Origin of the sequence: Micromonospora matsumotoense (genome assembly GCF_900091525.1) — a bacterium.
Lineage (GTDB): Bacteria > Actinomycetota > Actinomycetes > Mycobacteriales > Micromonosporaceae > Micromonospora > Micromonospora matsumotoensis.
In genome coordinates this window covers 143,197-188,681 of sequence record NZ_FMCU01000014.1, presented here as the reverse complement: position 1 = coordinate 188,681, position 45,485 = coordinate 143,197, and the positions used below count along the sequence as shown (strand labels likewise).

At 70.7% G+C, this 45,485-nt stretch carries 44 protein-coding genes, 2 tRNA genes and 1 rRNA gene (1 of these 47 running past the window's edge); 18 read left to right on the top strand and 29 right to left on the bottom strand.

What is annotated here, in order from left to right:
- A 16S ribosomal RNA gene (locus GA0070216_RS24315) occupies window positions 1–175 on the bottom strand; the annotation flags it as partial.
- A 683-nt stretch (window positions 176–858) separates the two neighbouring features.
- On the opposite strand from GA0070216_RS24315, the gene GA0070216_RS24310 reads away from it, so the two are divergent.
- Window positions 859–1,083, top strand: coding sequence for a hypothetical protein (locus GA0070216_RS24310; RefSeq protein ID WP_091250728.1), 225 nt, complete (start codon window positions 859–861; stop codon window positions 1,081–1,083).
- 152 nt (window positions 1,084–1,235) lie between these two features.
- Here GA0070216_RS24310 and GA0070216_RS24305 read toward each other — a convergent pair whose 3' ends face one another.
- The 6 genes from GA0070216_RS24305 to GA0070216_RS24280 form a co-directional block, all read right to left on the bottom strand.
- Window positions 1,236–2,033 (bottom strand): carbon-nitrogen hydrolase family protein, encoded by a 798-nt coding sequence (locus GA0070216_RS24305; protein ID WP_091250725.1) that lies wholly within the window; start codon window positions 2,031–2,033, stop codon window positions 1,236–1,238.
- A 649-nt stretch (window positions 2,034–2,682) separates the two neighbouring features.
- The gene (gene clpX, locus GA0070216_RS24300) at window positions 2,683–3,978 is read right to left on the bottom strand and encodes an ATP-dependent Clp protease ATP-binding subunit ClpX (RefSeq protein ID WP_091250721.1); all 1,296 of its coding nucleotides are present in this window, start codon (window positions 3,976–3,978) and stop codon (window positions 2,683–2,685) included.
- A 213-nt stretch (window positions 3,979–4,191) separates the two neighbouring features.
- Complete coding sequence (locus GA0070216_RS24295) at window positions 4,192–4,854, bottom strand: ATP-dependent Clp protease proteolytic subunit (RefSeq protein ID WP_091250718.1); 663 nt, start codon at window positions 4,852–4,854, stop codon at window positions 4,192–4,194.
- A gap of 10 nt (window positions 4,855–4,864) precedes the next feature.
- Entirely contained in the window at window positions 4,865–5,506 is a 642-nt protein-coding gene (locus GA0070216_RS24290; RefSeq protein ID WP_091250714.1) for an ATP-dependent Clp protease proteolytic subunit, read from the bottom strand.
- Window positions 5,507–5,677: 171 nt separating this feature from the next.
- On the bottom strand, window positions 5,678–7,030 hold the full coding sequence (gene tig, locus GA0070216_RS24285; protein WP_091250711.1) for a trigger factor: 1,353 nt from the start codon (window positions 7,028–7,030) through the stop codon (window positions 5,678–5,680).
- Window positions 7,031–7,190: 160 nt separating this feature from the next.
- A tRNA-Pro gene (locus GA0070216_RS24280) sits at window positions 7,191–7,264 on the bottom strand.
- A gap of 280 nt (window positions 7,265–7,544) precedes the next feature.
- Here GA0070216_RS24280 and GA0070216_RS24275 point away from each other — a divergent pair.
- Window positions 7,545–7,618: transfer RNA gene (locus GA0070216_RS24275), tRNA-Gly, on the top strand.
- Window positions 7,619–7,634: 16 nt separating this feature from the next.
- On the opposite strand, the gene GA0070216_RS35715 is transcribed toward GA0070216_RS24275, so the two are convergent.
- The 7 genes from GA0070216_RS35715 to GA0070216_RS24240 all read right to left on the bottom strand — a co-directional run bounded on the left by GA0070216_RS35715 (window position 7,635) and on the right by GA0070216_RS24240 (window position 13,930).
- On the bottom strand, window positions 7,635–8,021 hold the full coding sequence (locus GA0070216_RS35715) for a hypothetical protein (protein WP_245722677.1): 387 nt from the start codon (window positions 8,019–8,021) through the stop codon (window positions 7,635–7,637).
- An 8-nt stretch (window positions 8,022–8,029) separates the two neighbouring features.
- Window positions 8,030–9,028: a tyrosine-type recombinase/integrase gene (locus GA0070216_RS24270; RefSeq protein ID WP_245722676.1), complete on the bottom strand. Its 999-nt coding sequence runs from the start codon at window positions 9,026–9,028 to the stop codon at window positions 8,030–8,032.
- Entirely contained in the window at window positions 9,028–9,246 is a 219-nt protein-coding gene (locus GA0070216_RS24265) for a helix-turn-helix domain-containing protein (protein ID WP_018831717.1), read from the bottom strand. The genes GA0070216_RS24270 and GA0070216_RS24265 overlap by 1 nt, the downstream gene beginning before the upstream one ends.
- The gene (locus GA0070216_RS24260) at window positions 9,243–10,979 is read right to left on the bottom strand and encodes a replication initiator (RefSeq protein ID WP_425413187.1); all 1,737 of its coding nucleotides are present in this window, start codon (window positions 10,977–10,979) and stop codon (window positions 9,243–9,245) included. Before GA0070216_RS24260 ends, GA0070216_RS24265 begins: the two co-directional genes overlap by 4 nt.
- Before the next feature lie 80 nt (window positions 10,980–11,059).
- Complete coding sequence (locus GA0070216_RS24255; RefSeq protein ID WP_091250706.1) at window positions 11,060–11,686, bottom strand: DUF2637 domain-containing protein; 627 nt, start codon at window positions 11,684–11,686, stop codon at window positions 11,060–11,062.
- Window positions 11,670–13,118, bottom strand: a complete 1,449-nt coding sequence (locus GA0070216_RS24250) for an FtsK/SpoIIIE domain-containing protein (RefSeq protein WP_091250700.1) — start codon at window positions 13,116–13,118, stop codon at window positions 11,670–11,672. The genes GA0070216_RS24255 and GA0070216_RS24250 overlap by 17 nt, the downstream gene beginning before the upstream one ends.
- 383 nt (window positions 13,119–13,501) lie before the next feature.
- Window positions 13,502–13,930 carry a hypothetical protein gene (locus GA0070216_RS24240; protein WP_176739110.1) on the bottom strand — a complete coding sequence of 143 codons (429 nt, stop codon included), beginning with the start codon at window positions 13,928–13,930 and terminating at the stop codon, window positions 13,502–13,504.
- 153 nt (window positions 13,931–14,083) lie between these two features.
- Here GA0070216_RS24240 and GA0070216_RS24235 point away from each other — a divergent pair, with 153 nt between their 5' ends.
- Window positions 14,084–14,548 (top strand): hypothetical protein, encoded by a 465-nt coding sequence (locus tag GA0070216_RS24235; protein ID WP_091250694.1) that lies wholly within the window; start codon window positions 14,084–14,086, stop codon window positions 14,546–14,548.
- A 5-nt stretch (window positions 14,549–14,553) separates the two neighbouring features.
- Here GA0070216_RS24235 and GA0070216_RS24230 read toward each other — a convergent pair whose 3' ends face one another.
- From GA0070216_RS24230 to GA0070216_RS24215, 3 genes are all read right to left on the bottom strand, one after another.
- The gene (locus GA0070216_RS24230) at window positions 14,554–15,279 is read right to left on the bottom strand and encodes a GntR family transcriptional regulator (RefSeq protein WP_091250691.1); all 726 of its coding nucleotides are present in this window, start codon (window positions 15,277–15,279) and stop codon (window positions 14,554–14,556) included.
- Window positions 15,280–15,627: 348 nt separating this feature from the next.
- Complete coding sequence (locus tag GA0070216_RS24220) at window positions 15,628–15,870, bottom strand: hypothetical protein (RefSeq protein WP_091250687.1); 243 nt, start codon at window positions 15,868–15,870, stop codon at window positions 15,628–15,630.
- Window positions 15,863–16,138 carry a hypothetical protein gene (locus GA0070216_RS24215; RefSeq protein ID WP_091250683.1) on the bottom strand — a complete coding sequence of 92 codons (276 nt, stop codon included), beginning with the start codon at window positions 16,136–16,138 and terminating at the stop codon, window positions 15,863–15,865. Before GA0070216_RS24215 ends, GA0070216_RS24220 begins: the two co-directional genes overlap by 8 nt.
- 525 nt (window positions 16,139–16,663) lie before the next feature.
- Between GA0070216_RS24215 and GA0070216_RS24210 the strand changes: the two genes are divergently transcribed.
- Together GA0070216_RS24210 and GA0070216_RS24205 are read left to right on the top strand one after the other, a co-directional pair.
- A complete protein-coding gene (locus GA0070216_RS24210) occupies window positions 16,664–17,428 on the top strand; it encodes a GntR family transcriptional regulator (RefSeq protein WP_091250680.1) in 765 nt (254 codons plus the stop codon).
- Between the two features lie 12 nt (window positions 17,429–17,440).
- Window positions 17,441–18,103 carry a YdcF family protein gene (locus tag GA0070216_RS24205; RefSeq protein ID WP_091250677.1) on the top strand — a complete coding sequence of 221 codons (663 nt, stop codon included), beginning with the start codon at window positions 17,441–17,443 and terminating at the stop codon, window positions 18,101–18,103.
- Window positions 18,104–18,112: 9 nt separating this feature from the next.
- Here GA0070216_RS24205 and GA0070216_RS24200 read toward each other — a convergent pair whose 3' ends face one another.
- Window positions 18,113–18,295 carry a hypothetical protein gene (locus GA0070216_RS24200; RefSeq protein WP_091250674.1) on the bottom strand — a complete coding sequence of 61 codons (183 nt, stop codon included), beginning with the start codon at window positions 18,293–18,295 and terminating at the stop codon, window positions 18,113–18,115.
- A 626-nt stretch (window positions 18,296–18,921) separates the two neighbouring features.
- Here GA0070216_RS24200 and GA0070216_RS24195 point away from each other — a divergent pair.
- Window positions 18,922–21,699, top strand: a complete 2,778-nt coding sequence (locus GA0070216_RS24195; protein WP_176739109.1) for an AAA family ATPase — start codon at window positions 18,922–18,924, stop codon at window positions 21,697–21,699.
- Window positions 21,700–23,371: 1,672 nt separating this feature from the next.
- The gene (locus GA0070216_RS24185; protein WP_245722684.1) at window positions 23,372–23,728 is read left to right on the top strand and encodes a hypothetical protein; all 357 of its coding nucleotides are present in this window, start codon (window positions 23,372–23,374) and stop codon (window positions 23,726–23,728) included.
- Between the two features lie 182 nt (window positions 23,729–23,910).
- On the opposite strand, the gene GA0070216_RS24180 is transcribed toward GA0070216_RS24185, so the two are convergent.
- The 3 genes from GA0070216_RS24180 to GA0070216_RS24170 form a co-directional block, all read right to left on the bottom strand.
- Window positions 23,911–24,528: a hypothetical protein gene (locus GA0070216_RS24180; RefSeq protein WP_091250665.1), complete on the bottom strand. Its 618-nt coding sequence runs from the start codon at window positions 24,526–24,528 to the stop codon at window positions 23,911–23,913.
- Window positions 24,529–24,754: 226 nt separating this feature from the next.
- Window positions 24,755–26,707 carry a 5'-methylthioadenosine/S-adenosylhomocysteine nucleosidase family protein gene (locus GA0070216_RS24175; protein ID WP_091250661.1) on the bottom strand — a complete coding sequence of 651 codons (1,953 nt, stop codon included), beginning with the start codon at window positions 26,705–26,707 and terminating at the stop codon, window positions 24,755–24,757.
- Window positions 26,704–27,828 (bottom strand): hypothetical protein, encoded by a 1,125-nt coding sequence (locus tag GA0070216_RS24170; protein ID WP_218108274.1) that lies wholly within the window; start codon window positions 27,826–27,828, stop codon window positions 26,704–26,706. Before GA0070216_RS24170 ends, GA0070216_RS24175 begins: the two co-directional genes overlap by 4 nt.
- 265 nt (window positions 27,829–28,093) lie before the next feature.
- Here GA0070216_RS24170 and GA0070216_RS24165 point away from each other — a divergent pair, with 265 nt between their 5' ends.
- Window positions 28,094–28,780 (top strand): Crp/Fnr family transcriptional regulator, encoded by a 687-nt coding sequence (locus GA0070216_RS24165; RefSeq protein ID WP_245722675.1) that lies wholly within the window; start codon window positions 28,094–28,096, stop codon window positions 28,778–28,780.
- 28 nt (window positions 28,781–28,808) lie between these two features.
- On the opposite strand, the gene GA0070216_RS24160 is transcribed toward GA0070216_RS24165, so the two are convergent.
- Entirely contained in the window at window positions 28,809–29,309 is a 501-nt protein-coding gene (locus GA0070216_RS24160; protein WP_091250654.1) for a Pycsar system effector family protein, read from the bottom strand.
- Window positions 29,310–29,782: 473 nt separating this feature from the next.
- Between GA0070216_RS24160 and GA0070216_RS24155 the strand changes: the two genes are divergently transcribed.
- The 5 genes from GA0070216_RS24155 to GA0070216_RS35710 are packed head-to-tail and all read left to right on the top strand — an operon-like array spanning window position 29,783 to window position 34,170.
- On the top strand, window positions 29,783–30,589 hold the full coding sequence (locus GA0070216_RS24155) for a vWA domain-containing protein (RefSeq protein WP_141723173.1): 807 nt from the start codon (window positions 29,783–29,785) through the stop codon (window positions 30,587–30,589).
- Window positions 30,590–30,634: 45 nt separating this feature from the next.
- Window positions 30,635–31,408: a hypothetical protein gene (locus GA0070216_RS24150; RefSeq protein WP_091250646.1), complete on the top strand. Its 774-nt coding sequence runs from the start codon at window positions 30,635–30,637 to the stop codon at window positions 31,406–31,408.
- Window positions 31,409–31,422: 14 nt separating this feature from the next.
- Complete coding sequence (locus GA0070216_RS24145; RefSeq protein ID WP_091250642.1) at window positions 31,423–31,902, top strand: hypothetical protein; 480 nt, start codon at window positions 31,423–31,425, stop codon at window positions 31,900–31,902.
- 1 nt (window position 31,903) lies between these two features.
- Entirely contained in the window at window positions 31,904–32,962 is a 1,059-nt protein-coding gene (locus GA0070216_RS34710; RefSeq protein WP_176739108.1) for a hypothetical protein, read from the top strand.
- A 2-nt stretch (window positions 32,963–32,964) separates the two neighbouring features.
- Window positions 32,965–34,170: an OmpA family protein gene (locus GA0070216_RS35710; RefSeq protein ID WP_176739107.1), complete on the top strand. Its 1,206-nt coding sequence runs from the start codon at window positions 32,965–32,967 to the stop codon at window positions 34,168–34,170.
- Window positions 34,171–34,376: 206 nt separating this feature from the next.
- Here GA0070216_RS35710 and GA0070216_RS24135 read toward each other — a convergent pair whose 3' ends face one another.
- Both GA0070216_RS24135 and GA0070216_RS24130 read right to left on the bottom strand, forming a co-directional pair.
- Complete coding sequence (locus GA0070216_RS24135; protein WP_091250639.1) at window positions 34,377–35,135, bottom strand: hypothetical protein; 759 nt, start codon at window positions 35,133–35,135, stop codon at window positions 34,377–34,379.
- Window positions 35,132–35,629, bottom strand: a complete 498-nt coding sequence (locus GA0070216_RS24130) for a SigE family RNA polymerase sigma factor (protein ID WP_091250636.1) — start codon at window positions 35,627–35,629, stop codon at window positions 35,132–35,134. The genes GA0070216_RS24135 and GA0070216_RS24130 overlap by 4 nt, the downstream gene beginning before the upstream one ends.
- Before the next feature lie 140 nt (window positions 35,630–35,769).
- Between GA0070216_RS24130 and GA0070216_RS24125 the strand changes: the two genes are divergently transcribed.
- The 3 genes from GA0070216_RS24125 to GA0070216_RS35700 all read left to right on the top strand — a co-directional run bounded on the left by GA0070216_RS24125 (window position 35,770) and on the right by GA0070216_RS35700 (window position 39,557).
- A complete protein-coding gene (locus GA0070216_RS24125) occupies window positions 35,770–36,633 on the top strand; it encodes a DUF3152 domain-containing protein (RefSeq protein WP_218108273.1) in 864 nt (287 codons plus the stop codon).
- A 128-nt stretch (window positions 36,634–36,761) separates the two neighbouring features.
- Window positions 36,762–38,507, top strand: a complete 1,746-nt coding sequence (locus tag GA0070216_RS35705; RefSeq protein ID WP_245722674.1) for an Hsp70 family protein — start codon at window positions 36,762–36,764, stop codon at window positions 38,505–38,507.
- Window positions 38,508–38,522: 15 nt separating this feature from the next.
- A complete protein-coding gene (locus GA0070216_RS35700; protein ID WP_281190460.1) occupies window positions 38,523–39,557 on the top strand; it encodes an outer membrane protein assembly factor BamB family protein in 1,035 nt (344 codons plus the stop codon).
- A gap of 254 nt (window positions 39,558–39,811) precedes the next feature.
- Here GA0070216_RS35700 and GA0070216_RS24115 read toward each other — a convergent pair whose 3' ends face one another.
- Both GA0070216_RS24115 and GA0070216_RS24110 read right to left on the bottom strand, forming a co-directional pair.
- Window positions 39,812–40,609: a S1 family peptidase gene (locus GA0070216_RS24115; protein ID WP_091250630.1), complete on the bottom strand. Its 798-nt coding sequence runs from the start codon at window positions 40,607–40,609 to the stop codon at window positions 39,812–39,814.
- A 331-nt stretch (window positions 40,610–40,940) separates the two neighbouring features.
- Window positions 40,941–41,480, bottom strand: a complete 540-nt coding sequence (locus tag GA0070216_RS24110) for a hypothetical protein (RefSeq protein WP_091250625.1) — start codon at window positions 41,478–41,480, stop codon at window positions 40,941–40,943.
- A gap of 121 nt (window positions 41,481–41,601) precedes the next feature.
- On the opposite strand from GA0070216_RS24110, the gene GA0070216_RS24105 reads away from it, so the two are divergent.
- Window positions 41,602–41,934, top strand: coding sequence for a hypothetical protein (locus GA0070216_RS24105; RefSeq protein WP_091250622.1), 333 nt, complete (start codon window positions 41,602–41,604; stop codon window positions 41,932–41,934).
- 50 nt (window positions 41,935–41,984) lie between these two features.
- Here GA0070216_RS24105 and GA0070216_RS24100 read toward each other — a convergent pair whose 3' ends face one another.
- The 3 genes from GA0070216_RS24100 to GA0070216_RS24090 all read right to left on the bottom strand — a co-directional run bounded on the left by GA0070216_RS24100 (window position 41,985) and on the right by GA0070216_RS24090 (window position 44,529).
- On the bottom strand, window positions 41,985–42,470 hold the full coding sequence (locus GA0070216_RS24100) for a ribose-5-phosphate isomerase (protein ID WP_091250620.1): 486 nt from the start codon (window positions 42,468–42,470) through the stop codon (window positions 41,985–41,987).
- Between the two features lie 117 nt (window positions 42,471–42,587).
- Window positions 42,588–43,790, bottom strand: coding sequence for a DUF1015 family protein (locus GA0070216_RS24095; RefSeq protein ID WP_091250616.1), 1,203 nt, complete (start codon window positions 43,788–43,790; stop codon window positions 42,588–42,590).
- Window positions 43,791–43,905: 115 nt separating this feature from the next.
- Window positions 43,906–44,529: a mycothiol-dependent nitroreductase Rv2466c family protein gene (locus GA0070216_RS24090; RefSeq protein WP_091250612.1), complete on the bottom strand. Its 624-nt coding sequence runs from the start codon at window positions 44,527–44,529 to the stop codon at window positions 43,906–43,908.
- A gap of 221 nt (window positions 44,530–44,750) precedes the next feature.
- Between GA0070216_RS24090 and pepN the strand changes: the two genes are divergently transcribed.
- Window positions 44,751–45,485 carry the start of an aminopeptidase N gene (pepN, locus tag GA0070216_RS24085; RefSeq protein WP_091250608.1) on the top strand. It continues 1,812 nt past the right edge of the window, so only the first 735 of its 2,547 coding nucleotides appear in the window; its start codon is at window positions 44,751–44,753; its stop codon lies off the right edge, out of view.

Genomic DNA, 45,485 nt, shown 5'->3' with positions numbered 1-45,485 from the left:
TAATATTCGGTATTAGCCCCCGTTTCCGAGGGTTATCCCAAAGCCTAGGGCAGGTTGCTCACGTGTTACTCACCCGTTCGCCGCTCGAGTACCCCGAAGGGCCTTTCCGCTCGACTTGCATGTGTTAAGCACGCCGCCAGCGTTCGTCCTGAGCCAGGATCAAACTCTCCAACAAAAACCTGTTGAACAATCCATCCCGGCAACAAACAAATGTTGCCAAAGGAATCCCCACCAAACAAACCCGAAAGTCTGCCCAGTGCGGGGTATAAATCATAATTGGCACTGGCTTATCAAGCACCCTGTTGAGTTCTCAAAGAACAACCACACACCATCCGGTCGCCGTTTTTGCGGCTTCCCTTCCGGGGCAACTCGCTTAACTTACTCGGACCGAAATTCGCTGTCAAATTCGCTTGCGCGATCCGTCAGCTTCACTCAGCCGTATCCACGCTGACGCACGCCGTTGCCGGCGGTCGTTGCTGTCGTGGGAATCGGCAGACCGGCCGGCAACCGCTTTCGCGGCGCCCGCCCGGCTCCCTGCCGGCTTCAGCACTCTACCCGGCCAGCTTGACGTTCGCAACCCCAACTTTCAGGGAACCGCTCGCACTGCCCGTCCTCAGCATCGCTCGGCGTTCCCGCCACGATCCTGGTGCTCACTTTCGGCCAGTTTGTCCGGCCTGCCGTGTGCAGAGAGAAAGTTACGCGGCTGGCCACCGGAAGGCAAATCAATGATCGTCACTTTCTGTGATCGACGGGACCGCATCGTCCGGCTGAGCGCCACCCGTCCGAGCCAGACCGGCTTCCTGCGGGTGCGCATCCGAACCGACGACGAGATGGCCGATCCGTGCCAGAGTGGCTGCCATGGATGAGGCGTCCCGATCCCCCACGGTCACCCTCGCCGACGACGCGCTGCTCGGGCTCCTGCTGCCCTTCTGGCAGCTCGTGATCGCGGCGGTCGTGCTCGTCGTCGTCGTGCTCTCGGTCGTTCGACTGGCTCGGCGCGGACCGTCCAGGATGGGAACGGCGCTGCTGGTGACGGCGGCGGCGATCATCGGTCTGGCCGTCGCGGGGGTGCTGCTGAGCTGACCCGGCGCTCGGCCCCGCCGGACCAGGGCACGAGCCGGCCCCACCGGACCAGGCAAGCCCCGGCGTACCGGCCGACCGGGCCAGGCAGGGAAGGCGAGGACGGAGCCAGGCGTGGGGACGGAGCCAGGCGTGAGGGACGCCGGCCGGGGCGGTCAGAGGCGACGGTTCGCCAGGCTGGGCAGCTCGGTCCGGATCGTCCGCAACCGGTCCAGGTCCAGGTCGACCACGGTCAAACCCGGCCCGTCCGGCACCTGACCGAGCACCGTGCCCCATGGATCGATCACCATGCTGCGCCCGAAGCAGGTCCGCCCCGGATCGTGGTCACCGGTCTGTCCGGCCGCCGCCACGAAGCACTGGTTCTCGATCGCCCGCGCCCGCAGCAGAACCTCCCAGTGGTCCCGCCCGGTGTGCATCATGAACGCCGCCGGAACGACCAGCAGGTGCGCGCCCCCCTCGACGGCGAGCCGGCGGTACAGCTCCGGGAAGCGCAGGTCGTAGCAGATGGAGAGGCCGACCCGCAGGCCCTCCACCTCCACCACCACCGGTTCCCGGCCCGGGGCGACCGTGGCGGACTCCCGGTAGGACACCCGACCGGGGATCTCCACGTCGTACAGGTGGATCTTCCGATAGCTGGCAGCCAACCGGCCGGACCGGTCGAAGACCAGCGAGGTGTTCCAGGTACGGGCCGGGTCCGGCCCGACCTCGTGGAACGAGCCGGCGACCAGCCAGATCCCCAGCCGGCGGGCCACCTCGGCGAAGAAGGTCCCCACCGCGCCGTCGATCCCCTCCGCGGCCGGCATTCCGTCAGACCGACCCAGATAGTCGACGTACTCGGGAAGAACCGCCAGATCGGCGCCGGCCGCCGCTGCCCTGACCAGCAGGTCCTCGGCGGCGGCCAGGTTGGCCGTCCGGTCGTCGCGGGCGTTGAGCTGGCAGACGGCGACGCGCATGGTGCCCAGGATACGGCCGGACGCCGACCCGGGACAGCAGACAGCGGACACCGGCCAGCGGCACCGGGTGCCGACGACGGGCAGCGGCGGGTGGCGGCGGTAGCGGGGGCGGCGGGCGGCGGGGGCGGCGGGTAGCGGGGGCGGCGGGTAGCGGGGGCGGCGAACCCGTATCCGGGGGGCCTACTGCACCGGTGGCACCGGTTGCCGGGGTTGCGGGGGTTGCCGGGGTTGCGGGGAGCACCAGCAGCACGGCGCTGGCCGGGCAACGCGCGGCGTTGGTTCCCCGACCTCACACCCCGCCGTCCCCGGCCGGCAGCGGCCGGGTACAGCCCGTTCGCGACGCTGTCCAGCAGGACCGCCGCAGACACCTCGCCGGGCATTCGGCCGTCCAGCTCCGACGGCCGACCGGTGCCGGGCTCGACCGCCGGAAGGCGAGCGCCGGAAGGCGAGCGCCGACACTGCGACCAACAGGACACGGTCCGTTGCACGGCAGTGCCGGGCCATCTCGCCGGGGGCTGGTCGAATCCGGTACGCGCAGCGGCACGGCCCGGTCGGGGACCGTGCTGGTGACGGCGTGTCGAATCCGGCAAACGCAGAAGCACGGCCCGGTCGGGGGCCGTGCTTCTGACGGTGTTCGGGGAGGGGTCGGTCAGGCCGACTTCTCCTCGCGGTCGCGGCGGGCCCGACGGCCGGTGAACTCCCGCGGCACGATGGTCGGGTTGACGTTCTCCAGGACCGCCTCGCGGCTGATCAGCACCCGGGCGGCGTCCGGGTTGCTCGGCACCTCGTACATCACGGAGAGGAGGACCTCTTCCATGATGGCGCGCAGGCCACGGGCACCGGTGCCCCGGAGCATGGCCTGGTCGGCGATCGCCTCCAAGGCCGGCGGCTCGAACTCCAGCTCGACGCCGTCCAACTCGAAGAGCCGCTGATATTGCCGGACCAGGGCGTTGCGCGGCTCGGTGAGGATGCGCACCAGGGCCGAGCGGTCCAGGCTGCGCACGTTGGTGATCACCGGCAACCGGCCGATGAACTCGGGGATCAGCCCGAACTTGAGCATGTCCTCCGGCATCACCTGGCTGAAGATGTCGTCGGTGGAACGCTCGGACACCGACCGGAGCCGGGCGCCGAAGCCGGTGCCGCCGGAACCGGTGCGGGACTCGATGATCTGATCGAGACCGGCGAAGGCCCCACCGCAGATGAACAGCACGTTGGTGGTGTCGATCTGGATGAACTCCTGGTGCGGGTGCTTGCGTCCGCCCTGCGGCGGCACGTTCGACACCGTGCCCTCCAGCATCTTGAGCAGCGCCTGCTGCACCCCTTCGCCGGAGACGTCCCGGGTGATCGACGGGTTCTCCGACTTACGGGCGATCTTGTCGACCTCGTCGATGTAGATGATGCCGGTCTCGGCGCGCTTGATGTCGTAGTCGGCGGCCTGGATCAGCTTGAGGAGGATGTTCTCCACGTCCTCGCCGACGTAGCCCGCCTCGGTCAGCGCCGTGGCGTCCGCGATCGCGAAGGGGACGTTCAGCATCCGGGCCAGGGTCTGCGCGAGGTGCGTCTTGCCGCAGCCGGTCGGGCCGAGCAGCAGGATGTTGGACTTGGCCAGCTCCACCGCGTCGTTGCCGGAGCCCGGCGCGTTGGCCGCCTCGGCCTGGATCCGCTTGTAGTGGTTGTAGACCGCGACCGCGAGCGCCTTCTTGGCCTGGTCCTGGCCGATGACGTAGTTGTCGAGGAACTGGCAGATCTCCATCGGCTTGGGAAGCTCTTCCCACTTCACCTCGCCGGACTCGGCCAGTTCCTCTTCGATGATCTCGTTACAGAGGTCGATGCACTCGTCACAGATGTAGACACCTGGGCCCGCGATGAGTTTCTTGACCTGCTTCTGCGACTTGCCGCAGAACGAGCACTTCAGTAGGTCGCCGCCGTCACCGATCCGTGCCACCTACGTTCTCCCTGCACTCGTCGACCGGAACCCGGCCCTGAACCGCGGGCGCCGGGGCGCCCGTCCGTGGTGAATCCGTTCCGCCGGTCCGACCCGGCCACGCCGTACGGACCCGACGTTACCCGCTGGCGGGGGTTTCTCCGACCCCCAAAACGGGTGTGTCAGAGGCCGGCCGGGAACGTGCCGCCCCGACCGACCTCCGACCAGTGCTGCTCAGCGGGCCGCGTTGGAGGCCAGCAGGCCCTTCTTGCGGCTGGTCAGGATCGTGTCGACCAGCCCGTACTCCTTGGACTCCTCGGCCGTCATGATCTTGTCACGGTCGATGTCCTTGCGCACCTGCTCGATCGGCCGGTTGCAGTGCCGGGAGAGCATGTCCTCCAGCTGGGTGCGCATCCGCAGGATCTCCCGGGCCTGGATCTCGATGTCCGAGCCCTGCCCGTAGCCGCCCTCGGTGGCCGGCTGGTGGATGATGATCCGCGAGTTGGGCAGCGCCATCCGCTTGCCCGGCGTGCCCGCCGACAGCAGCACCGCCGCCGCGCTGGCCGCCTGGCCCAGGCAGACCGTGGAGATGTCCGGCCGGACGTACTGCATGGTGTCGTAGATCGCCGTCATGGCGGTGAACGAACCACCGGGCGAGTTGATGTACATGATGATGTCGCGGTCCGGATCGGTGCCCTCGAGCGTCAGCAGCTGCGCCATCACGTCGTTGGCCGACGCGTCGTCGACCTGGACGCCGAGGAAGATGATCCGGTCCTCGAAGAGCTTGTTGTACGGGTTGGACTCCTTGACCCCGTACGAGGTGCGCTCGACGAACGACGGCAGGACGTAACGGTTGTGCACGGCCGCGAACTGGGGCGGCAGGCTCAGATCGGTCATCGTCAGCTCCTCAGCTCAGGGTCCCGGCGCCATCCGGAACCTGCGTGGCCCCGATGATCACCTTGTCGATGAAGCCGTAGTCCTTGGCCTCCTGGGCGGTGAACCAGCGGTCCCGGTCCGAGTCGGCCTCGATCTGCGCCTGGCTCTGGCCGGTGTGGTGGGCGACCCGCTCCTGGAACATCCGCTTGGTGTAGAGCATCTGCTCGGCCTGGATCGCGATGTCCGACGCGGTGCCGCCGAGGCCACCGGACGGCTGGTGCATCATGATCCGCGCGTGCGGCAGGGCGTACCGCTTGCCCTTGGTGCCCGCGCAGAGGAGCAGCTGACCCATCGAGGCGGCCATGCCCATCGCCACGGTCGACACGTCGTTGTCGATGTACTGCATGGTGTCGTAGATCGCCATGCCGGAGTAGACCGAGCCACCCGGCGAGTTGATCCACAGGAAGATGTCGCGGTCCGGGTCCTCCGCCGCGAGCAGCAGCAGCTGGGCGCAGATGCGGTTGGCGACCTGGTCGTTCACCTCGCTGCCGAGGAAGATGATGCGCTCCTTGAGCAACCGGTTGTAGACCGAGTCGTCGAGGTTGCCAATGGTGTCGCCACCTCGGGCTTCGATCGCCCGGAGCGGCTTCGCTGGGATGTGCATGTCGGTCATGGCAGCCCTTCGCTCTCCGTACCGTCGTACCCGACATTAACCGCTCGACCGGGTGATCGACTCCCGGTCGCGGCACTGTTCGCTCTCAGCGCAGCTGGCTCGGGACGTACCCGGAGAAGTGGTTCGGCCGCCGTCTGCCGCAACGGGCGGACGGCGGCCGACCGGGTCGGATCAGTGCTCGTGGTCGTGGTCGTGCGCCTGCTCGCTCTCGGCCCGCAGCGCGTCGAGGGTGACCTCGTTGCCGGCCGAATCCTTGATCTTGATCTTCTCCATCACGGAGGCGAGCGCCTTGCCGCGCCGCACGTCGCCGAAGACGGCGCCGGCGGCGCCGGAGCGGACCAGCTGGTCGTAGTACTGCTGGGGGGCCATCCCGGCGCGCTGCGCCCGGTGGACGATCTCGTGCCCGAACTCGTCGTCGGAGACCTGGGTGTCCTCGGCGTCGGCCAGGGTGTCCAGCAGCAGCTGGATCTTGACACCCTCGGTCGCCGCCTCGGCCAGCTCGGCGTCGATCTGCTCCTCGGTCTTCTCCTCGGCGGCGAGGTACTCCTCCATCGACGCGCCGATCCGCTCCAGCTGGTCGACCATGGCCTGCTTGCGGCTCTCGACCTCCTCGCGGACGACACCCTCCGGCGCCGGCACCTCGGCGGCGGCGACCAGCTGCTCCAGGGCCTTGTCCCGGGCGGCGTAGATCTGCTCCACCCGCTTGCCCCGGCTGACCTTCTCCCGCAGGTCGGCGCGCAGCTCGTCGATGCTGTCGAACTCGCTGGCCATCTGGGCGAAGTCGTCGTCCAGCTCCGGCAGCTCCTTCTCCTTGACCGTGCGGACGGTCACCGCCACCTCGGCGTCGCGGCCGGCGAAGTCGCCGCCCACCAGCTGGGTGGTGAAGGTGGTGTCGTCACCGGCCGCGAGACCGACCAGGGCCTCGTCCAGCCCCGGCAGGAGCTGCTTGCTGCCGACCTCGTGCGAGATGTTGCTCGCCGAGCCGCCCGGCACGTCCTCGCCGTCGACGGTCGCGTTCAGGTCGATCTGCACGTAGTCGCCCTCGGCGGCGGCCCGCTCGACGGTCTTCAGGGTGGCGAACCGCTCGCGCAGGTTCTTGACCTGCTCGTCGACCTCGCTCTCGTCGATCTGGAGCTCGTCGACCGTCACCTCGACGGTGGCCGGGTCCGGCAGGGTCAGCTCCGGCCGGACGTCGACCTCGGCGGTGAAGTTGAGCGAGTCACCGTCGTTGAACTCGGTGATCTCGACCTCCGGACGACCGAGCGTCTTGAGGTCGTGCTCGCGGACCGCGGCGAGGATGTTCTGCGGGATCGCCTCCTGCACCGCCTCGTTGAGCACGGTGCCCCGGCCCACCCGCTGGTCGATCACGGCGGCCGGGATCTTGCCCCGACGGAAGCCGGGAACCTGGACCTGCTGGCCGATCTCCCGGTACGCCTTCTTGAGGCTCGGCTCGAGCTCGACGAACGGCACCTCGATGGCGAGCCGCACGCGCGTCGGGCTCAGAGTCTCGACGGTGCTCTTCACAGGCGTACTCCTTGACGGATCTCAGTTTGGGTCTGGGCGTGTTGGATCTGGGCGTGAATGTGCGCATCGAGTGTAGGCGAGCCGGGACGCTGCTCCGGCAGCGCCCGGCATACCGCACAGAATCGGCGTCGCCCCCGGGGTGACCCGGGCGCACACGCAGTCGGGGTGGCGGGATTTGAACCCACGGCCCCTCGCTCCCAAAGCGAGTGCGCTACCAAGCTGCGCCACACCCCGCGGCGAGAGAAGTGTAAGCCGTCCCGCCCCATCAAGGATGCCGGGGCCGTCCCCACCCGCCACCAGCCACCCCACCCCGGCGTCCACTCCGCCTCGGCGGCCACCCCGCCCTGGTGATCAAGAGGTTTGCGTCAAGTTGATCGCCGTAGGTGACGCAAACCTCTTGATCACCGGGAAAGGAGGGCAGGAAGGAGGGAGTGCGGGCGGGAGGGAATGCCGGTGCGCGGGGGGTGGGGGGAGCGGGTAGGGTGTGTGCGCGGCCTGGTGTGTGGGGCCGTACGCGGGCGTAGCTCAATGGTAGAGCTTCAGTCTTCCAAACTGACGGTGCGGGTTCGATTCCCGTCGCCCGCTCCACACCTCCCGGCCCAGGTCAGCGGCATACTCGCCGAGCCTGGGCCGTTCTCGTACTAGCTGTCTTTGATCTTGCGTGCCATTGGCGTGCCAGTAGCGCCGGCCGTGTCGCCCGAGGCGGGTCCGCGTGCCGACGGGCTGCCTTCGTGTCCTTGGCCGCCTTACGGGCCGCCGGCTTCGCCTCGGTCGCGTTCCGCTTCGCCGGCTTGTCCTTGGACGCCTTGGCCGGGGCCTGACTCGCCTTGACCTTGGACGTCTCTCCCTTGCCCTTGCTCGACCTGGCTGTGGCCGCCGCCCGCTTGGCCTGCTTGGTGATCCGGCGGTCCATGCCGTCGGCGATCTCCCGGTCGCGCTCGCTGTTCGCGTGCTGGTAGACCAGCGCGGCCCGCATGCTCGCGTGCCCCATGCGGTGCATCAGGTCCCGGGTGCTGGCACCGGTCGCCGCCGCCAGGTTGTTGCCGGGTGCCGCAGGTCGTGGAAGTGGAACCCGGCCGGCACGCCCGCCGCCCGCAGCGCCGCCGCCCAGCCGACCGCCCGGCGGAAGTTGCCGGAACGCAGCACCGCCCCCTTGTCCCCGGTGAAGACCAACGCCTCCGGCCCCTCCCCCACGTATGCGGCCAGGTGGTCCGCGAGCACCGTCCGGGCCGCCGACGGAAGAGTCACCGTACGGTTACCCGCCGCTGATTTGGGCGGACCGAACTCCATCCCGTTGCGCAGTGCGGCCAGCTTGCGCGGGACGCGGACCGTGCCGGCCGTGAGGTCGACGTCCGAGCGCCGCAGCGCCGCCAGCTCGCCCCAGCGCAGACCGGAGAACACAGCGACGATCACCAGCGCGGCGAACCGGGGCGGCATCCGCCCGGCGAGCGCGAGCACCTGGGCGACGGTCGCCACCGGGCGCTCCGGCGTGTGATAGCGGTCATAGCCCGGGATGCGGCAGGGGTTCTGCCGAATCAGCTCGTCTTCCTTCACGGCGGTATTGAGGATCGCCCGCAGCAGTGAGTACGCCTTGACCGCCTGCGGCTCCGTCGTACCGCCGTCGAGCAGGGTGCGCCGCCAGGTGCGGATGGTCTGCGGCTTGATCGCGCCCAGGGCCAGTGCGCCGAGGTGGGGGCCGATGTGCAGCCGGAACAGGTCCTCGTAGTTCTCCCGGGTGCGCGGCTGGAGCTTCCGCTCGGCGATCCACTTCCGGCCGTACCCGTCGAGCTTGATCTCTCCCGCTTCCGGTGCCGTCCACTCCCCCTTGATGATCTCCGACTCCACCACGGTCAACCACTTGGCCGCCTGGCGCTCACTCTCGAAGGTGCGCGGTGCCTTCCGCTCCAACCCGTCCGGCCCGACGTACCGCGCCTGGTACCGCCCCGACGGGAGGCGACGCACGTTGCCGAAACGCCGCCGGCCCTTGCTGGCCGCCATCAGGCCACCTCCCCCAGGTAGTCACGCAGGTGCGCCCGGGTCATCGGTACGACCCGGTTGCTGTCGATGTAGGCGGCGACGGCCGACGCCTCGAATCGCACCAGGCGGCCGACCTTGACGAAGGCGATCCGTCGTTCGGCGACCAGCCGGCGGACGAATCGCGGGGTTGCCTTGAGCCGAGCGGCGACCTCGTCAGCGGTCAACAGCTCGTCGTTCATGCGGTTGCTCCTCCCAGGGTTGAGGCCACGAGCGCGGCGGGTTGGTCGGTCGTCGCTGCGGTGGTCGCTGTTCGTATCCGGGCGGTGTCGAGGTCTGCGCGCCAGCGGATGCGTGCCGATATCGCGCGCAGGAGTCGGTGTTCCAGCGGTGGCACGTCGGGGTCTTCTGGTCGGGCGAGCTCGAACCGGTATCGCTTCGACCCGTCCGGGTCGTCGACGGCCTGGTCGTGTTCCTCGGTGTCGGCCATGCCACCGGCGAGGATCGCCCGTACCCAGGCCCGGTTGTCCGCCCGGTGGTCGGCCAAGGTCTTGCCGGACCACTGGCGGGAGACGAGCACACGGCGGCCGGTGAAGCCGAGGGTGGAGCGTTGGTGGACCTTCCCGGTACACCGGCCCGGGGTCAACCCGGCCTTGACGCCGTCCGGCTGGACGCCGTACAGCAGCCAGTTGGCGCACGTCGGGGAGCACGGCAGCACGGACAGTTCCGCGTGCAGCCGGTCGAAGTGTGCCTTCTGCGCGTCGGAACGCGGCTTGGCCTGGTCGGTCAGGTCCTTCGTGACGTATTTCGTCACGTAGCGAATGGAGCGTTCGGCGTCGCGGGTGCCCTGCTCGATGCCCCGGGCGTCGATGCGACCCATCCGCGCCACGTAGGCGGGTCGACTGTCGGGTTCCTCCAGAGCGTCGAGCGCTTCGCCCCAGGTGGGCAGCGGCTCGTGGGTCTTCGGGTCGACGTACGCCTGTTGGTCGACGTCCCAGACCGGTGGCTTGTCGACGCGGTAGACCAGCTCATCGAAGGACGGCCACCACACTTGGTGGTACGTCGCTGCGGCGATCTGCTTGAGCAGCCGTCGCGGGAGGGTGCCCCGGATGGCGAAGTGGGCGTGTGGGGCCAGTCGACGTTGCAGCTCCACTGCCCCCGCGTACTGGACGTTCCAGCCGGCGGCCCGGCGGACGTTCTGCCACCACCGGTCGAGAATCCGGGCGAAGTGGATCGAGTCCAGGGCTGCACGCCGGTAGTCGTAGGTGGTCGGGTCGACGGGTGTGCTGAGCACGTCGTCATACGGGCCGTGCCGTTTGCCGCACTCGCAGGGCGCGACGTAGGCCCCGCGTCGTAGGTGGGAGTGCACGGGTCCGTGGGAGCCCAGGGTGAGCGTGATGAGCATCGACGGCCGGTAGGTCTTCCCGGCCTTGCCGGAGTAGGCGCGGCCGACGGTGCGCGGGTCGACGGGGAGCCGGGGCAGGTCCGGGGAGTCCTGCCGCCGCCGGGTGGACCGCTTGCGGCGGGGTCGCTCGTCGCGGTCTTTCGGGGTGAGGTGTCCGCGCAGGCTGGTTTCGCCGAGGGCTTCGTCCAGCTCCGCAATGGTGGCGTCGATCTCGGCCAGGTGTGTGGTCCGTTCCTCCGGGGTCATGGGTTGGTACTGGATGGCTTCGCGTTCGAACTCCAGGTGCGCCCGGACCCGGACGAGGGCGAGCACGTCCTCGCCGGGCTTGTCGGGGCGGACGGTGGGTTCGTCGGTGAGGTGCCAGCCCTCGCGGATCTGTTGGATGCGCAGCCGCCGGCCCCGTTCCGCGCACGGCTTGCACTTCGCCGCCAGCGTGGCCCCGCAGGGCACCTCCACCACCTCGGTCAGGCCGGTGGTGGTGTCGGTGCGGCGCAGCGCCAGGGGGCGGACGCAGACGCCGTGCTGTTCGGCGAGCTGCTTGAGCGCGTCTTTGGCGAGGGGCTTGCGCATCCGGTCCGCCCGCGACCCCGGCCGAGGCTGCTCGACCTTGGGCGGGGTCGGGGTCGTGGTGGGGAAGAACTCCTGTTGGGTCACCGGTCATGCTCCGCACCGCTGGCACTGTTGCGGGGTGCGAACGCCGCCGCTGGCACCGGCACGAGCCCCGGCCGCTGCGCCACCGTCGCGGGTCGGGCCGGTTCGGCGGTCGCCGCCTGGTCGACGTCGACCAGGCGCAGGGGTGGCCGCTCGTCGGCCTGGTCGTCGGGCGACCACGCGCCCCAGTCGGAGCTATCGGCCGATGTGTCGCCGGCTGGCGGCACCGAGGCGGTAGGGGTGGGGGTGGTGGAGAAGACGAGCTTGGACAGCCCCAGGAACGCCAGAGCGGGGACGGCCGACAGCAGCCACCCGGACAGGCTCGGCTGAGCCACGGCCAGTTGCGCGGCTAGGGACAGCGCGACGGCGCAGACGAGCAGGAACAGCGGGTAGCCGACCGGCCCGCCCGTGCGGCGGCGTCGGCGGATGGTCAACAGTGCCGCCAGGGGCAGCAGTTCGGAGATGGCGGCGTTGGCCCAGCCGAACCAGTCCCCGGTACCGGCCGGCGAGTTCGCCATGGTCCAGTCGTGGACGTGGGTGAACGACGCGGCCCCTGCCAGACCGCCGACGGTCAGGACGATGAGGACCAGGACGACGCCCTCCACCCGCTCAGTGTTGGTCTTCACGGGCCGCCTCCTGCTCGTCGCTGTCGCTGGTGGTGTCGAGTCGTCGGTGGGTGTGGCCGAGGTGGTGGATGTCGTCGTCGGTGAGGTAGGCGAAGCGGACCCGGACGGGTTCGCGGACCCCGTCGAGGACCACGAACCCCACCCCCGGCGAGGACTCGGGGATGCGGTCGCACAGGGCGCCCCGGTCGCGGGCGCTGTCGCCGAGGACCATGTCCACCTGCTCCGGCTCGGTCAGCCGCAACCCGATGCGGGTCGGGAACAGGTCCCGGAACGGCAGCACGTCCTTACGCGGGTCCTGCAACGCCGCCACCACATGCACGCCGACCGCCCGTCCCTGGGAGAGCAGGAGGCCGAGGGATTCCTTGATTCGGTCGCGGACCTTCCGGTCCGTGATGTATGCCGTCAACGCCGCCAGCTCGTCGACGACCAGGACGAGCAACGGCTCCTTCACCGTCGGCACATGCTGGCGGGTGACCCCGCGCAGTCGGGCCGCCCGCAGCCGCATCCGCTTCACCGCGTCGTCGAGGACACCGGCCATGCTGTCGGGGTCGTCGTAGGCGAACCGGGCGAACAACGGCACCCCCGCCGCCAACTCCATCCCGCCCTTCGGGTCGAACGCCCACACCTCCACCAGCCCCGACCGGATGCCGCCGGCCAGGGAGCGGATCAGCGACCACAACACCGATCCCTTGCCTGACCCGGTCGCCCCGGCGATCAGCACATGCGACCCGGTGAGGCGCAGCCGGTAGGGGTGGCCGTCCTCGTCGACGCCGAGGGCGAGCCCGTCCAGGGCGGGCACCTCGGGCACGGGCAGAGGGGCGACGACACCGGCGAGGGGGTCACGGCGCACGAACCGCAGCACCACCCGATCCGCCCGCGCCGCCGACCGCGCTTGCCCGGTGCGCAGGCGGAAGGCGTAGGCGAGGCGTTCCGCGGCCTGCCCCCAGTCGTCCGGGATCTGGCCGGGCAGCATCCGTACCGTCAGCTCATCGCCGAACCTGTCACACCGCACCCTGAGCAGGTGTGGGACGTAGCGGTCCCCGGCGAACGAGGTTGCCAGCCCACACGTCGCCATCACCGACGCCCACCGCCGCCGGTAGACGAACAACATCCGCACCCGGGCGACGATCGGGTACCAGCCGAACCGCAGCCACGACGACCGATGCCACCGCCACCACGCCCCGCAACCGGCGGCCACCACCAAGACGACGCCGGCCAGGACCAGGCCGCCGAACTCCGCCCGCACCCACAGGGCGAGCACGGTCGGCGTGGTCAGCCACCAGTAGCGGACGGCCAGAACGGTGAGGCGGAGCAGGCCCCGGGCCAGCCACCAGAACACCAGCAGCCAACCCGGCACCCGCCACGCCGGCAGACGCACATTCATCGGCGCTACCGGGATCTTCTCCCCCGGGATGATGTTGATCAGAGGCACAGGTCACCACCCCGATCCGGACGACCCAACGTCGCGATGCACGACCGGCACGACATCCGCCGCAGGTCGAACCGACGCGGTTTCACCCACCGGCAGCAGTACGGGCAGCGGATCGCACACACCCGCGCCGAAGCAGGCGGCAACCGCAACGCCGACCGCAGGACGGCCTCCGCCTCCCGGTAGGCGTGTCGTAGACCGACCAGACGAGTACGGGACATCAGGACCACCGCCCGCACAGGCGGCGACCCTGCGAGGGGATCAGGGCAGGGGGAACTACGGTGGGCATCACGCCCTCCTTCACCAGATGAGGGATGGGAGAGCGCGGGACGGGTCGGGACTCTTGGCGGGGAAACGACCCGCCCCGCGCGCACGATCAGGTGCGGTCAGGCCGCCACCGAGCCGGGAACGGCCGACGCCGGACGGATCGCGGTCGCCCGCAGCGAGTACGCCATCCGGGAACGGCAGTCACCCGACGACCGGCCCGGCTTGCACCGCTGCGAATCCATGTACGGGGTCAGGGTCAGGCCCTCGAACTCCACGGCCGGCGGGTAACCCGGCACGGTCGACGGCGGCGGCACCGGCTGCTGCGCCGCGACGACCTTGACCTTCGCCTCCGTCGACCGGCCGAACTTCCCGGCCTCCGGGTCCAGGTCCATCACCCGCACCACCCAGACCCGCTCCCCCGTCTCCTTGTCCCGCGCCTGGTTGTCCGCCTCACCCCGCCGCTCGAAATCAAGCTGCGGCGACACCCCCAGGCACAGCGCACCAGCGGGAAGCACGTACTCGGACGGGACCGGCACCTTCAACGTCATCGGAACCACGCGAACAGCCTCCTAGCCTTACCAGTCGTCTTCCTGACAACCGGTTGATCTAACAAGCTACGTCAGCTTGTAAGCACAAGCAAGGGATTCGATGAGAGGTGTTCACATAGCGAATGTCGGACGCTGGTGTCAGCCTCTGGACCCATGAAGCCGCTCATGGTGCACCGCACCACCTTCAGTCCCCACTACGGCCACTTCGTCCTGCGGGACGTGTGGTGTGATGCCGGCGACGAAGGCGAGTCACGCCAGGACGCGGAGGATCAGGTAGCCGGCGCGTCCACGTACGAAATCTGCGTTCGAGTGCTCTCGGACGCATTCAAGGTGGGCCTTGAACTCCGGACGTGGGCCAGCGAGCCCGCGCCGGACAGCGGCCTGTGGGACGAATCTCGACAGCTTGAGCTGCACTGCCCGACCGGAGAGCTGATCGTCGAGGTGGTCACCTCCGGAGCGGTAATGGAGGTCAGCCCTCCGCAGGGAGCCGGCGTCTACGGGGTTCGGGTCCACCGCAGGCAGGCCGACACCCAGGAGTTCCTTATCGAGCTGTGGTGGCGGACCCCGCTGCCGCCGGCCGACGATGACGAGGACTTCTACGGCGATGTGTGGACCTGACCAAGTCAGGACAGGGCGTAGGTGTCTTCGATCTCGTGACGGCTGCCCGGCATGACCAGCACCGATGCCATGATCGGGTCACCCGACGCCTGGTGGACGGTGATGACGACGCTCATCACCGACTCGTCGGCCGGTACGTCCAGGGCCGCCGCTTCGGCTTCGTTGACCCGGCGGGCGGTCATGCGTTCGGTGGCGTAGTCGGCGCGGAGGCCCTTGTGTCGGGCGATGAGGTCGAGCAGGCCGCCCGGGATCGGGTCCGGCTTGGTGATGTCCGTACCCACCGCGATGTCGACCGGCACGAACGTGGACACCAGGTCCACCGGCCCCGCCTCCGACACGGTCCGACGACGCCGCTCGTAGACGGGCGTGCCGTCGGGGATCTGCAACTCCGCCGCGATACGCGGCGAGGCCAGGACCGGGCCGACGTGCAGGATCTCCGTCTCCCCGGTCTCGTCCAGCTCGACGGCGTCCCGGGCGTAGTCCGGGGAGGTACGGCCGGAGACGGGACGGCCGCGTACGAAGCTGCCCTTGCCCTGCTGCGACTCGATCCAGCCATCCTGCTTGAGGATGCCGAGCGCCTTGAGCACTGTCGGTCGGGACACCCCGAACTCCGTGGAGAGCTGATTCTCCGACGGCAGCGCCGCACCGGGGACGTAGTCGCCGTCCTCGATGCGCTTCCGCAGCGTGTTCAACACGCGCAGGTACTTCGGCGTCGGAATCTCGTACGCCATCGCGGGCCACCCCACCTATGAATACTGCATGAATCACAGCAGCTTATGAGTTGTTTGCATGACAGAACAAGTCACCTCAGCCGTTCGGCGTCACACCCTCCACCGCAGCGGCCAACCATCCCGACCACGACGACGAGACTCCCACCGCCTCCGGCCGAGATGCGCCGGGCCACCGACGCGGCAGACAGCCGGACTGGCCGAACAACCGCAACGCCGCCCGACGCTGCGGACACGGACCCTCCTCGCCGCAGCCCCCGCAACGACCATCCCCGCTCGACGGCGTGTGCCGGTCGAGCTGCGCCTGAGCCTCCCGAAGCCGATCACGGACCGCACCGGAAAGGTAGGTGCTCACCGGGGCGCGTTCTCCGGCAGGAGCTTGTCCGCGCGGATCAGGATCTCTGCCTGCTGGCCCCGCCGACCGGTCCGGCCGAGCCTGAGCCCCTCCACCCAGATCCACTCGTCATGGGGAGGGCGGTGGGCCACCAGCCGTACCCCGGTCACCCACAAGGTGACCGGCCCGTCCGACGGCATCAACCGCTCCGCCGCACTGATCTCCAACACCGCACCGAGCCGTACCCGAATGTCAAACACCGCGTCCCCTCCTGGCCGGCCCCGCGTTCCTGCGCGGCGGCGTGCTCCCAGTCGTCGTGCTCCTGGTCTTGCTTGCCTGCACTTGCAGGCCGGCGATCTGCACGAACACCTCACGTCGCGTCAACGCCTCACCAGTGGCCCGGTTGATCGAGTAGCCGGTGAGCCACACCCACCCGTCATACGTCGGCCTGTCGTCCACCGACGTCACCCGCAACCACAACGCCCGTTCGCCGGCGAACTGCACCGACGCCCGGTGGTCGATCAACACCAGCTCACCCGGTGCGGGCGCGCCCGGCCGATGCGGTGACGGTGTGCGAGGCACCGGGGTAGGCGGGCTATTCACGGGACGGCGTTCGGGTCGTCGCCCCACACCAGCACCCACCCCGGGCCAGCCTCAGCACGACGCCGTACGACCGGAACCCGCGCAATCCAGGCATGGGCGGCGTACCAGCCGCCGCACGGCGGTAGCCCCCTGCCCGATGGCGCGCAGGTCTGCCCACTGGCGGACGAACTTCCATGCCCTACCACCGCAGGACGAGCAGGCCCCGACCACCTGGACGACGCCGGGGGCGACGTGGTGCGGGGTGCCGGGAGTACGGATCAGGGATGATCCGGACGAGTTAGAAGTTTCCACCGCACCGCGCATCATGATCTCCCACCAACCGGCATTAGAACTAGCTCTATGTGACCGGATCGTCGACCGTGTTGTCAATAGAACTAGCTCTAATGTTCGCTAGTGAGACACACTTGCTGGTAGAGATAGCTCTACGCAGCGCACGGCCAGGAGGAGCGAGTGGGCATCGGGTACCGGGATCTGGCGACGCTCCTGCGCGAAGCCATCCAACGCGGCGACTACACCGAAGGCAGCACCCTGCCGAAGCAGGACGAGATCGCCGCCGAGCACGGCGTCAACATCAACACCGTCCGGCAGGCAGTGCGAATGCTCGAAGCCGAAGGACTCGTCACGCCCGTCCGTAGACGCGGCACCGTCGTCCGACCACGGGTGGCGATGAAGCGGCTCGGCATCGACCGCTACGCCAAGAGCAAGTGGAAGTCAGGGCTCGTCGCGTTCGCCGCCGACCGCGAGGCCACCGGCCGTACCTGGACACCAGGCGACCAAACCAACGAGGTACGCCTGACGAAGGCCGACGCCGAGATCGCCGAAGCGCTCGGACTCAAGCCCGGAGCATCCGTCTACGAACGCGCCCGCCTGGTCAAGGAAGCCGACGTGCCCACCCATACCCTGACCAGCTACTACCGGCTGGAAGACGTGGAAGGAACCTCGCTGGTCGACCCGACACCCGGGCCAGCCGGACGAGGTGGAGGCTTCGCCATCCTCACCGGCCGAGGACTGGAACCGGACACGATTACCGAAACCGTACGCGCACGGATGCCCACTCCCGAGGAGACCCAACTCCTCCAGCTCCCCGCTGGCGAGCCCGTCATGGTCCTGCACCGCACGACGTTTACCCACGACCGCCGACCGGTCGAGTTCGCCCGAGGGGTCCACGCCGCATCCCGCTTCACCTGGTCGTACACCTTCAAAATCCCCGACTGAGAGACCGAACTGATGCCCACGTCTCCCTTGACCATCCCCGCCGAACACCGGGCGGACGTTGAACGTTTATGGAACTACCACCACATGCACCACGAGATCCGGCCGGTCGACGTGGGCATCGGACTCGGCAGCCACGACCTCGGAGTCGCCAAGATCGCCACCGACCTTTACCACCGAGGGATGTACCCACACCTGGTCTTCACGGGTGCCAACGCTCCGACCACCATCGGCACCTTCCCCCGAGGTGAAGCCGTCCACTACCGCGAGTACGCCATAGCCCACGGCGTGCCAGCCGACGCGATCCTCGTCGACACGGAGGCCAAGAACACCGGCCAGAACATCGAGCACACCCGCGCGCTCCTCACCGAAAACCAGGTCCAGGCCCGATCGGTGATCCTGATGTCCCGTCCGTACCAACAGCGCCGCGCATACGCCACCTGCAAGAAACTCTGGCCCGGCGTCGAGGTGATCTGCGCGTCCCACCCGCTCTCACTCGACGACTACGTGAACAGCATCGGCAACACTAAGAAAGTCATGGACATGCTCGTCGGCGACACCCAACGCATCGACAAGTACGCCGAACTCGGCTTCGCCATCCCCCAGCACGTCCCCGACGACGTCCACGCCGCCTACAACCGCCTGGTCGACGCCGGCTACACCAGCCGACTCGCGTAGAAGAACCAGCTACGGACCCAGCGCCCGCCGGCCAGCCTCCGCCACCTCAGGCGACACCACCACCGCTACGACCTCACCGTCCTTCGTCAGCGGCACCGAGTTCCCCGCCTGCACCGCCTCAATGAAGTCGCCCAGCACGAGCTCGATCGCCGTGCCATCCGTGTAGGCCCGATCCGGATCCGCCTGCCTCATGAGACATGAGCCTAACCACCAAGCCGGATAGATCATGTTGCGCCGCCCCCATAGGCTGGTAAAGGGAGGTGGCGTAGACCCTTCTGTACGTCTTCAAGGCGGCCCGCAAACGAACCGCACGTGCCGCCGCCAGGGCGCGCCAGCCGCTGCTCTGCGGCCGTAACGCCTGGTGCTCGGCGGCTGGCCTGGGAAGCGTCAGGCCAGGGCCGCCGCGCCGAGGGGCGACACCGCCGGCCGTGGTGGGATGCGGCGCAGAGGGTGCAGGGCCGCCCTTCCAACCTCAAGGGCGCTTCGCGTCGCTACGCACCGGCCCTACGGGCCGCCCTTGACATCGGGGCCTCTGCGGCCCTCGGGCCGGCGTTGCCGGCAGGCGGGGGCCTGCCCGTGATGCTCGTGCCGCATCCCCTCGGCCTCGTCGCGCGCCTCCGGCCCGCTTACCGGCCACTTCCGGTGCCGCCGACCGCCACGGGGTGAGCCGCACCGCCACGTAGGAGTGAACCGGACAGCAGGCCGGAGTCAGTGAAACTGATGGTCGAATTAGCGACATCAGGCCGTCCGGCCGTACGCTCGACCGCACCGGGTTACTGCAACAACACGACCCAGTCTCGGCGAAGGGCGCGGTACAGGTGAAGGACACTGTAGGCGGAACTCCAACCCCTAGCACGCTGCTGCTCGACTGGATCCATGATGGTCCAGTGGTCGCCGTTCTAGAGGGCTTCACCGGAGTAGGGAAGTCGACGCTGGTCCGAAGGCTCGCCCAATCAACATCGCTCCCGACAGCGCACGTGTACGGGACCACGGAGAGTCTAGGCGTCGAAGATGTACTGTTCGAGCTCGCCGCCGAGTTCGAACACTCCGGGAGCGATCTCATGGCGAAGCGTATCGACGAGAACCTCATCAAGGTATTTGATGCGATGATGCGTACCGAGTGCCTCGCCGTGATCGACGACTTCCACGAACTCGTTGACCCCAAGACCAAGTTGCCGCCAGCCGACTTCTACAACCTTCTCAAACGTCTTGCAACGCGCCATTCCAAGGCTCGACTCCTGCTCGTCACCGACCAACGGCTGCCCTTTGCCAGAACGATCGAGCTGCCGATCATTACCCTGGGCCCACCCGACGAGAGTGATGCAATGCAGCTGTTGGACCAACTTCTGATAAGTAGGCGGGTGGAGGGCGAGATCTCGCCCGATCTGCGGTCCGACGTTGTTCAGTGGGTTGGGCGCAACCCACGGGCTCTGCGGGCGCTAGTCTCCTGCCTAGTCGACGGCGACTCGTTGGACGATCTCATCGAACTGCAGCCAGAGGCCTGGGACGTCCGTTATCAGGCGTTCTCGCCGTCGCTCGTCGGCAAACTCGAAGCGGAGTTTCTCGATCGCGTCATAGGGCGCCTCGAATCGCCGAGCCTACTGCTGCTTGAGTGCCTGTCCGTTTACCGAAAGCCATTCGTCAAGGCAGGCATTCAGCCCTTCGCCCATAAGGTCGGCGACGTGAGCCGCGCCTACGCCGATCTCATCGGCCGATTCCTACTGGAGCACTCGACGGGGTGGGTGACGCTCAATCCTGTAACGCGCGAACTCGCCAGAAAGCGGATGGAGGCTGACCAACGCAGAGCCAGAGAGATGCACTCCCTAGCTGCCGCGCACTTCTTACGTCACTTCAAGGCCAAGGATAAGAGTGATCTGCCAAGTCGCGGAAGCGAGTTCGTCGAAGCCCGCTACCACCTCGTCCTCGGCGGGAAGGAGGAAGCCTTTCAGGACCTGGCAGAAGAGTATGGTGGCTACCTGCTTGCAAACTTCGGCAAGTCACGTCCCATACCGTCGGATCCTAAGATCGCCCGCCAAACCGCGAGTACTATCATCGCCGCATTGCGAGGTAAGAGGTCGGGCTATCCCGAGGCCCGCCACACCGCCGCCCGGATTCTCGAATCACTGGGCGGACACGAGGATCTCCTTCTGGCTCTGCGGCACGCGACCGTGGCCAGTAGCCAAACGCGCGATTTCCAGGTATGGGTCCTGCGTGTACGGCTAACCGCCCGGCTGGAGACCTTCTCGGCCACGGTCGCCGCCTTGCGTCAAGCGGACAGCGTCCTGCCTGCCGAGGCCTTGGCGCACGTCTACTTCGCTGGCATCAAGGTCTGGATGGAGCGACAGGCCCCCGTTCGAGATCTTTTGGGGATGCTCAACCACGCATTGCCGTTGTCGCACGGGGCGCCCAGTTCCTGGGTGCTCTATCAGCTCGCCTCCGTCCTGCTGGCCGCAGAGGGGCGATACCCTGACGCCTTCGACCTGCTGGTTTCGCATACCGCGCGACTCGAGAGAGCGTCCCCGAACCTGGGCTTGGTGATCGAACAGGCAGCGCTCTTGGCGTTCGCCGGAGGCGACCGCCAAGGCCTGCAGCGAATCCGTGACATCCTGGTCAAGAGGTTCGAACGAAAGAACCTGGAGCACCTGATCGACTGTCTCCGCCACCAGCTCGACCATGACTTTCTCGAAGCCTCGATTATCCAGCCGGTCACAGGAGGGTCCAGCGCCGCCTCGTTGAACTACCAACTTGCGTTCTCGGATCTGTGCCTCGGTCGGCCCGCCGATGCACTGCAAAGACTCAAGGGATTGCGATCGACTCACCCGGCGCACGTCTGGGTGCGGTCGCTCGCGCACTTCCTCCTCGGTCATCACCATGCCGCCCTCCAGCACCTGAGGAAATACTCGTCTCTTGCGCTCCACGAGCCGAACGTCGACGAGGAGCCGAGCCTCGCGGCATGGATTAAAACGTGGAGTCGACGCTCGATTGCACCGGGCAATGATGCGGCATTCGTGTTCCCCCGGATTCCGAGCGAACTGACCGGCCTCCAACACGACATCGTCCGCACGGTATCGGCCGATGCGTCACTCGATAGCGAGACACTTGCCAGAATCCGGACCACGGATGATTTTCCAGTTAGTTCCGACGACCACTTGCCAGAAGAAGGTTCGACACCAGAAGCTGGGGAGTCCTTCCCCAGTACTCCGACAGTACAGACCATCATCCACTTTGATCAGTCAGGAGCCAGAATGGGCGACAACAATTACGTTCAGCAGGCTGGTGCGGTCGGCAGCAACGCAACCGCGCCGAATGGCACCTTCAACCAGATACAAGCAGGCGGTGGGTCAGATCTCGACCTGACCGCGCTGGCTCAGGAACTCGCGCTTCTCCGGGCAGCTCTTCGGAGACAGCCTGATTCAGAGGAGAACGACATCGCACTCGCAGAGGTGGGGCGCGCGTCGAGGGCGGCCCAAGAGGGGGACCAGGGCAAGACCTTGGAGCACCTGCGGGCGGCTGGGAAGTGGGCTCTACAGACCGCCAACAGCATCGGGGTCGCGCTGGCTGCGACAGCAATCAAGACATCTATCGGCATGCCTTGAGTCATGACAGATCAGACCGCCGGCTTGCCGTCGGTTCGAGACCATGAGGCCCGGACGGCCGCTTACTGTCGCAGGCTGATTCTCTGACAGCAAACGTGACAGCAACTGGCCCGGACGACGACGTCCAGGCCGAGGCGCCGGTGGATGGCCGTCCGGGGTCACAGCCGCACACGAACGACGGCGGACGCACCGCCCAGAACGTACAAGCGAGAGGTCGGAGCCCGTCGAGCAACGATGTACTGGCCTGCCGCGAGGCCAAGTACAGTTCCTATGGAGGCCGGAACTGCAGCGAGGACCAGGACGAGGGCGTCCCCGGCGGCGCTGTGGTACGACGAGCTCAGCCAGGTTCCGGCATAGAAACCCAGCAGAACAAGAGCAGCCCACCAGAGCGCCCGCTCGCGGAATGCTGCAACCGCGCCTACTGCCAGTCCTGAACCACCGAGGCTGGCGACCATGATGAGGGCAGCGGCAGGAGCACGTTCGATCGGCCCGCCTGCACCGACCGTTGCCAACCCTTACAGCATCCCAAGTCCAAGGGACAGTCCGCCCGCCAACCAACGCCCGTCGAGTCGCACGGTCAGAACGGCAGCAACAGACGGCAGGTACGCCGGGTGACTTACTGAGTGACGGGACACCCCGCTTCAACCCACCACTGCCGAATCACTCTCTTCAGGATCAAGGCGCCGCGCAAGCGCGGCGCGTTGGCCGCGCACTGGCCTGCTGGCGGCCTCCGGCCGGCATCGGCCGCACGCGGCCAACCATGGCTCGTGCTACGCCTGGGGAGCAATGATCGCAGCCTCTATGCGCAGTCCAACGCCGACAAGCACAAGAAGGCCAGCGAGGACATGCAACTCCGCCCTCCCTGAGTCGCTTGCCACAGTAAGCGCGGAGATCAGCAAGCCTGCGAGCGACGCAGAGGTGCCTACTACTCGTCTGGTGTCAGCTCGCCGGGATCGAAGGTCCACTGCGGGACCGTACCGGAGACCGGACATCGAAACTGTCCGCATGGCGACTGACCAGCGACTTGCGGTCGTGACGATCGCGGGACGGTCAACCACCGCAGAGGCTGGGGCGATCGACTGCCGCGCCGCTTCGCGGCTTGCCACCGGGTACCGGGTCCAGGCGCGCGGAGAGCCGGTAACACGGCAAGCCGCCCCCGGCCCGAGAGGCCGGGGGCGGTAAGCCGCACGCCGCCGGACAGCCGCGCGCCCACCGCACCGCCGTGCCAGCTACGTGCCAGTAACCCATGTCCCAGACGGTCCCCAACGGTCATGATCGGGCACCGCGACCCGGCCACTGACCAGGCGATCCGGGCAGATCATGGCAGCCGCAAACGATCTTCCAAACTGACGGTGCGGGTTCGATTCCCGTCGCCCGCTCCACACCCTCCGGCCCAGGTCAGCGGCATACTCGCCAAGCCTGGGCCGTTTCGTACCAGCTTCTTTGATCTTGTGTGCCATTGGCGTGCCGGCGGCGTCCACCTCGCCAGGCGCTCTCCTGACCACCGCGATGTCCACCGGCACGAACGTGGACACCCGCTCCACCGTCCCCGCCTCCGATACGGTCCGGCGACGCCGCTCACAGACCGGTGTGCCATCGGGGATCCGCCACGACGGCTGTCCAAACGCCCGAAGCCGGCACCTGTGTGGCTGCCACTACCGTGATGCCCGTGATGACCTACGAGGCAGCTGCGACCGCCCTGGACATCCTGCTCGCCAGCGCCGCTGTCGCCCTGCTCGGGTGCGCTGCCTGGACGGTCATCCACAGCCGGCGCGGGTCAACGGTCCGGCTGTTCGGACGGCCCGTACGGTACCCCCGGTTGTGGGCCGCAGGAGCGGCGTGCATGGGCTTCTACGCCCTCCTGGGGCTGGGAAACCTCACGGAGGCCACGCCCAGTGCTCTGCGCACTCTGACCCGGTGGATCGACGCTGTGTTGTTACTGGCCGCGCTGCTGCTGTTGGTCGCCCGATGGATCCTTGAGTATCGCGCCCGGCGTCCGCATGGTCATGACCAGCACGCCCGGCCGTGACGAGCACCCGGCCAGTTGCCATCACTGTCAGGGCGCTCCGCCGCCGCGCCACTAGGGTCACCCGCCGCCGACTCGGGCGGCTCGAACTCCACCCCGTTGCGCAGGGCGGCCAGCTTGCGCGGGACACGGACCGTGCCCGCTGCTGGTCAACGTCCGAACGCCTCGGCGTCGCCGGCCGCCATCTAGCCCCGGAGCCGCTGCGCCCAGTACACCTGCCCGTCCGACCCCAGGTAGACCAGGGCCAGCAGCAGGTCGGTCATCGCCACCGGCGCGGTTGCCATCGGAAGCTCCGGATCCGGCTCCTCGACGTACGGAAAGAGCGCGACGAAGGTCAGCGGTGAGACCTTCTCGTCTGCCACAGAAAGTCTGCTGCCGTTGCTCCGCCACTCGTCGTCCCCGAACGTGGCGTCGCCCGCGCCCCGTAGCCAGGGATAGCGCTCCGCGATCCGGTGCTCGGTGCCCGCGCTCCCGATAGCGACGGCCTCCTGTGGCGCGGCCACGCTGAAGACCTCCGGCTTGCTGTTGACGCGCTTGTCGATGAGAAAGATCGCGAAGTAGCCGCCATCGAGCGGCTCGGGCGGGGCATGCCAGGAGACCTGGCCGAGCACCAACTGATCGCGGCCGCCGGCAACCGGGGCATGCGCCGTCTCACCGAGCGCAGCCTGCGCCTCCTCGTAGCTGACGAAGGTGAGCGACGACGTGACGGCAAGCGCTTGCGGACCGTACGGCGGCCGGTGGTGCCACCACCGCCAGACAACCACGGAGGCCACCGCCAGGATGACGGCCAGGATGCCTGCCATCAGCCGATTCTTCCGCCACGTCATGCTCCACAGTGCACCACGAGGACACGGATCCCGGAGTAGCCGAGCCGACAGTTGGAGCGCGCCTCATTCCAGATCTGGAACGGGTCCCGCCCAGCCCCCGGATTCGACGGACAGGGGCGCGGAGGCCGCAACCACCGCCGTCGGCAGGAGCGCCGGCTGCCGCGGCACCGGGGGTCGGCCGGCCCGGGAGACGTCGATGCCGTCATCCGGTGCCGGTGGCGTGGCTCAGCAGGCCCAACTCGATCGCGTGCAGGACGAACTCCGTCGCGTTGACCGCCGCCTGGTGCCGGTGGGCATCCGACTTGTCGGCGGTGCCCCAGTCGGAGATGCCCCGGACCGCGATCCAGTCCACCTTGTGCTCGGCGGCGACGCCGTTGAGCAGGTGTGACTCCATGTCACCGGCCACCGCGTCCGGGTGCCGCCGCCGCAGCTCCGCGATCGCCTCGTCGGAGCGGTAGAGAGTGGTGGCACCGACGATCGGACCGATGTGCAGGCCCGACCCGGACCAACTGTCGGCCGCCGCGCCGAGGACGCCGAGCAGTTCCGCGGATGGACTGGGCCGGGGCCCCCGGTCCAGCCGGTGCGGCTCGCCGTCGACTTCGGTGACGGCCTGGTGGGCCACGTCACGGGCCTGACGCGAGACCACGATGTCGCCGAGCGCCTGCTCGCCGGAGTGGAGCCCGCCGAGCGTCCGCTCGCGGGGGCGGAGCCCGAAACAGGTGCCGACGAGCACCAGGTAGTGCGGTCGCCACTGCCCGATGATGCTGGTGGCGACCTGGGCCACCCCGGCCGGGGAGCTGGGGTCGCCGACCGCGCTGGCGAGCATCAGTTCCGCGCCGGCCACGGTGCCGAGCCGGTGGACGGTGTGCGGTGGCCGGCGCTCCGGGTACGGCTCCGACCCGTGTCTGCGGAACACGTCGAGGGTGGCCCGCTGCTCGTCCAGGGTGGCGACCAGGAGCAGGATCTTCCGACGTGCCAACACGGCCTCGGCCTCCTTGTCGAAACGTCTGTTCATCCGGTCGGCCGCCCGCCACACCTGCTGCAACGCCACCGCCGCCACCGGGATCGCCATCAGCGCCATGATGCTCACCAGCCAGCCCAGCAGCGCCATGCCGGGGCTCTGGGGACGCAGGTCCGGCGGGTCGGACAGCAGCAGCCGCTGGCCGAGCCAGCGCAGCGCGTCGCCGTACCCGGTCGGGCGGCCCGCGCACCGGTCGGCACAGGAGCGCCGCTCCTGGTCGGCCACCAGATAGGCCAGCATCAGCAGTACGCCGGCGCAGCCGAAGACGTACCAGAGGAAGAAGTTGGCGGTGTTGAAGGTCCTCGGCGGGCGGCCGGGCACCTGGTCGCGCGGTTCGAGGACGACCACGTCGGTGCCGACCCCGAACGGCAGGCCGACCCGCTGCTGACGTGGCACTGCCTCCCGCATGGCGTCGGTGGTGATGCCGGTGACCAGGCAGAGCAGCACCTCGGTGACGAACACCCCGTTCGGCTGGCCGCCCTGCGACTCGCTGGCGGCGCGCACCCGCCGGTCGACGAGTCGACTGAGCCGGTCGGACACCTCCCGCATCAGTTCGCCCGCCCGACCGGCGTCCAGCTCGTGGCACAGCGGCATCGACCACTGCCGGGCCGGCAACGACTCGGCGGCGAGTTCACCGTCGCGGCGGCGGCGGAAGGTCCGGAGCAGGCCGCGTAGCCCGGTGGCGACGAGACCCGTCATGCAGACCGTGACGTGCAGCAGGCCCAGCAGCACGAGCACGATCGCCGTCCGCCAGAGGTGCAGCGGCACGCAGCCGAGGGCCGCCAGCACCGCCAGGCCCGCCGGCCCGGCGAAGCAGAGCGTCTCCCACCGGCGGTCCACGATCCGCAGCAGCAGGAACCGCAGCCCACCCGCGGTGTACGGCTCGTCCATCGTCATCGGTGGCTTCAGCAGGGCGAACGAGTCCGGGCCCCGCCAGACGAGTCGACCCTCGCGGGCGGCGACGACGAGCAGCACGCTCAGCGGGCCACGGGCCCGGAACCAGCCCATCGTGCCCTCGGGACGCACCGTCCGGTACGCCTGCCGCCCGTGTTCGGCCCGGCGTACCGCGCGGGCCGCCGCCAGGGCGGACGCGAACGACAGGTGTCGGGGGTCCGCGTCTCCGGCAGCGTTCACAGCACCCGCTCCACGGCCGACGTAGCGAAGCCGCGGACCAGCGAACGCAACCGGTCGAAGAGCGGCCCCGCGTCCCGGGCGACCAGGTAGTGCGGCAGGTCGCCGCGTTCCAACTGGTCCCGGGGCCCGGGCGGCGCCATCAGGTACGGCGAGGTCAGGATGACGGCGTACGGGTCGTCGAGGTCGGTGGCGAGGCAGGCCATGCCGGGATAGCCGGGGGTCTGGAGCACCTCCAACCGGTCGGCCGCCGCGCCGTGCCGCTGCTTGAACCGGCGCAGGTCGGTGAGGGCTTCCCGGGTCTTCCCGGCCAGGTCCTCGCCGCGCTGCGCGGACAACAGCCGGGTCGCCTCGGAGGTCGGGTCCATCAGCACGCAGCGGTAGCTGCCGCCCCGGTCGAGGAAGTCGAGGACCGCGTCGCGGAAGTGCGCCGGCCGCTCGGTGGTGACCAGGTAGCGCGACGCGGTCCGCAGCGAGGTGCCCAGATCCACGACCTCGGTGGTCGCGGCCCGGATCATCCGGGTCTTCTCCAGTTGGCTGGGCCGCTCGACGTGGCCGTGCACCGGCACGCCGCCGGCGAGCCCCCGGGTGGCCAGCCAGATCGCGGCGGCACCCCCGGCGCGGGTGTCGGCCGCGAACAGGTGGATCTGCCGGCCCTCGAACTCGCCGACCGGCGTGAACAGTTCGGCGTACGGGCCGGCCACCCGGACCACGTCGGAGGAGACCGCCACGGTGTCCGGCGGGGCGGCCTTCTCCAGGTGCGCCACGAAGTTGATGTCGGGTGAGTAGATGGTGCCCTCGTTGCCCTCGCCCCGGTAGCGGATCGCGCCCTTGTGCACGGCCACCCGCAGCCGCAGGGACCCCTCGATGCCGAGTCGGGCGAACTCGTCGCGCAGATGCGGCAGGTCGAGGGTGAGCAGGCGGTGGACGTATTCGAGGGTGACGTCGCGGGCCACGCTCTCGTCGTCGTCGTGGACGATGAGGAATCCGCCGTCGCCGGCCCACCGCCATGGTCGTGCGTAGCCGACCCGGCGCTGTTCGGCTATCGTGGCGAGCCGTTCGGTCACCTTGCGGTGCAACAGGTCGAATGCCTGCCCGGCCCGATCGCGCGGATTCTGCGCCACGACGTTCGAATGACCAGCCGCATCAACAAAGATCAGAAAGACATTGTCATACGTTCGGTTGACCTGAAAAGTATCCATCGTCAGTTACGCATCCGCTCCACACTGGGCCAGACTTCCGGGCGTCGGCACATCCGGTAACTGTGCCGGAAAATGACGGGAACAACTACATGAGGAGACCGACTTGACGCATCGAGAGGCATCCTCGACCGGCCGGACGAGGCCCACCCCACCGGGCGGCCGGAATGCCGCCGACCATCCGTCGCCCGTGCCGGGTACGTTTCTCGCCCACCTGTCACCGGCCGACCGGGGCCGGCTCGCCGCCATCGCGACAACCCGCCGGCACGCCGCCCGGGTCGACCTGTTCCACCAGGGCGATCCCTCGCAGTACGTGCTGGTGCTGCTCAGCGGCTGGATCAAGGTCACCTCGGTGTCCCGGGACGGCCAGGAGGCCCTGCTCGCCCTGCGGGGACCCGGCGACATCATCGGCGACCTGGCGGCGATCGACGGTGGGGTCCGCTCCGGCACGGTGACCACCCTGACCGCCCTGCGGGCGTACGTCATCGATGGTCCGCAGTTCGTGGACCTGGTGGTCAACCACGCCGGACTTGCCCTCGGCCTGTTGCGGCACCTCACCCGCGGGCTGCGGCAGTCGGACATCAAGCGACTGGAGTACGTCTCCGCCAGCAGCTTCGGCCGGCTGGCCGGCCTGCTGTCGGACCTCGCCGACGCGCACGGTCGAGGGACCCCCGAGGGGATCGTCATCGACCTTCCCCTGTCCCAACGGGAGCTGGCCACCGCCGCCGCGACGTCCCGGGAGGCGGTCGCCCGGGCCATGCGCGCGCTACGGGAACGCGACATCGTCCGCACCGGTCGACGGGAGATCCTGATCGTCGCGCCGGAGGTGCTGCGCGCCCTGCACCAGTCGATCCCGGAGCCCCCGCACCGCGACTGAGCGGCGGCACCGGCACCCGCGCCCCTGCTCACAGCACCGTCCCGACCAGACAGACGCCGCTCGCGGCGAGACTGACGATCGCGCTGCGCACCAGCCAGTACTTGGTGGCGACCCGGGCGCTGGTCCAGCGCAGCTCGGCGAGGGCGGCACCCAGCGGCTGCGTCGCGGTCTGCCGGAGCGCCTCGACGAGGTCGTCCTGGCGCAGGACGTCGCCGAAGTAGGAGACGTGCCTCTCGGGTGAGGCGCCACCGAGCCGGGGCAGCAGCGCGAGCGCGGACATCAGCACCGCCGTGCCCCAGAGCAGGCAGGCCGCCAACCACCATCCGCCGGGTCGCACGACGGCCAGCCCACTGCCGGGCACCGCGGCCAGCGCTGCCGCCGCGACGGTCCCGGCGACGCCGAGCGTCTGGGTCGCCTTCGTGTCGGCCCGGCGCAGCTCGTGCCGGTTGTCGGTGAGCAGTTGGCGCGCGTAGCGCAGGGTCCGCTCGTCATCCGGTCGACCGCCGTCATGTCCATCCGTACCAGCCATGTCACCCAGCGTGCCGCCAACTCCCGTACGCGTCCGCGTCGAAATACACGGTCCGAATGTGTCAGTTGACGCACCATCCGCCGCCGCCGGGCACGAGCATGAATCCATGCGCCATCGATGCCGTACGCCCACAGCCGGGGCGCCGGCACACCGCACCGGCCCGGCCCAGAGACAGATTTCCGTCAGCCGCGAACAGTAGTCGGTCGTCCGACCCGGCGATGCTGCCGAATCAGTTCCCCCCGGGGTTCGCGCGTTCCCGCCGGACACCCTCCCCGACCGGACATCCGAATTCCACCGAACATCGATTCCCGGGTCACCTTCGACCAGTCATCAGCACCGGTTACCCGAAAGCGAGCGTCCGGCGTAGACAGTCGAGGTGGTCATGCCTCTAGGGTCATTCGACATCGTTTCCCCATTCACCCACCAGCGGAACTCTGTCGCAATTCCGACTGACATTCCGAAAGGCATCGCCCATGCGTTTCACGAGCACACCAGCCGTTGCCGACGGCCGGGCGGTACCCGGTCGGGCCGTACTCGACGACGTTGCGGTGCCGACCCGGCCGCCGTGGTGGCGTCGGTTGATCCGTCCACTGCTCACCACCCTGCTGGTCCTGGCGTTGCTGGCTTTCTGCGCGGTGCGCATCCACGACTGGCTGGGCCCACCGGCCAGCCTCGACCAGGCGGTCCTGGAGGGGGCCCGGAAGGTCGCCGGACCGGTCTGCATCGACGAGATCCAGGATGTGTCCGGTTCGATGACGCAGTACACGGCGTTGCGCGAGCAGGCGGTCGACCAGCTCTTCCAGTTCGCCCAACGGGAACTGGAGGCCAGCGACCAACTGGCCGAGGCGGTGTTCAGCGGCACCACCGGGGTGACCATGCCGCCGACGTCGTTGCACGCGCTACCGGCCCGCCGGCCCGCACCCGCACCCGGCGACGGCACGTTGATGGCGCCCGCGATCCGGGCCCTGACCGCCGCGGACCGTCGGGCCGACCGCACCTGCGCCGCGCGGGCCCTCGTCGCCATCACCGACGGGGAGGTGCACGACGATCCGGCCGAGCTGCGCGGCGCGCTGGTCGACGGCGCCTACACCCGGATGTACCTGGTGGTGCCCGGCCTGGCGGGTGGCCGGCCCGGCGCGTTCACCGGTGACGTCCTGGACGGGGTGGTGGTGCGCCGGTTCACCGACGCCCGTCGCCTCGGCGTCATCTTCGGCCAGGTCTTCGCCGAACTCCTCGGCGTCGAACTGCGCCACCGCAAGATCGAGACCGATCGCCCCTGAGCGGACACCCGGCGAGCCCACCGCACACCCGAAGGAGACGCTCCCATGGCACGTCAGACAGCAGCCCTGTCCCACCCGCATTGGGACCGCAGACCGGCGGACCCGATCCGCTACCGCATCACGGCCCGGATCGCCGACTGGTGGAACGGCCGCCAGGACGCCCGCGCCGGACTGCCCGCCGTGGCACCGGACCCCGACCCCACCGAGCCGCCCCACGGCCGGTCCGCCGCCTTCACGCCGCACCTGGAGAAGCTTCGCCGAATGGCGAACGACGCCATGCACCACGAACTGGTGCACCTCCAGCAGGAGGTCGCCGAACCGGCGTACCAGCTCGCGCGGGCCGGGGCGCAGCTCGTGGAGGCGGAACGTGCCCTGACCCGGGCACAGGAGGCGCTGAGAGACCTGAAGGCACCGACCGAGGACGAGCTGAGGGCACGACGGGTCGGCGAGACCGACACCGACGAGTCGGTCGTCCGCAAGCGCCGGCTGGCCCCGTACCTGGAGCGGCGGGCCAGGTTGGAGGCGCACCGCCAGGAGGCCGAGGAGGCACTGGTGCGGCTCCGGCAGACGCGGGCGGAGCTGCAGGAGCGGATCGCCCGGAGCCAGAGCGTCGCGGCGGCCCGGGCCCGCCGCATCCACGAGCACTCCTGGCGGCGCATCGGCAGCTACTGGCAGCGGCTGGTCCGCAAGCACCCCGCCGGTGAGCAGCTCAATCGCACGCTACGACCGGGCGGACCCGAGGTGCCGGGCTGGATCGACCCGGCGGGCGAGCGAGTGACCGCCGGCACCGCCGCCGGGGCACGACCGGAACCGACGTGAGGAGCGAGAACCCCATGAAGACGCTGTGGAACCGTACCGATCGGGCGATCCGCGCGATGCTGTCGCGTCGCCGCTCCACCACCCCACGCCGGCCCACCGACCCCACGACCGGTCCGCTGCGCATCGACGCCCCGAAACCGCTGGACCCGGACCCGCAGCACGAACGCGACGCCGCGGCGGCCCGTGAGCGGGTGTCCCGGCTCGTCGCGGAGCTGGCCCCGCGCGGCACCGACGAGGGCACCGGGGCAGCACTCGACAACATGATCAATTACTGGGCCGACGGGTGGCTCGCCGACATCGAGACCGAGCGCCTCAATGCCCTCACGGTGGTGGACGCCCTGGTCGGCGAGGTCATGCCGAGGCAGGAACGGCTGCGGGTGGCCTGCGAGGGCGCGCTCGACCAGCTCCGACTGGCCCGGGAGAACCACGAACTGGCCCGCACCCTGCTGGCCGGCGAACCCGGTCCCGTCGACCGACGCGTCAGGGAGGGATGACATGACCAGCACGATCACCACCGGCGCCGGCGACCCGCCGCCCCGCAGCAGCATGCCCGGCGGCCGGTACGTCGACACGGCGTTGTTCACCGGCCGCCCGGGTACCGCACTCGGCGGCGTGGCCGAGGTGGGCGTCCTGGTGCTGGCCGCCGGCGCCGACGTCGCAGCCTTCTACAACGCCCTGTCCGCCGGGCTCAACGACCAGCCCTACCTGCTGTACATGCTGGTCGCCGGGTTCACCGCCGTGGCGCTGCTGCTCGCGCACGGCTGCGGGCGGATCTACCGCGACCTCGACCAGCGGGCGTCCGGCGCCCGTTCGCTGGCGCTGTACGTCTGCCTGGCCGGATGGGCCCTGCTGGGCATCGCCGCCTTCGTCTCCCGGCTGCTGCTGGCCGACGAGGACAGCGGCGCCACCTTCGGCGGGTCCGGCGGCGGCGGGGAGGGCTCCCGGACGGCGCAGATGCTGGCGTTGCTCTTCCTCGCGCTGTACTTCGGCACCGGGGCGGCGGCAGCGGTGATCGCCTACTGGAACCACAACTCGCCCGCCCACGCCTACCACCGCAGCAGCCGGCGACTGGCCCGGGCCCGCAAGCTCGCCGAACGGCGGGTGGAGGCGCACGAGAAGCTCGTCTCCCAGCACCGGCAGCGCTACCACGAGTGGGCACGCACCGAAGCCGCCCACGCGGCGGCCCGCGCGAAGCGGCTGGCCCTGGCCGAGGAACTCAAGCAACTGGCCCGGCAGCGGATGGCGGCGGCCGGCCAGGACCCGGCCACCACCGACGGGCTCTTCGCGCCGGACCGGCACCCCGACCCGGTGCCGTCGCCGTACCGCGATCTCCGGCCGGTCGACCCGGACCCGCAACGCACCCCGGTTCCGCAGCACATCGCTGTTCCACGACGCACCCCGGACCCGTCCGGCGGTGGCCCGAAGGCCGGCGCGACCGGTGCCGCCGGACAGCCGACCGCTCGGAGCGGGCCGCTCCCGACGGGCACCTCCCCCTCGGACAGCGCCGCTCCCCCGGACGGCGCACCCCACAACTCCTACCAGCACCGGAGCTGACCATGGCTTTTCTTCTCTCGCCGCACAGCCGGTCCCGAACCGTCCGGCCGCGCCGGGTGGCCCTCGTCGCGGGCCTGCTGCTCGCCGCCGCCGTCCTCACCGGGTGCGACGACCCCCCCAAAGAGGAGCCGGTCGAGGCCGGTTGCCTGCCGTCGGGCGTGGCCATGTCCCTCGCCATCGGGGCCCGGGCGAACAGCCCGACGCCCGCCCTCCCCGAACTGGTCGAGGATCTCGCCCGCAGCGCCGCCCGCAAGCACAAGGGGGTGTCCGTGGTCCAGGTCGACGGACGCGCCGACGTGGACCTGGGGCCGCAGGTCTTCGACAGCAAGGCGGAGAACGGCAACAAGTACGAGAAGGACCTGGCCCGGTGGCTCGACGGGCTGCGTCAGTACGTCGCCAAGATGCAGGCCGACGAGCCAGAGGCCGACGTGCTGAAGGCGCTGGACGTCGCCGCCGCGCAGGTGGGGCCCGGTGACACGGTCGTCCTGGTGGACTCCGGGCTACAGACCACCGCGCCGTTGGACTTCCGCACCAGGGGAACGCTGGACGCCGATCCCACCGAGGTGGTCGAGTTCCTCCGCCGGTCCGACTCGCTGCCGGACCTCACCGACCGGCACGTCCTGCTGGTCGGGGTGGGTGACACCGCGCCGCCGCAGGCGGAGTTGGACGTGGCCCGGCGACGGCACGTGGTCGAGCTCTGGACCGCCGTCGCCAAGGCCGGCGGCGCCCGCTGCGTGGAACTGCGGGAGTCGCCCAACGGCACCCGCAGCGGCATCGACTCGCCACCGGTCAGCGTGGTGCCGGTCGCCGCGATCCCGCCCTTCGCCCCGTGCGGCGACACCGTCCTGCCCGACGAGGGTGCAGTCGGCTTCGTCCCCGACTCGGCGAGGTTCCGGGACCCGAAGGCGGCCCGCGCCGCCCTGACCAAGCTCGCCGCGCTGCTCGCGCAGCGCAAATCCACTGTGGAGCTGATCGGCACCACCTCCTCGGCCGGCACCGAACCGGGCCGGCTGTCGCTGTCCCGGGACCGGGCCAGGGCGGTCGAGGCGGTCCTGCGGGACCTCGGCGTGCCGCCGGGGCGGGTCTCCAGCAAGGGGGTGGGCGACCACTGGCCGAACCGACGACCGGACCGGGGACCGAACGGTGAACTCCTGCCCGGCCCGGCGGCGCAGAACCGCACGGTGGTCGTCCGGATCCTGTGCGGTTGAGCCATCGGGGCCGCCACTTTTTACGGCCGAGCGGAGCAGCCGGTTGCTACGGGTGGTCGAGTGGCTAGACGACAGCGAAAGGGTGCCCCCAACTCGACCGCGACGAAGATCTCGGCCGGGGCAACGGCGGCGGGCACCCGAAGAAGAGGATCGTCATCAACCGGGCGACCGTCACCACCGGCTGACCCCGCCGGTTCTCGACCCGATCAGAGCAGCCGGCCCTCGGCGTCGCGGGCGACGATGCCGTCCAGGCGTACGCCGGGGGCCAGGTCGACCGGGTCGAACCAGAAGACCACCAGGTCCGGGTCCGTGCTCCAACGGGCCAACCGGGCCTCGACCTGCCGCCCGCCGGCGGTGCCGACGATCCGGGTCGCCGGCCCGACGAAGTATCCGAAGGTGGGCACCGCCGGGCGGGGGTCCGAGGGGGCCGCGTCGTCGTAGCCGATCTCGTGGAAGCCCGGCCTCCGATCGGTGCCCCGCACGTCGTTGATCACGATGTCGTCGACCAGCTCGCCGGCCGGGGTGCGGCGACCGGCCATCAACCCGATCGTCACCCCGGGTGCCTCCGGCAGGTCGACCGCGACGACGTAGAACACCCGCTCGTCGGTGCCGTACCGGATGCCGGTGCCCACCACGGCACCGAGGAACTCCCGGCCGGATGCCCCGACGGTCGGGGGTGGGGTAATCAGCCGGGTGGGCGGTGGCGTGGCCGAGGGCGGGGCGGCGGGGCCGGTGACGGCGGAGCCGGGCGGCTGGTCCGGCGTCGACGGCCGGGTCCACCGCACGCCGAGCCCGATGCCGCCGACCAGCAGCACGGAGACCAGCGCCGCCGTGCCCGCCCCGGCGAGCCGGCGGCGTCGGCGCAGCCGCCGGCCGTCACGCATGATCACGGTCAGGTCGAGATCGTCGTGGTACGGCCGTTCGGTCGCCCGCATCGCCCGGCGGAGTTGCTCCAGCTCGTTCATCGGCAGGTCCCCTGGGCCTGCGGGGTCCCGGTGGCGCGCAGCTTCTGCAACGCCCGGGAACCGGTGCTCTTCACCGTGCCGAGCGAGACGCCCAGTTCGCGGGCCACCTGTGCCTCCGGGAGGTCGAAGTAGTGGCGGAGCACGACGATGGCCCGCTCGCGGGGGCTGAGCGTGCCGAGGATGTCGAGCAGCCAGCGGCGGGTGGCCACCTCGTCGGCGACGTCGCCGCGCCGCTGCTCGGGCAGGTCGTCGGTGGGGTACTCGCGGATCGGCCGCCGCCAGCCGTCGACCAGGTGGTTGACCAGCACCGTCCGGGCGTACCCGTAGGCGTCCTCGTCGCGGATCCGGGACCAGGAGGCGTACGTGCGGACCAGGGCGGTCTGCGCGGCGTCCTCGGCCTGGTGGTGGTTGCCGGTCATCAGGAACGCGGCGTGCGTCAGCCGCCCCGAGGCGGACCGGGCGAACTCGACGAACTCGGCGTCACCCCGGGCCATGCCCACTCTTCCCGCTTCCCACGACGGACAGGACGGGCGGGGCGGCCGAAAGGTTGAGTCCGACGGGCGTCAACTGTTCTGCCGGGCCGCTCGTCCTTCCCGCTGCCCAGCGCCGACCGGCGCGGGGCGGAGGGGACACCATGACGAGGAAGGCTACCGCCCGCTCGGGCCGCGCCCTGATCGGTCGATCGGCGATGGCACTGCTGGTGGCGGGATTGCTGCCCGGCTGCGGGACGCCGGCCACCGCAGACCGGGGCACCACGGACCGGGGCACCACGGACCGGGCGGGCGGCACCGACCGGGCCACGGCGGGTCCGACCACCCCGTCGGCCGCATCTCCCGGGCCCGGCATGGCGGCCGGGTCGACGCCGCTCGTATCCGGGCCGGCCGCGATCAGCTATCCGGCGGACGGGGGCAACCGCTGGCAGGTGGCGGCCGGTGAGCCGGCGGCCCCGGCGGGAACCGGCCGGCTGCTGCGGTACCGGGTCGCCGTCGAGCGCGACATCCGGGGACTGCCGGTGGCGGAGTTCGCGGCCGAGGTCAGCGCGACGTTGACGGCCCCGCAGGGATGGACCACGGGCGGGACGCTGCGGCTGTGGCGGGTCGGCCCCGGCGGGCCCGCCGACTTCACCGTCCACCTGGCCACCCCGGGCACCCGGGACGACTTGTGCGGGGACGCGGCGGACGGCTACACCTCGTGCCGCAACGGCGACCGGGTGGTGATCCACGTGGCGCGCTGGGTGAAGGGGGTGCCCCGCTACGGCGCGAGCCTGACCACCTACCGACGGTACGTGGTCAACCACGAGGTCGGGCACCGGCTCGGCCACGGCCACGAGCGGTGCCCGGGGCGGGGCCGACCCGCACCGGTGATGCAGCAGCAGACGCTGGGCCTGCACGGGTGCACCGCGAACGCCTCGCCGTACCGCGACGGGGTGCGTTACGCGGGGCCGGCCGGCGCGTACACCGACGAGATCCCGCCTCCCGAACCGGGCCGTCGGGGCTGAGCGGGCCGGGCGAACCGGCGGTCGTGGCCGGGGCCACGACGTCAGGGAACACGGCCGACGCCGGGGCGGCACGGGCTGCGTACCATGCGGGACCGGGCATCCCCTCGTCCCGGTGGAGGTAGCGACGGATGGCAGGCCAGCAGGACGGATACGCCCTCGGCATCGACCTGGGCACCTCCAACACCGTGGCCGTGCTGCGCTGGCCGGACGGGCGGACCCGGCCGTTGCTCGTCGACGGTCAGCCGATCCTCCCCTCCGGGGTCTACGCCGACACCGACGGCCGGCTGCACGTCGGCCGGGATGCCCAGCGCCTGGCCCAGGCGGACCCGACGCGCTACGAGCCGAACCCGAAACGTCGGGTGGACGACTCGACGGTCCCCCTGGGTGACCGGTCGTACACCCCGGCGGAGCTGCTGGCCGCGACCCTGTGGGCGGTCGCCGCGCAGGCGGTGGCGACGGTGGGGTTCCTGCCCCCGGCGGTGCTCACCTACCCCGCCGCCTGGGAGGCCCCCCGGCGGCAGGTGTTGCACGACGCGTTGACCCTGGCCGGCTGGCCGTCGGCCGCCGAGCACACCCTGTCCGGCCCGGTGCCGGTCGGCACCCGGCTGCTACGGGAGCCGGTCGCGGCGGCCCGCTACTACACCGAGGTGCTACGGCGACCGGTGCCGGTGGGCGAGTCGGTCGCGGTGTTCGACTTCGGCGGCGGCACCCTGGACGTGGCGGTCGTCCGCAACGAGGGCGCCGACCCGTGGGGTGACTCGGGCTTCACGGTGATCGCCACCGGCGGGATGGCCGACCTCGGCGGGCTGGACCTCGACGCCGCCCTGCTCGCCCGGCTCGGTGAGCTGCTCGGCGACGCGCAGGCGGCGCTGTGGGGCCGGCTGACCCGGCCGGAGACGACCGGGCAGTGGCGGGACCGGCAGCAGCTGTGGGACAACGTCCGCGGGGCGAAGGAGATGCTGTCCCGGGTCGCGGTGGCACCGGTCGCGGTGCCCGGCCTGGAGACCGCCGTCCCGCTCACCCGCGAGGACCTGGAACGACTCGCCACTCCCCTGCTGCGGCGGGCCGTCGCCCGTACCCGGGAGGTGGTCGCCGAGGCGGGGCTCACCCCGGACCGGCTCGCCGGGCTCTTCCTCGTCGGCGGATCGTCCCGGGTCCCGCTGGTCGCCCGGCTGCTCCACGCCGAGTTGGGCGTCGCGCCGACCGTGCTGGAACAGCCCGAGTTGCCGGTGGCCGAGGGCGCGCTCACCGACCTGCCGCTGCCCCGTCCGGGCAACCGCCCCGGTCCGGCCGTCGTGGCGGCCCCCGCTGCGGCACCTCCGTCGCCGGTCGCCGCGCACGCCACCGCCGGGCCGGCGGACACACCCCGCACCGCACCCGCACCGGCCGGGTGGACGCCCGGGCCCGTCGGACCACCCGGCACCCTGCCGGCCACGGAGGCGGGCGGGACGCTGGCCGGCACGGCACCTTTCCGCCCCGTCCCGGCCGGTGCACCGGGTCAGGGCGGTCATCCCCCGGTGGTGGCGTCCGGCGGCGTCGGTCATCCCGCCGCGGGCCACCTGCCGGCGCGGCGCGGGCGTCGGGGCTGGTGGATCGGGCTCGGCGCGGGCCTGGCGCTGCTCGGCGTGCTCGGCGCGGCGGCGCTCTGGTTCACCCGGGACCGCTATCCGGCGCTGGAGTTCCACACCCTCACCCAGGTGGCCCGGCCCGCCGCCGACGGGGACCGGCCGACGGCGATGTTCACCAGCGTGGTCGATGATCGCGCCTACCTGGCCGATCAGCTGCCCGACGACCGGCTGACGGTGGTGGCGGTCGACGCCGGCACGGGGAAGCAGGCGTGGCGGAGCACGATCTCGGCGGGCACCCAGCGGTGAACCGGTGTCCGGGCGGTGCCGGGGGCGGTGCTGGCCGTCGCGGACGCGGTCGGCGACAGCACCCCGCGGGACGTGGTGGTGCTCGACGCCGGCAGCGGCCGGGAACGGTGGCGGCTGCCGGTGCACGGGGACGACGCGGTGCACGTCACCCGGGAGACCCTGGTGTGGGTGGACCGCGCCGGCAGCCGCCTGGTCGGGCTGCGGCTGCGCGACGGCCGGCAGGAGTGGGCGCAGGCCAACCCCCGCAGCGAGTACGGCGACACCCGGACCACGGTGCTGCCGGTCGGCACCGAGCAGGCCGTGGTCGGCCCCGCCGGGTTCGACGGTGCCCCCCGCGCCCCCTGGCTCGGCGACGCCGACCGGCTGGTGCAGGTGGGTGCCGACCGGTCGGTCCGGGTGCTCGACATGGACAGCGGGAAGGTGTTGCGCCACCGCGACGGGGTGGCCGACGTCAGCGACCGGATGGTCGCGTACGCCGACCGGTTCTACGTCGTGGCGGAGGACCAGGGATACAAGCTGCTCGGGTACGACCTGGGCAGCTTCGCCGAGCCGACGGTGCTCTACAGCGCGGGCCAGCAGCGGCGGGTCACCGGGTTGGTGGCCTGCGGTGAGCACCGGGCCTGCCTGCTGGAGGTGCCGGAGGGCGACGCCGACCGGACCGAGGTGGTCGCGGCCACCGAGGGCAAGGGCAGCCGGCGCTGGGCGACGCCGGGCGGGGCGGACCTGGTGCCGGTGGGTGAGCACCTGCTCGTCCGGCGGGAGTCGCCGAAGAGCACGGTGAGCCTGTTCGACCCGGCCGGTAAGGCGGTGCTGACCGACCGGAAGGGGACGGCGGTCCGGGTCGACGCCGGCAACCTGCTGGTCTTCGCCGAGACGCCGAGCAGCGTCGAGGACGACCGCAGCGTCGCCGGGGTGTCGAAGGCCGGCGACCTGACCGAGATGGGGGAGCTCCAGGGCGTCCGCAGCGAGTCGTGTGCGTGGAACACCTCGGTGATCGTCTGCGGGGCGGAGCGGGACTTCGTGCTGTACCGGTTCGCCGGGGACGGCTGAGGGCCACCGCCCCGGCGGGGTTCACGCCGCCGTCGGCCGCCACCGCGCCACCGGGCCACACAGGGCCGCCGGCCCACCGGGCCACCGGGCCACCGGGCCACCGGGCCACCGGGCCACCGGGCAGCCCGGCCCGTCGGACACCATCGCGCCACCGACGACCACGGGGGCTGTCGGTGGCGCGATGGTCCCGGGGCGGACCGGGCAGGGCGGTTGCGGACCGGGCGCGGTTGCTCCCGGGTGCGGACCGGGTCGGGTCAGCCGCCGAGGCTGGCGGCGGCGGAGGCGATCGACGAGGCGAACGTGCTCACCTGGGTGTAGACGCCGGGGGCGTTGGGCCGGGCGCAGCCGTCGCCCCAGCTGACGATGCCCACCTGGATCCAGGCGTTCGAGGCGTCGCGGCGGAACATCGGGCCGCCGGAGTCGCCCTGGCAGGTGTCGGTGCCACCGCTGGCGTAGCCGGCGCAGATCTCCTCGGCGGCGACCAGATCACCGGGGTAGGAGGCGGAGCAGCTGGCGTCAGTGACGAAGGGCACCGTGGCCTTGAGCAGGTAACGCTGCTGCGCACCGCCCTCACGGGCCGCACCCCAGCCGGCGATGTTGAAGGTGCCGCTGTCGTACGTGGTGCTGGTGGCGATGGGCAGGGTCGCCTGCGAGGTGACCGGGGTGGCGAGCCGGATGAGCGCCCAGTCCTTGCCGCTGCCGTTGTAGCCGGGGGCCCGGTAGACGTAGTTCGACTTGACCTGGATCCGGCTGCTCGCCTGGAGGTCGACCGCGCCGAGGGTCGCGGTGATGCTGGTGTTCGTGCCGGTGCGGTTCACGCAGTGGGCGGCGGTGAGCACCAACCGGGGGCTGTAGAGCGCCCCGCCGCAGCCCATGGAGAGCCGGACCATGAACGGGAACTCGCCCTGCGCCGCCCGGGTGCCGCCGACGACGGACGGGGCGGTGTCGGGGATGGGCGCGGCGGTGGCCGGGGCGGTCAGGACAAGCGACCCGGCCGTGATCGCCACCAGCGTGGCGGCCATCCGGCCGGTGAGACTGCGCCAACGGTTCACAGGGCCTCCAACCCTCGGCGGCGCGCCTTGTGGGGGCGCCGGTTCGATGGCGGGAGCCTAGAGCGAAAGATTGATGCAGTTCAACATATCGATGGAGTCATACGATCGTGTGCCACCGCACGGGGGGGGTCACCCGACCGGACGGGGATGAAGGCGGCGCGGCGGGGTAAGACAGCGCCCGGCCTGGAGGAGTGTCGACCGGTGTCGCGGGCGAGCCCGCGACCGGACGCGGGCGGACCGGGTCACCACCCGGCCCGCCCGCGGTGCCGCACCCGGGCGCCCTGCGCCCCGCCCGGGGTGCCCGCAGCCCCGCCCGGCGCGTCTGAAGGGCTCAGTTGCCGGTGAGGAAGTTCCAGGCGTCCATCACCCACTGGGTCTGCTGGAGGTAGGCGATACCGACCCCGGCCAGGAACACCCCGGTCACCAGGTGGGCGCCGCGGGCGCTGCGTCGCACCCGGCCCAGTTGGCGCTCCAGGATCACCCGGCCGAGCAGCCGGGAGAGCGCGAAGAGGCCGGCCGCCACCAGCAGGCTGAGCAGGAAGGTGAGCAGCGGGGCGCCCAGGTCGCCCCGGCCGGAGATGGCCCAGATCCCCCAGCAGACGAAGGCGAAGAGCGCACCGGCCGCGCTCCACTCGCCGCCCCTACGCAACTGCTCCACGTGCCAGCTCATCGGCCGACGCGGTGCCGCCGGCTCGGACCAGTCGGACGTGTCGTGGTCGACCACCGGGAACGGCTCGGTGCGCGGAGCCCGGGACTGCCCCACCGAGGCGACGCCCCGGCGGAACGGCTCCCGCTGCGGCGGCACCCCGACACCGGGCTGGGGCGGCACCTCGACGGTCCGCTCGGCCCACGGCTGTGTCTGGTCTGCCATCTCGTTTCCTCCCCATGACCGGTGCCGGCCGTCGACCGGTCCACCACCTCCGAGGGTAGCGAGCGGACAAACTGCCTCGCCCGGCCCGGCCCGCAGGGCTGCCGGGCGGTACGGTCGGTAGATGGCGGATGCGGAACGGCGGCGACGCCGGTTACGGCACCAGCCGGAGGCGACAGACGGCGGCGGCGAGCCTCCGACGGCGGCGACGGCCGAGGTGCACGACGGGACGCCGGCCCCACGGACCCGACGCGGTGGACCGGGGATCGAGGACAGCGAGCGGGGCCTGCGCGGGCTGGTCGGCTCCGGTTCGTCCCAGGTCGGGGTGGGTGCCGCGTTACGGGCCCGGGACGCCGCCCGCCCCACCGGGCAGGACCTGGCCGAGGCCGAGGAACGGCTGGTGATCATCCGACGGAACTGGGTGCCCCGGGAGGACCTGCCCCGCCCCGGGCGGTGACCGGGCCGGCCGGCGGCCGACCCGGTCGAGAGGTCAGGACGAGTCGGGGGTCAGGGCAGCTCGGCGGGTGCGGGCAGGTCGGGCAGTTCGCGGGTGCGCTCGTACTCGGCCACCTGGGCGATCCGCCGGGCGTGCCGCTCGTTGCCGGAGAACGGGGTGGTGAGGAACGCCTCGACGATGGCCGCGGCCTCGTCCAGGGTGTGCTGGCGGGCGCCGACGGCCACCACGTTGGCGTCGTTGTGCTGCCGGCCGAGCTGGGCGGTCTCGACGCTCCAGGCCAGCGCCGCCCGGACGCCGACGACCTTGTTGGCGGCGATCTGCTCGCCGTTGCCGGAGCCGCCGATGACCACGCCCAGGCTGCCCGGGTCGGCCACCACCCGGTCACCGGTGTGCAGGCAGAAGGTCGGGTAGTCGTCGTCGGGGTCGAAGGCGGGCGGGCCGACGTCGACCAGCTCGTATCCCTGCTTGGCCAGGTGATTGGCCAGGTGCACCTTCAACTCGACGCCGGCGTGATCGGATCCCAGGTAGACGCGCATACCGGGCAGTCTGTCAGGGCCGCGCCCCGGCCCGCCGTGGGGGCGGCGTGCCGGGGCGGATTCGTCACAACCGGAAGGGGCGGTACGCCGGGACGGCGACCACCGGTGGGGTCGGGATCAGCGGGGCAGCTCGGCGACGACCAGACCGCCACGCGCCTTCGGGGTGAACCAGGTGCTCTTGCGGGGCATCTTCTCCCGGGCCAGGTTCACCGCGACGAAGTCGTCCACGGTCACCGGGGCGACCAGCACGGCAAGCTCCGCCCGGCCGGCGTCGACCTCGCCGGTGAGCCAGCTCGCCGGGTAGTCACCGCCGACGTAGGTGATCCGCTTGTCGCCCGGGTCGAGGCCGAGCGCGTCGCGCAGCAGCAGCCGTTCGACCAGGGCGTGGTCGAGGTTCTCCAGCCGGGCCGCACCCGCGTCGGGCGGCAGGGTCACCGCGTACCCCTGGCCGGCGAGCCGGAGATGCACGGTGCCGCCGGCCGCCGGGACCTCGACCGGGCCGTCGATCGGGTCGATCTGCGCGCCGGCCGCGCGGAGCCGGTCGAGCAGCTCGTCGGGGGTGCTGGTCAGCTCGCTGACCAGCCGGTTGTAGGGCTGGATGGCGACTGAGGCCGGGGTGGTGATCACCGAGAGGAAGCGCGGGAAGCCGCCGGTCTGCGCGGCCAGGCTGCGGTGGTTGCCGTCGGCGACCACCAGCTCGCCGCCGCCGGCCAGGGCGGTCAACGCGTCCTGCTCCGGGCCGGGGCCGACCAGCCAGATGGCGTGCGTCCGACCGGCCTGGTCGGTGTCGGTGGCGGCCGGCACACCGGCCTGGTCGGTGGCCGACGCGAGCGCGGCGTGCAGCTCGTCGCCGCGCCCGGTCTGCAGCAGCAGTACGGGGGAGAGCAGGTGACCCAGCGCCTCGGCCAGGGCGACCCGCTCCCGCACCTTGGCGATGAAGACGTCCTCGTTGCGGATCACCAGGCCGGGCTCGTCGGCGCTGGTGGAGATCTGGTCGGTGTCGACCATGGCGAACAACCCGTACGCCGACTCCTCCCCCGGGGCGCTGATCCGGTAGAGGACCACCACCTGCTCGGCGGGGGTGTAGCTGCCGTCGGCCTTCGCCTCGGTGAGCCGGGCCACCGCGTCGCCGAGCGAGTCGAGGAAGGACTTCCCCAGGCTCTCCGGCGCCCGGTGGGGCATCTCGATGCCGAGGGCACTGTGCGGGTTCGCCTCGATGATCGCGGTGATCTCCGCGTCGTCGGCGAACTCGTCGTAGTTCTGCGCGCCGGTGCCGCCAGTGGTGATCCAGGCCCGGGCGATCGGATGCACGACCGTCATGGGGGTTGACGCTACCGGCGACGACGGCCCGGGCGACGCCGACCCCGCGCCGGGTCCACCAGATGAACCGTCCCCCGGCGGGGCCCGACCGGGCCGGGCCCCGCCGGGGTCGGGATCAGTCGAAGATCGGGCCCAGCTCGCGGGAGCGCTTCAGCTCGTAGAAGCCGGGGGTGCCGGCGACCAGCAGGACGCCGTCCCAGAGCCGGCCCGCGGCCTCACCCTTGGGCGACGGGGTGATGACCGGGCCGAAGAAGGCGACCTTCTCGCCGTCCGGACCGGGGGCGTGCACCACGGGGGTGCCGACATCGGTGCCGACCGGCCGCATCCCCGCCTCGTGGCTGGCCCGCAGCGCCTCGTCGTATTCCGTGGAGTCGGCGGCGTCGGCGAACGCCGGGTCCAGCCCGACGTCGGCGAGCGCGGCGGTGATCATCTCCCGGCCGAGCGGCTCCTTGCCGAGGTGGATCCGGGTGCCCATCGCGGTGTAGAGCTTCGCCAGCGTCGCACCGCCGTGCGCCTGCTCGACGGCGATGCAGACCCGCACCGGCCCCCAGCCCAGCTGCATCATCTCCTGGTACTGCTCGGGCAACTCCCGGCCCTCGTTGAGCACGGACAGGCTCATCACGTGGTAGCTGATGTCCACCTCCCGGACCTGTTCGACCTCCAGGAGCCAACGGGAGGTGATCCAGGCCCACGGGCACAGCGGGTCGAACCACATGTCGACGGCGACACGTTCGGTCACGGTGGAGTCCCTTCGTGACGTCAGGCACGTCGGCGGACCCGACGTGGCTGATTCGATCCTCACCCCGAACGGCATCGATCGGTAGCGGAATGAGAGCGTGACGTCGACCACCGCAGGGTCGGTGCATGGAAGACTCGGCTCGGGTCGCCGCCACGAGCGGCCGGCAGGGGCTGGCGCAGCCGGAAGGCGGCGAGAGTGGGATGGAGACGAAAGTGCCAGGAGTGCGCAACCTGACCCAGGTCGAGGCCACCGAGCGGGCCCGCCTGCTGGAGGTCACCGGGTACGACATCAACCTCGACCTGTCCACCGCGGTGCAGGCCGAGGGCCGCACCTTCCGGTCGGTGACCGAGGTCAGGTTCCGTTGCGCCGAACCCGGTGCCGGCACCTTCATCGAGACCGCGGCCGAGTCGGTGCGCGCGGCCACGCTCAACGGCGACCCGGTGGACCTCACCGGCTGGTCGGCCGAGAAGGGCCTGGCGTTGACCGGGCTGGCCGCCGAGAACGTGCTCGTGGTGGAGGCCGACTTCGGCTACTCCAACAGCGGGCAGGGCCTGCACCGCACGGTCGACCCGGTGGACGGCGAGACCTATCTCTACAGCCAGTTCGAGACGGCCGACGCGCAGAAGGTCTTCGCGTGCTTCGACCAGCCCGACCTGAAGAGCGTCTACACCTGGCACGCCACCGTCCCGGCGCACTGGCGGGTGGTGTCCAACATGCCCGTCGAGCGGGAGGAGCCGGCCGGCGAGGGGCTCAAGACCGTCCACTTCACCACCTCGGCGCGGATGAGCACCTACGTCACCGCGCTCTGCGCCGGGCCGTACCACGAGGTGCGGGACAGCCACGACGGCATCGACCTGGGGGTCTTCTGCCGGGCGTCGATGGCGCCGCACCTGGAGGCCGACGACCTGTTCCTGATCACCAAGCAGGGCTTCGACTTCTTCCACGAGCAGTTCGGG

What these genes read in the sequence shown, in the direction of transcription:
- GA0070216_RS24310 (WP_091250728.1), top strand. Translation starts at nt 859, where the DNA reads ATGGATGAGGCGTCCCGATCCCCCACGGTCACCCTCGCCGACGACGCG.
- GA0070216_RS24305 (WP_091250725.1), bottom strand. Translation starts at nt 2,033, where the DNA reads ATGCGCGTCGCCGTCTGCCAGCTCAACGCCCGCGACGACCGGACGGCC.
- GA0070216_RS24295 (WP_091250718.1), bottom strand. Translation starts at nt 4,854, where the DNA reads ATGACCGATCTGAGCCTGCCGCCCCAGTTCGCGGCCGTGCACAACCGT.
- GA0070216_RS24290 (WP_091250714.1), bottom strand. Translation starts at nt 5,506, where the DNA reads ATGACCGACATGCACATCCCAGCGAAGCCGCTCCGGGCGATCGAAGCC.
- GA0070216_RS35715 (WP_245722677.1), bottom strand. Translation starts at nt 8,021, where the DNA reads ATGGGGCACGCGAGCATGCGGGCCGCGCTGGTCTACCAGCACGCGAAC.
- GA0070216_RS24270 (WP_245722676.1), bottom strand. Translation starts at nt 9,028, where the DNA reads ATGGCGGCCAGCAAGGGCCGGCGGCGTTTCGGCAACGTGCGTCGCCTC.
- GA0070216_RS24265 (WP_018831717.1), bottom strand. Translation starts at nt 9,246, where the DNA reads ATGAACGACGAGCTGTTGACCGCTGACGAGGTCGCCGCTCGGCTCAAG.
- GA0070216_RS24260 (WP_425413187.1), bottom strand. Translation starts at nt 10,979, where the DNA reads ATGCGCAAGCCCCTCGCCAAAGACGCGCTCAAGCAGCTCGCCGAACAG.
- GA0070216_RS24240 (WP_176739110.1), bottom strand. Translation starts at nt 13,930, where the DNA reads ATGACGTTGAAGGTGCCGGTCCCGTCCGAGTACGTGCTTCCCGCTGGT.
- GA0070216_RS24235 (WP_091250694.1), top strand. Translation starts at nt 14,084, where the DNA reads ATGAAGCCGCTCATGGTGCACCGCACCACCTTCAGTCCCCACTACGGC.
- GA0070216_RS24230 (WP_091250691.1), bottom strand. Translation starts at nt 15,279, where the DNA reads ATGGCGTACGAGATTCCGACGCCGAAGTACCTGCGCGTGTTGAACACG.
- GA0070216_RS24205 (WP_091250677.1), top strand. Translation starts at nt 17,441, where the DNA reads ATGCCCACGTCTCCCTTGACCATCCCCGCCGAACACCGGGCGGACGTT.
- GA0070216_RS24200 (WP_091250674.1), bottom strand. Translation starts at nt 18,295, where the DNA reads ATGAGGCAGGCGGATCCGGATCGGGCCTACACGGATGGCACGGCGATC.
- GA0070216_RS24185 (WP_245722684.1), top strand. Translation starts at nt 23,372, where the DNA reads ATGACCTACGAGGCAGCTGCGACCGCCCTGGACATCCTGCTCGCCAGC.
- GA0070216_RS24180 (WP_091250665.1), bottom strand. Translation starts at nt 24,528, where the DNA reads ATGGCAGGCATCCTGGCCGTCATCCTGGCGGTGGCCTCCGTGGTTGTC.
- GA0070216_RS24160 (WP_091250654.1), bottom strand. Translation starts at nt 29,309, where the DNA reads ATGGCTGGTACGGATGGACATGACGGCGGTCGACCGGATGACGAGCGG.
- GA0070216_RS24155 (WP_141723173.1), top strand. Translation starts at nt 29,783, where the DNA reads ATGCGTTTCACGAGCACACCAGCCGTTGCCGACGGCCGGGCGGTACCC.
- GA0070216_RS24150 (WP_091250646.1), top strand. Translation starts at nt 30,635, where the DNA reads ATGGCACGTCAGACAGCAGCCCTGTCCCACCCGCATTGGGACCGCAGA.
- GA0070216_RS24145 (WP_091250642.1), top strand. Translation starts at nt 31,423, where the DNA reads ATGAAGACGCTGTGGAACCGTACCGATCGGGCGATCCGCGCGATGCTG.
- GA0070216_RS34710 (WP_176739108.1), top strand. Translation starts at nt 31,904, where the DNA reads ATGACCAGCACGATCACCACCGGCGCCGGCGACCCGCCGCCCCGCAGC.
- GA0070216_RS35710 (WP_176739107.1), top strand. Translation starts at nt 32,965, where the DNA reads ATGGCTTTTCTTCTCTCGCCGCACAGCCGGTCCCGAACCGTCCGGCCG.
- GA0070216_RS24135 (WP_091250639.1), bottom strand. Translation starts at nt 35,135, where the DNA reads ATGAACGAGCTGGAGCAACTCCGCCGGGCGATGCGGGCGACCGAACGG.
- GA0070216_RS24130 (WP_091250636.1), bottom strand. Translation starts at nt 35,629, where the DNA reads ATGGCCCGGGGTGACGCCGAGTTCGTCGAGTTCGCCCGGTCCGCCTCG.
- GA0070216_RS24125 (WP_218108273.1), top strand. Translation starts at nt 35,770, where the DNA reads ATGACGAGGAAGGCTACCGCCCGCTCGGGCCGCGCCCTGATCGGTCGA.
- GA0070216_RS35705 (WP_245722674.1), top strand. Translation starts at nt 36,762, where the DNA reads ATGGCAGGCCAGCAGGACGGATACGCCCTCGGCATCGACCTGGGCACC.
- GA0070216_RS24110 (WP_091250625.1), bottom strand. Translation starts at nt 41,480, where the DNA reads ATGGCAGACCAGACACAGCCGTGGGCCGAGCGGACCGTCGAGGTGCCG.
- GA0070216_RS24105 (WP_091250622.1), top strand. Translation starts at nt 41,602, where the DNA reads ATGGCGGATGCGGAACGGCGGCGACGCCGGTTACGGCACCAGCCGGAG.
- GA0070216_RS24100 (WP_091250620.1), bottom strand. Translation starts at nt 42,470, where the DNA reads ATGCGCGTCTACCTGGGATCCGATCACGCCGGCGTCGAGTTGAAGGTG.
- GA0070216_RS24095 (WP_091250616.1), bottom strand. Translation starts at nt 43,790, where the DNA reads ATGACGGTCGTGCATCCGATCGCCCGGGCCTGGATCACCACTGGCGGC.